Origin of the sequence: Agrobacterium sp. SORGH_AS 787 (assembly GCF_030819035.1) — a bacterium.
GTDB classification, from domain to species: domain Bacteria; phylum Pseudomonadota; class Alphaproteobacteria; order Rhizobiales; family Rhizobiaceae; genus Agrobacterium; species Agrobacterium larrymoorei_B.
In genome coordinates this window covers 2,267,681-2,324,768 of record NZ_JAUTBG010000002.1, presented here as the reverse complement: position 1 = coordinate 2,324,768, position 57,088 = coordinate 2,267,681, and the positions used below count along the sequence as shown (strand labels likewise).

Genomic DNA, 57,088 nt, shown 5'->3' with positions numbered 1-57,088 from the left:
ATCACCGACCGCGCTCCTCCCAAGGATATCGCCGAGATATTTGCCCGCAAGGGCATCGCGGTCCACATCGCCAACGCAAGAGCGAAACCGGAAGAACCCGATCGCGACGCACAGACAGCATAAACAGAAAAGCGAGGACTAATCCATGCAATGGCTCCAGAAGACCTTCAATGTCGAAAAGCCCATCATCGCGATGTGTCATTTCCAGGCGCTCCCGGGCGACCCAGGCTACGACGCCGTGGGCGGCATGACCAAGGTGATCGATAAGGCACTGGCCGATCTCGTCCATCTTCAGGAAGGCGGCGTGGACGCCATTATGTTCTCGAACGAATTCAGCCTTCCCTACCTCACCAAGGTCCGGCCTGAAACGACTGCAGCCATGGCGCGCATGATCGGCGAAATGATGCCTTCAATCAAAGTGCCCTTCGGTGTCAACGTTCTTTGGGACCCGATCGCATCGATCGATCTTGCCGCCGCCACCGGCGCGGTTTTCATCCGCGAGATCATGAGCGGTGTCTATGCCTCGGACTTCGGTCTCTGGAACACCAATGTCGGCGAAACAATACGCCACAAGATGCGCCTCGCTCCGGATCTGAAGATGCTCTTCAACATCGTTCCGGAAGCTGCGTCCTATCTCGGGAACCGCACGATTATCGACATTGCCCGGTCAACCGTCTTCAACAACCGCCCCGATGCACTTTGCGTCTCCGGCCTGACGGCAGGCGTGGAAACGGATACCCAGATACTCGCCAGCGTCAAAAAAGCCGTTCCAGACACCGTCGTCCTGTGCAACACAGGCTGCCGTATCGACAATGTCGAGCGGCAACTTTCGGTTTCGGATGGCGCTGTCGTCGGATCGACATTCAAGATCGATGGCGTCTTCGAGAACGCAGTCGATCCAGCGCGCGTCAAGGCATTCATGGATAAGGTCAAGTCGATCCGTAGCGTTTCACGGGCCGTGGCCTGATGACGGGAGGCAGAATGATGGCCATCGATGAAAAGAACCTTGCTCGCATCGAGGCATGGACACGCGATCTTTGCTTGATCCCAGGACTGTCGGGCTTTGAGGACCCGGTTGCGGACTATATTTCTGCAGCGCTCCCCGATACGCGTATCGAGCGCCACATCGACACCATGGGCAACCTGACGCTCACCGTCAGAGGCAGCGACGCGGAGGCACCGTCTGTGATGGTCTTCGCCCATACGGACCAGCTCGGTCTCATGGTGCGACGCATTGAAGCTGATGGCTTCGTGCGGGTCGAAAGGCTCGGCGGCGTGCCAGAACGGGTGCTGCCAGGACTGAAGATGGTCATCATGAACCGCCAGGGAAAGCAAATTCCTTGCGTCATAGCCGTCAAGGCTCATCACGCCACACCCCAGGACGAGAAGAGCCAGGTGCTCGGCTATGAGAAGCTGTTTCTCGATCTGGGCGTCTCCTCGGCGGAAGAGGTGCGCGCGCTTGGAGTCGATATCGGTGCGCCGGTCACCTATACCCCGTCTTTCGACCGGCTCGCCGGCACGCGGATTAGCGGCACGGCGATCGATGATCGTGCTGGCTGCGCCGTCCTGATGGATCTTGTCCAGCGCGTGGTCGACAAACCGGTACCGGCAACGCTGCATGCCGTCTTCTCCGTCCAGGAAGAGTTCAACCTGCGCGGCGCGATGCTGGCGGCGGAACGGTTGAAGCCTGATGCGGCTGTCTCCATCGATCTGATGGTAGCGGCTGATACGCCGGATCTTCCACATCGCGGCGAGCTGAAACTCGGCGGTGGTCCGGCGCTTGGTCTCTACAGCTTCCATGGCCGCGGAACGTTGAACGGAACGCTAGCCCATCCGGCTCTTCTCAATCATTTCGAGGCGACAGCGGAGGCTTTGTCCATGCCGCTCCAGCGCAGCGCACATACGGGCCTCTTGACGGACTCCTCCTATGTCCAGCTGGTTGGCGAAGGTATCCCATCAATGGATATCGGTTATCCGGCACGCTACACCCACACACCCATCGAAACCTGCGACCTGACCGATCTCGAACAGATCGCGGCCCTGCTCGAAGCGTCTCTGGCAGGAATGGCCAAAGGCTTCTCCTTCGCGCGCCGGAGATATGCATGCGCTATCTCCTAGGGGTCGATATCGGGAGCTTTTCCTCCAAGGGCATCCTGCTTGACGAGGAGGGCAAGATCATCGCCATGGCGCAACGCAAACATGAAATGCGCGTGCCGGCGCCAGGCAGGGCAGAGCATGATGCGATCGAAGACTGGTGGGATGGTTTCAAAATCCTGACACGCCAGTTGCTGGCGGAAAGCAATATCGACCCGGTCGATATTGCCGCCGTCGGATGCAGTGGCATCGGGCCTTGCGCCTTGCCGGTGACGGAGGATGGCGTGCCGTTGCGTCCAGCGATCCTGTACGGCGTCGATATCCGCGCCGAAAAAGAAATCGATGAACTCAACACAGAACTCGGTGCCGAGGCGGTCCTTGCGCGCACCGGGAATCCGCTGACGACACAGTCCGTCGGCCCGAAAATACGCTGGTTGCAGAAACACGAACCGGAGGTTTACGCCCGCACCGAGCGGATCGTCGGTTGCCCGACATTCCTCGTCCATCGGCTGACGGGCCGGTGGGTTGTGGATCACTACGGTGCCTCCTGTTACACGCCGTTCTACGATCTTGCCGCCAGAACATGGCACGTCGATACTGTAGAACGCGTCTGCCCTATCGACTGGCTGCCGGATATTGCATGGACAACGGATATCGTCGGCCATGTCAGCGCGGAGGCCGCGCGTGAAACCGGCCTTGCGCCGAATACGCCCGTCATTGCAGGCACCATCGACGCGGCAAGCGAAGCGGTCAGCGTGGGTGTACGACAGCCTGGCGATCTGATGATCATGTATGGGACGACCGCCTTTTTCATTCAGGTCAACGCGAAACTGGTGACGGATTCCCGCTTCTGGGCCGCTCCCTTCCTTTTCGAAAACACCTGGAGCGTGATGGGTGGACTGGCGACCGGGGGTGGCCTGACCCAATGGTTTCGCAAGGAGTTGACCGGGCTCGAAGACAGCGATCGGGCTTTCGAAATCCTGGCACAGGACGCTGCTGCCAGCCCGCCGGGCGCCAATGGTATATTGACCCTTCCCTATTTTAGCGGCGAAAGAACGCCGATCAACGATCCGCGTGCAAAAGGGCTCATCTTCGGGTTGACCCTTGCCCATAGCCGTGGCGACGTCTATCGCGGACTGATCGAAGGTATTGGCCACGCCATACGCCACAATCTCGATACCTTCGCCGAAGTCCAGCCAGCAGAGCACATCTATGCCGTGGGCGGAGGCGTCAAGAACGACGTGTGGACGCAAAGCGTCAGCGACATTGCGGGCGTGCGCCAACAGGTGCGACGTCATACTGTGGGTGCTGCACTCGGTTCAGCGTTTCTTGCGGGACTGGGTGCTGGCGTCTTCCAGCAAGACGATATCGAAAGGATCAACCCCGCCGAAGCGGAAATCGTGCCGGATATTGCCAACAGACAAGGCTACGACGCGGATCATATCGCCTTCCAGACGCTCTATCGAAACAATCGCGACCTTATGCAGCGATCTTGATGCTATTTGGTAAGGAGACCCTGAACAGAACATCTCCTGCATGACAAAGGCCCGCTGCTGCAGCGGACCTTTGAGCTTTGACAAGCATATTCAGACGTGACCAAGACGGTCTATCTGCTTACTTTCCGAAAATATCCAGACCGCTGCCCCAAGGACCATGCGGCTTGTCAACACCGTCGGTGCGCTCAAAGCCATGGGCACCGAAGAAGTCGCGCTGGGCCTGGATGAGGTTGGCCGTGCCGCGACCGCGACGATAGGCGTCGAAGTAGCCGAGCGCGGAAGCGAGAGCCGGAACCGGCAGGCCGGACAGGATGGCGTGCGAGACGACATGGCGCAGCGGTGCGTCGGTGTCCTGAACCATCTTGGCGAAGGCTGGTGTGACGATCAGGTTCGCGACATGCGGATCCTTGGTGAAGGCGGAGGTGATCTCATCCAGGAACTGCGAGCGGATGATGCACCCAGCGCGCCAAATGCGGGCGATGGTGGGCATTGGCAGATCCCAGTTGAACTCCTTCGAAGCAGCAGCCATGACGGCAAAGCCCTGTGCATAGGCGCCAATCTTGGCGGCAAGCAACGCGTTTTCCAGATCGTCGATAAAGGCCTGCTTGTCTGCGGGCACGGCCAGCGCCTTCGGAACGCCGAAGATCTTCTCGGCGGCTTCGCGCTCATCCTTCTGGGAGGAGAGAATGCGGGCTGCGACGGCGGCTTCAATCGCCGTTGCGGCCACACCCATGTTCTGAGCCTCGATGACGGACCACTTGCCGGTACCCTTCTGCCCTGCCTTGTCGAGGATCAAATCCACCATCGGCTTACCGGTGATCGGATCGGCAGCACGCAGCACCTTCTCGGTGATCTCGATCAGGTAGGAGTTCAGGCGGCCCTTGTTCCACTTGCCGAAGACATCGGCAATTTCGCCTGCGCTAAGCTTCAGGCCATCGCGCAGGATACCGTAGATTTCAGCGATCATCTGCATGTCGGCATATTCGATGCCGTTATGGATCGTCTTGACGAAGTGACCCGCGCCATCATTGCCGAGCCAAGCGACGCACGGATCGTTATCGTATTTCGCTGAGATCGAGGTCAGTACCTTCTCGACGCGCTTCCAGCTCTCTTCCGTACCACCGACCATGATGGACGGGCCGTGGCGGGCGCCCTCTTCACCGCCGGAAACGCCCATGCCGATAAAGGTCAGGCCGCTGTCTTTCAGATTGTCGAATCGGCGGATCGTATCGCGGAAGTTGGCATTGCCCGCATCGATCATGATGTCGCCATTTTCGAGATAAGGCTTCAGAATTTCCATCTGCTGATCCACAGGATCGCCGGCCTTGATCATGATAATGATCGGGCGCGGCGGGCGAATGGCGGCAACGAAGTCTTCAATGGTTTCACAAGGAATGATCTGTCCCTGCAATTCGCCAGCCTCGGCATAAAACTTCTTCGTTGCTTCCGGGGTTCGGTTGAAAACGGCAATCTTGTTGCCTTTTTCCGCGATGTTGAGCGCCAGGTTCGAGCCCATGACGCCAAGACCGATCAAACCGATTTCTGCCTGTTCCACGGATGTGTCTCCATTTTGCATTTGATGGCGCCTGTTTTGGCACTCTAACCTTCAAACGGCAAGGCGAGACCCTATTGAATCGGTTAAATTTTGATGACAGCGCTCAGCTTTGGTGCCGCTATCGATGATCCCTCAAGCGGCTGGTTTGTCGTCCCCGTCCTCCAGCGCCCGCCAGGCGGAGCCATCCATATCCTCATATTGCCCGCTCTTCAGCGACCAGAGGAAGGCAAAGAGACCGAGCCCACCGAGAAGCAGCGCGACGGGTATGAGGAATACCAGCATGTTCATGCGATCTGCGCTCCATTTCCCATCTGAAGAGCGGTATCGCCTTGCTTGCGCTTGCCTGTGGCTCGCTTCTCGAAGCCGTTGAGGCGAAGCGCATTGGTGACCACGATGATCGAAGAGGTCGACATGGCAATGGCCGCGATCATGGGCGTGGCGAGACCTGCAAGTGCTACAGGGACGGCGATGATGTTGTAGCCGATCGCCAGCGCAAAGTTCTGGCGGATGAGCCGCCCTGCCCGGCGCGAAATGTCGACAGAGAAAGAGACGGACCTCAAGTCTTCCCGCAGGAAAACAAAGTCTGCGGCCTGACGCCCAATATCGGCTGCTGATGCCGGAGCGATCGACACATGCGCTGCGGCGAGTGCCGGGGCATCATTGATCCCGTCGCCCACCATCAAGACCTTTCGACCGCTGGTCGCCAACTCTTCGCAGCGGCGCGCCTTATCCGCCGGGGTTAAGCTACCATTCCAGCGCAAGAGACCAAGCTTGCCTGCCAGCGCCTTCACCGCGGATGGCCTGTCTCCGGAAACGATTTCCGTCTCGAACCCGAAGCGTTGCAAAGTCTCGATCGCCTCGAAGGTGCCCGGCCTCACCCGGTCCTCGAAGCGGAAGCAGGAAACCTCCTCTCCGTTCAGTGACAAGATTACTTCTGACGCGGAGCCCCCATCGCTCTGCTGTCCTTCTGAGGGGCAGCAAAAGCGTCGATTGCCGAGCCGATAGACGCCGTTTCCGGTTTTCGCTTCGACCCCACATCCCGGGATTTCGCTGACGTTGTCGAAGACAGGAAGCGCACCACGGACGGAGCCGTAGAGCGCCTGGGACAGAGGATGACGAGAATTGGCGGGCAAGGCCAGCAGCGAGGTGCAAGGCATCGTCCGGCACATCCGCCCTATTGAGCAGTTGGGGCTGACCGAGCGTCAGCGTGCCGGTCTTGTCGAAGAGCACGGTGTCAGCCTCGGCGAGCCGCTCCATGGCGGAGCCATCCTTGACCATGACGCCGTTCTTAAAGAGCTCGCCCGCGGCGACGACCTGGACGACAGGAACAGCAAGGCCAAGGGCACAGGGGCAGGTGATGATAAGAACGGCAATGGCGATCAGCATCGCCTGTTTCCAGTCTCCGCCAAACACGCCCCAGGCAATGAAGGACACAAGCGCTAGAATGTGAACCACAGGGGAATAGTATTGCGCCGCGCGATCTGCCAGGCGGCGATAACGCGCCCTGCCCCCTTCAGCTGCTTCCATCAGGCCGATGATCTCCGCCAGAAAGGAATTGCGGGCGAGCGCCGTTGCTTTGAGAGTTAGCGGACCAGTGAGGTTCAAGGTCCCCGCCTGAACGCTGTCACCCGGCTGAACGATTCTGGCGGCGCTTTCACCGTTGACGATAGACATGTCCAGATCGCTGGAGCCGGTTATGATCACGCCATCCACCGGCACCCTCTCGCCTGCTGCAATAAGGACGACGTCACCTGGAGCCAGTTCGGCAATTGCGCGGTACTCGCGCTGTCCATCGGCAAGCAGGACCATGGCACCATGCGGTGACAATCTTGCTAGACCGGCAACAGCCGAGCGCGCGCGGTCGCGCATGACGTGATCAAGTGTGCGACCGATCAGCAGGAAGAAGAGCAGTGAGACGGTCGCATCGAACCATGCATGGCTTCCGCTATGCATGGTTTCCCAGAGCGAAACGGCGTAGGAAAGCGTGATCGCCAAAGCGATCGGCACATCCATATTGGTGCGGCCATGCTTCAGGGCGTTATAGGCAGACCGATAGAAGAACCGCCCTCCATAGACCAGCGCCGGAGCTGCGATCAGGGCAGATATCCAGTGGAACATGTCGCGTGTGGAGGCATCCGCCCCGGACCACACCGATATGGATAGCAGCATGATGTTTGCGGCTGCAAACCCCGTCAGACCGACTGCCCGGATCAACTGATTCCTGAGGTCGTCGGAAGCTTCTTCGGCGCTGGTAAAAAGATGGGTTTCGTAACCCGTCGAGGCGACTGCCCTGGCAAGGATGCCCGGATCGGTGCGAACGCCCGCCACCTGCTCGCGCCAGACGATGGAGACTCGTTTCGAGGAGAGGTTGACACGAGCGCGCGCCACCTCGGGTAATTTCTTCAAACAGGTTTCGATCGTGGTGATGCAGGTGCCGCAATAGACGCCGGGCACCGACAAATCGATCTGTCGCAGGCCCTGCCCAATATCACGACTGGCGAGCGCCATTTCGTCCGACGATGGCAAGGCCTTCCTTATTCCCACTTGGTCGAGAGCACCTTCGGTGCCAGGCGCGCAACAACTCATCTGACATCTCCGGCAATATCGATGCGGGTGCCTTCATGAACGATGATCTTGCCGTCCTTCACGGCAACAGCCTCGACGATCCAGTCTCCTGGCGCGAGCTGGTGATGGGCTGCAAAGCCATTCGCCGATTGTTTGTCCAGAACCAGAGAGAAATCCTGTTTCTCCCCAACCGGGCGGCGAAAATTGAGCGTCACGGCGTCGGTCTCGACAGGCCCCTGGATGGGGTGGGTCACCTCGTAAGCGATGGTATCGCCATCGAGTTTGAGCTTGCCGACGATGCCGCTTGCAGCCCGGGCCTTGGCGGCTTCCGCCTTGCCGTTGAACTGCTGGCTGGCAACATAGGTGTTTTGCACCACAAGCCCGCTCCAACTCGAAACCGCATTCCACGCCATGGTGACATTTATCGCAATCACGGTGCCGAAGAACAGCACCATGATGGTGAGCATGTGCCAGCCGGTGAAGACAAAGCCTGGCTTTTCCTGTCGCTCGATCGTCATTTCTTTGCTCCCGGCCCATTGAAGACGGCCTTGTAGTGTGCGGTCTCTGAGTTTTCAGCGTCCGACGCGAGGAAGGTGAAATCGCTTGCTGTTTTGGCGGCACCGGCGGGCGTGGTGACGAAGAGCTTGAGGCTTGTGACTTCGTCGGGCTTGACCTTGATGTCGAAGCTTCGCGCAGGCTGATCGACCAGACCATTGATCTTCATCACGGCGCCTGGCAACCCTTCCAGCGACAAGGTGATGGTGCGCGGCTGCGCGATCATGTTGAGAAGCCGGACGGTATATCCGTTGCGGATCGAGCCATCCGATTCCAGCACATATTGCGGATTGCGATCGTGAATGACGTTGACCGCAAGGCGCTCCCGGGTGGCCAGCGTCACCAGCATGACGACACCGACAAGGCACCAGACTGTCATGTAAAAGATCGTGCGTGGACGCAAAATGATCCGCCAGTTGAAATGGCGTATGGCATTGACGAAGCGGCCATCTGGATTGCGGACCGCACTCGGCTGAATGTCATGCGCGCCATTGCCGGTCGCTAGCGCCATGTTTGCATCGTATTCCTGAAGCGTGGCATAGGCGATCAGGCCGTGCGGCTTCCCGAGCTTGTCCATGACGCCATCGCAGGCATCGATGCAGAGTGCGCAGGTGATGCATTCCATCTGCTGCCCGTCGCGAATATCGATGCCCATGGGACAGACGGCAACACAGGCATTGCAATCCACGCAGTCACCCACCGGCGCGCCGGCGGCGACCGCTTTTTTGGCGTGACGCGCGCGGGGTTCGCCGCGCCAGTCGTTATAGGTCACAACAAGCGAATGCTCGTCCAGCATAGCGCCCTGGATGCGGGGCCACGGGCACATATAGGTGCAGACCTGCTCACGCATCAGCCCGCCAAGCACATAGGTCGTCGCCGTCAGGATCGCCACGGTGTAATAGGCAACCATCGGCGCCCCTCCCGTAACGAACTGCTTCAGCAGCGTCGGAGCGTCGGCGAAGTAGAATATCCAGGCACCGCCCGTCACCACACCGATCGCCAGCCAGACGAGATGCTTGGAGACGCGCTTCCGCAGCTTGTCGAAGCTCCACGGCGCGGCGTCGAGCTTCATGCGCGCGTTTCGGTCGCCTTCAATCGCGCGCTCGACCACAAGGAAGAGATCGACCCACACCGTTTGAGGACAGGTGTAGCCGCACCAGGCACGGCCGATGGCCGAGGTGATGAGGAAGAGGCCAAAACCTGCCATGACCAGAAGCCCGGCAACGTAGTAGAATTCCTGCGGCCATATCTCGATGAAGAAGAAGTAGAAACGCCTGCTGGCGATATCGATGAGCACCGCCTGATCGGGCGCATAGGGACCACGGTCCCAGCGGATCCACGGCGTCAGATAGTAGATGCCGAGCGTGATCAGCATCACGATCCATTTGAAACGACGAAAGCGACCCTCCGCCCGCTTGGGGAAAATCTTCTTGCGCGCCTCGTAAAGCGGCGTCCTGTTCTTAGCAGAATTGACCGGTTCGGCATTCAATCTTTCGACAGACTCAAGGCCACTGCCGGGGTCGCGGGCGGTATAAAGGTTCATGATCGCAAGGTCCGTTTCTGTCCTTGCGTTTTGACATTCCGGGGGTCCATCATCCTTGACTTAGGTCAAGCAGGGACAAAGTGGCGTAGGCGCTGCAAACTGGAGAAGAGTGATGGCGACGACGATTTCACGGATCGTTCATCTGGCAATCGACCGGCCATGGCGGGAGGTCTATGCCTTTGCGTCAGATCCGGAGACAATGCCGCGCTGGGCTCCGGGTCTGGCAAGCGGCCTCAAGCAGGATGGTGAAGACTGGATCGCTTCAGGGCCTCTCGGCGACGTGCGCGTGCACTTTGCCGCGCCGAATGATTTCGGGGTCATCGATTACGTGGTGCCGCTGCCGGATGGGATGCAAGTCTATAATGCGCTTCGGGTGACACCGAATGGTGACGGGGCGGAAATCACGTTCACCGTTTTGCGGCTGCCGGGGATGTCGGAAGACGATCACGACCGTGATGCCGCCGCGGTGCTGGCGGATTTGAAGACTTTAAAGGGACTTCTGGAGCACCAATAAAAAGGGCCGCACGACGCGGCCCCGATTGCCTTTAAGTCGCGCTATTCACCACCACCAAGCGAGTGGACGAAGAGCGCCAGTTGCTTGACCGTGGTATCTCCCAGACGCTCGCCCCAGGCGGGCATGACACCATGTTTTGGTGCTCGGATCTGCGCGACAATGCCCTCCTCGCCATGTGCCTTCAGCCAGATGGCGTCAGCGAGATTAGGAGCACCCATATCGCGGTTGCCCCTGGCATCCTCACCGTGGCAAGAGGCACAGTTATCGGCAAAGATTTGCTTGCCCGGCTCGATCATTGCCGGATCATGCGGGGTTCCGGTAAGGCTGACGACATAGGCTGCGACCTGACGGATTTCGTCGCTCTTCAGCACGTCAGCAAAGGCCGGCATTTCCGAAACCCGTGTTTCCGGGTCATCGTTGAAGCGGATACCGTGGGTGATGGTGGTGTAAATATCATCGGCCTTACCGCCCCACAGCCAATCGTCGTCATTCAGGTTGGGATAGCCGTTACCGCCTTCCGCACCAGAGCCGTGACACTGGACGCAGTTGACCTTGAAGGCGGCGGCTCCACCGGCAACAGCGAACTGCATGAGGTCGCTATCGGCCTGGATTTCCTCCAGCGAAGAAGATGCGATCTTGTCCAGATAGGTGGTCTGCGCCGCCCTCGCATCGGCCATCTCGGTCGCCACGGTGGCGCGGCTGCTCCAGCCGAGAACGCCCTGCGTTGCGCCGCTTATCAGGGGCCATGCCGGGAAAGCGATTGTGTAACCGATCGCCCAGACGATGGTGGCGTAGAAGGTCCAGACCCACCAGCGGGGCATGGGGTTGTTCAGCTCTCGAATGCCGTCCCATTCGTGGCCGGTGGTTTCGACGCCGCTGATCTGGTCTATGTGTTTGTCCGACATGATATCAATCCTCCTTGAGAGGAATCTTGGCGGCGTCGTTGGCAGCCTTTCCGCCGCCCGGACGCAAGGTGAAGAGGACGACGCAGAAGAAGAACAGCGTCATGACAAGCAGGCCCCAGCTATCGGCAAAGTGGCGCATGGCGGTGTAGGTTTCCATCTGCCCCTCCTCCTATCGGTAGCCGGCAGCGTCGTCGTAGGTCGAAAAATCGACCAACGTGCCAAGCATCTGCAAATAGGCGACGAGCGCGTCCATTTCGGTCAGCTTCGTCGGATCGCCGTCGAAATCCCCGATCTTTGCCTTGGGATAACGTGCCTCCAGGCCGGTCGTGTCGGCATTCGGATCGGCCTGCGCCTTCATGTCAGCCTCGGCGTTCTGCAACATGTCGTCGCTATAGGGCACGCCGACCGCGCGGTTTGCCTTCAAATCCATCGCCACGTTCGTCACCTGCAGCGGTGTCGTCTTCAGAAAGGCGTAGCTTGGCATGACCGATTCCGGCACGACGGAGCGCGGATTACTCAGATGCTGGACATGCCATTCGTTCGAATAGCGATCACCCACGCGCGCCAGATCCGGTCCCGTTCTCTTGGAGCCCCATTGGAACGGGTGGTCGTACATGCTTTCCGCAGCCAGACTGTAATGACCGTAGCGTTCCACCTCATCACGGAAGGGGCGGATCATCTGGCTGTGGCAGACGTAGCATCCTTCGCGGATGTAGATGTTGCGCCCGGCGAGCTCCAGCGGCGAATAAGGCCGCATGCCCTCTACCTTCTCGATCGTGTTTTCGAGATAGAAAAGCGGCGCGATTTCCACGATGCCGCCAATCGAGACGACGGCCAGCGATCCGACGAGAAGCAAGGTCGCGTTGCGCTCGATGATGCCGTGTTTATCAAGGATAGACATGATCGATCTCCTTACTCGGCCGGTTGCAGCTTGGGAGCCGCCGCCGTGCCGGTATTCTCTTCGCGCCTATGGCCGAGAATGGTTCTGGTGATGTTGTAGGCCATGACGATTGCGCCACTCAGGAACAGCAGGCCGCCCATTGCGCGCAGCAGATAGTATGGGAACATGGCAGCCACGGTTTCCGCGAAGGAATAGACGAGGAAGCCCTGCGCATCATATTCACGCCACATCAGGCCCTGCTGGATGCCGGCAACCCACATGGAAGCCGCGTAGACGACGATACCGAGCGTAGCGAGCCAGAAATGCCAGTTGACCAGGGCCAGGCTATAAAGCCGTTCGCGATGCCACAGTTTTGGAACCAGGAAGTAGACTGCGCCGAAAGTGATCATGCCATTCCATCCAAGTGCACCTGAATGCACGTGGCCGATGGTCCAGTCCGTGTAGTGGCTGAGCGAATTGACGGCCTTGATCGACATCATCGGCCCTTCGAAGGTCGCCATTCCGTAAAAGGCAACCGCCATGATCATCATGCGCAGGATCGGATCGGTGCGCAGCTTGTCCCACGCGCCGGAAAGCGTCATCAGACCGTTGATCATGCCGCCCCATGAAGGCATCCACAGCATGATCGAGAACACCATGCCGAGCGTCTGCGCCCAGTCGGGAAGTGCTGTGTAATGCAGGTGATGTGGCCCGGCCCAGATATACATGAAGATCAGCGCCCAGAAGTGGATGATCGACAGGCGGTAGGAATAGACCGGGCGGTTCACCTGCTTGGGAATGAAGTAGTACATCATCCCGAGGAAGCCCGCGGTCAGGAAGAAGCCGACGGCGTTGTGGCCATACCACCATTGCGTCAGCGCATCCTGGACGCCCGAGAATGCCGAATAGCTTTTCACGCCGAGGAACGACACCGGCACTGCCAGATTGTTGACGATGTGGAGCATTGCGATGGTGACGATGAAGGCCAGGTAGAACCAGTTCGCCACATAGATATGCGGCTCCTTGCGCACGAAGATGGTGCCGAGGAAGGTGATCAGATAGGCCACCCATACGATGGTTAGCCAGATATCGACATACCATTCAGGCTCGGCATATTCCCTGCCCTGCGTAATGCCGAGCAGATAGCCGGTCGCCGCCATGACGATGAAGAGATTGTAGCCCCAGAAAACGAACCAGCCGAGATCGCCACCAAACAGACGCGCGCGACAGGTGCGCTGCACCACATAGAAGGAGGTCGCGATCAGCGCATTTCCGCCAAAGGCAAAGATGACGGCGGAGGTGTGCAGCGGGCGAACGCGGCCGAAATTGAACCATGGCTGGATATTGAGGTTCGGATAGGCAAGCTGGAGCGCGACGATGACGCCCACCAGAAAGCCGACCACGCCCCAGAAGACCGTGGCGATCACGCCGTAGCGGATCACATCGTCGAAATATTCGGTTTTCTTGCGCGCCTGAATTGCCGGATCGACCGGCGCAAAGGAGACGCGACGCAGCATCACGACCGTGCCGACCAAAAGCACGAAGAACAGCACCCACATATGGGCTGCGAAGAGATTGTCGTGAGCGAAGGCCGCTCCGAGCAAAGCGAGGAAGGCCCCCACGGCCACCATCGCTATTCCTAAAGTAGAGTTCATTGTTGGCTTCCCCCAACGTCACATCAGATATGACGCGGAGCGAAGCAGCCTTGATCGAAGCGGCAAACATGCTTTCGCGTCGTTTGCAGCTTTGCCACCGGAGATGACAAGCGGCCTTGATCCAAATCAAGACCGCAGCGTCAAAGAACGGCGCGGGGTAGCCCGATCATTGAGCGATGGACGGCGGCGGGAAGCTCAAGAGCGCGGACTTGTAGTTCTCGATGACGAAGCTGATCGGGGTCCCATCCGGCTTTGTGAGGACGGCTTCATTGGCGATCAGGGTTTCGGGAACATCCAATGCGGTGCTGTGACCGGGTGTGATTGCCTGTCCCATTTCCCAATGCTCTGGGAGTGGCTGCCACACGAGATTAGAGGACACAGTGTGACGCTGGAAATGAAGCGGCAGAACGACCTTGCCGAAGGGCGTATCCGTCGTGTCCAACGTCTGGTTCATGTCAGTCGTCAACCGGTCCGGCACGTACCAATTGTCGGCCTCAGACAGCACCAGATCGCCGCATTTCAGCAAAACGTGCCTGTAACCGAGCGGGTCGGAACCGGAAACCTTCAGTTGGCGGCGTACCTCATCCGGCGCTGTCTTCGTGTCCTTGAGGCGGATGGCTGAAATTTTCGCGGGTTCGGCAAGCTTATGGTCGGCGCACCAATGCTCCAGCGTCAATGTCGCGCTGTCCTGGCTGAGCAGTTGGATGCTCAGATCCTGCACGGTGGCCAGCGCCGCGAGACGGCTGACAGGCGTATCCGGCCAACTCGCCTGCGCGGCAAGGGCTTGCCCGGACATGGATATGGCGAGGCTGCAGATAAGGGCTTTGAAGGCGAAGGATGACATTTGCTGCTGACTCCGGGTCGATTTGATCGGATGAAAATCGCATCAGGCATCGGCATCAGGACGATGCGGACGCAGCAAATCACGATGCCTGTGTGGCGGATTTGTGGGAGGCTGAGGGAGACACTAAAACTGCCGCACCGGACCGCGAAGCCAACCTGGGCAGGCGACGGGCAACCTACCCTTTCATCTTCAAAGGCAAACCGGCCGCGATGAAATAGACCTCCGACGCAACGGCAGCGATCCTCTGATGCAGCCGGCCAGCGTGATCGCGAAAATCTCGTGCCATGCGATTCTCGGGCACGATGCCAAGGCCTACCTCGTTGGAAACGAAGACGATCTTTGATTTGGCTTTCGTCACATGGTCGATCAGTGGCTGAAACGCCGCCTCAACGTCTAGCCCCTCCTCCATCATCAGGTTCGTGACCCAAAGGGTCAGGCAATCAACGAGGATGGTATTGGAGGCGTCATCAAGGCGTTTCAGGGTCTCTACCAGATTTAACGGTTCCTCATGCGTGATCCATTGATCTCCGCGCTGAAGACGATGGCTGGCGATGCGAGATTTCATCTCCTCGTCCCAGGCGCGGCCTGTCGCCACGTAGTGAGCGACACCCTCAGACGAGAGCGCCAACCGTTCAGCGAAAGCGGATTTGCCAGAGCGCGCGCCACCGAGCACCAGCACGGCACGAGATATCTCGCTCATTCGGAACCTGCAGGCAGAGAAAGAGTTGAGAGCGATCCGATCGCCAGTTCGGACTGTGCCGAAAGCCTTGAGGCGCCAGACATGAAAAGAGAACGATTCGTAGATATGGAGGCGTTCTCCCGGTCGATCATGCTGGATCGTCGCGGTAACCGTCATGAAAGTCTGATGTCCCTCCGCCCTGTGCGGTCAAGTCAACATCGGCTTTCATGGGGAAAGCGTCGGATCGCTGAAATGAAGGTAGGATGCGATGTGGCTGTTGTCAAATTTCGGAAGAAGAAAACGCCACGAGAGACACGCTTTCCGCCCTTGGGATGACCCGGTGCAGAAGAAGAGGCCCCGTACTCAATACCCGCTCCGGAGCCTCGCCGATCTGTCTAACGGTATAAGCTTACCGGATGGTTAGCGCACGCTGAAATGGTTCGGATTTTTCCGCCGACATGTCTCGATTGCCTTGAACTTATTTCTTGGTATGACAACCTTCGAAAACACTCCGGGTATTCACCTGGCGGAAAAGACGAGCAGCGGGTTAAGGGCGAGACCGACATGACGACAATGGATTACATCGCGTTCGTCATTTTCCTGGTTCTCTGGGTGTCCTATGCCTACATCACAACCGCACGATCGCCGTTTGGCAGAACCAGCCTCAATCAAGCCATGGCCGATCGCCGTAGGCGGTGGATCTATAATTCGCTGACGCGCGATCTGAAGATGATCGATACACAGATCATGGCAGGCCTCCAGAATGGCACGGCCTTCTTCGCGTCGACTTCCATCTTCGCGATCGGCGGATGCTTCGCGCTTCTCGGCGCTACCGACAGGGTCGAATCGGTGTTTCGCGACATGCCGTTCGTCTATTATGGCGGCCGGACCGCTTTCGAGTTGAAGGTCATCGGGCTGACCTGTCTTTTCGGCTACGCCTTCTTCAAGTTCGGCTGGTCGTATCGGCTGTTCAACTACTGCACCATTCTCTTCGGCGGAATGCCGATGGTGCATGAGGCAAATGCCGATAGAAAAGCAGCCGAGCGAGCGGCGGAGAACGTCATTCGCATGAATGTCATCGCGGCAAAGAATTTCAACGACGGGCTTCGCACCTTCTTCCTGTCGATCGGCTATCTCGGCTGGTTCATCAATGCCTATGTGTTCATCGTCATGACCGTCATCATCATCGTCGCGCTGCTGAGACGCCAATTCTCCTCAGAAGCACGTCTCGCGATCATGGACGATCATTAATCGCCTGTCATGAAATCACCCCACTTTGTGGGCGAAGCGCAGGCAAAGCCACCTCACCGTTGCGAAGGAAATCACAGAATGAATGAGGCAACCGCGACGGTTACCAAGTCTGGCCGCATCGGCTTTCTCGATACGTGGCGCGGCATCGCGCTGATAGCCATGGCAAGCTACCACTTCACCTGGGATCTTGCCATGTTCGGCTATATCCCGCCGGAAACGCCGACCGAAGGTTTGTGGCGTCTCTATGCGCGGGCGATTGCCAGTTCGTTTCTGTTTCTCGCAGGTTTCAGCCTGTTTCTGGCCCACCGCAAGGGGATAAATTGGCCAGCATTCGGCAAGCGATTTGCGATGGTCGCTGGCGCCGCGTTGCTGATTTCGGTCGCAACATATATCGCCGTCCCTGGTGGCTGGATATTCTTCGGCATCCTGCACAATATTGCGGTGGCGAGCCTGATCGGTCTCATCTTCCTGAGATTGCCTGCGCTTGTGACGTTGGTCGTGGCTGTTTTGGCCTTCCTTGCGCCGATCTATTTCTCGTCGGATGCCTTCAACTCAATCTGGCTATCCTGGATCGGATTTGCCACAGCACCTCCCCGCTCCAACGACTACGTGCCGGTGTTACCGTTTCTGGCGCCGTTTCTCGCCGGTCTTGGCGTCGCGCAAATCGCCGTGCCGCGCGGGTGGCTTGATCGGTATCGCAAGCCTAGCGGCAAGCGCAACCTGCTAGCCTTCTTCGGTCGGCACAGCCTGTCCTTTTACCTTATTCACCAGCCGGTGCTGATCGGGCTCGTCTATCTGGCATCGATCACTTTCCCGCCGCCGCCTGTCGATCAGGTGGAAGCTTACAAGAAGAGTTGCGAAGCAAGCTGCATGCAGACCCAAAACAACTTGGATCTCTGCCAGAGTTTTTGCGGTTGCACCTTGGAGAAGCTGCACAGCGAAAATGTCTTCGACGCGATGATGGCGAATACAGCCAGTGTCGAGCAGCAGAGCAAGATCAGAGACGTCGCGGCACAATGCTCGGCGGAGGTACAGTAGCCCGTAGTGAGCTCAGATTCGACGTCAGGCGGCGACAACATTCGGATGGTGACGTTGGCCATTGTGACGCTCAGCCACTCTGTGGATGAAAGTTTCAGCACTCAGCGGCTTCAATAACCGACAACGTCTTCCGCTCCCGCTCGCCAATCAGCATGTCGGGGTAAGACAATCATCTGGAAATTGTGCGGATTGTGAAGGATCGATCGGGCGGACGGCTGTTAGGCGTCCACATCGAGACTGGCACGATCGGAAAGATCTACACCGACTGATGCGGATGAGGCCGTTACGTACCAACGCCGATTTCGGCGAGACGCGTCAGACACGCTTCCTCGACATTATCGAGTTCCGCCAAGGTCTCTTCTATATCGCGGCGCTTCTGGCGGAGGTCGGCGCGCTTTTCATCGACCTTCTTCATCAGAAGTTCAAGCTGACCGGACTCACCGGGCGGCTCCTTGTAAACCTGAATGATTTCACGGATTTCGGCGATGGTGAAGCCGATGCGGCGACCTCGGAGAATTTCCTGAATAAGCCTGCGATCCGCGGCGCGGAACAGGCGCGTGCGTCCACGGCGTTCCGGATGGATCAACCCTTCGTCTTCATAGAAACGAAGAGTGCGGGTGGATACACCGAATTCGCGCGTGAGTTCCGTGATGCTATAATACTTATTCAAGGCTTTGTCCGATTCTGGCTAACGGACATTATGTTTGACCTTCACGTAAAAGTCAATTTTCGATCGTTACCTGGATATGCCGAACCACCAGGTTGCCAGGCCTAAAAACGAGAAGAAGCCCACGATATCCGTCACTGCGGTAACGAAGACGGCAGACGAAACTGCCGGATCAGCACCGAACTTATCAAGAAACAACGGAATAAGAATACCGGCCAGAGCAGCGGCAAGCATGTTGATCAGCATGGCGGTTGCGATGATGCCGCCAATGTTCGCATCGTGAAACCAGATGCCGGCGATGATGCCGATGGCGCAGCCGAAGAGCGCGCCGTTCAAAAGCCCGACGCCCGCCTCACGGCGAATAATGCGCGCCGCATTATGGATATCGAGGTTCTTGGTGGCGAGCGCTCGTACCGAAACGGTCATGGTCTGCGATCCAGCGTTCCCCCCCATGCCTGCCACGATCGGCATCAGGATGGCAAGCGCCACGACCTGCTGGATGGTGGCGTCGAAGAGTTCGATCACCGAGGCTGCCAGGAAGGCCGTCATCAGGTTGATCCCAAGCCATGGCACGCGGGATTTGGATGTGCTTGCGATGCTGTCGGACAATTCTTCATCGCCGACACCGCCGAGGCGAAGCAAGTCTTCCTCCGCCTCTTCCTGGATCACGTCCACCACGTCATCGATGGTCAGCACGCCGACGAGGCGACCGTTGTTGTCCACGACGGCTGCGGACAAAAGGTCGTATTGCTCGAAGAGCTGGGCTGCCTCTTCCTGATCCATCTCCGCCGGAATGGGATGGTTTGTCTCATGCATGATGGTTTCGATCTTCACCTGCCGCTTTGAGCGCAGCAGCCGATCGAGATCGAGCGCGCCGACAAGCTTGAAGGTGGGATCGATGACGAAAATCTGAGAGAAGGATTCAGGCAGTTCCTCCTCTTCACGCAGGTAGTCAATCGTCTGGCCGACTGTCCAGAAGGGCGGCACGGCGACGAACTCGGTCTGCATACGGCGACCGGCCGAGCTTTCCGGATAGTCCAGAGCTCGCATCAGCCTCACACGCTCGGTGAACGGCATCTGCGAAAGGATGTCTTCGCGATCCTCGCGGTCGAGGTCTTCCAGAATGTAGACCGCGTCGTCCGAATCGAGCTCGCCGATACCGGCAGCGATCTGCTCGTTCGGCATCTGCTCGACGATATCGAGACGGATTGCTTCATCCACCTCGGTCAGCGCGGTCATGTCGAAATCGGTGCCCAGCAGGCGCACCAAGGCGTGACGTTGCTCCGGCTGGATCGATTCCAGCAGGTCGCCCAGTTCGGATTCATGCAGGCGTGCTACGTTTTCACGCAGGAACAGCACATCGCGATCGGCGATTGCAGCACCGACCATGGCGAGAAAATCGGACCGGATCGAGCCGTCTTCAGCGTAGATGTCCGCCATGACTTCCGGACGCTTGGCCTCTTCCGTTGCGGGATGATCGTGGTCGGCTTGTGTCAACTTGCGCCCCCTTGTCCGGTCATTGGCCTGCTTTGTAACGGGCTGGAGATTGTCGTTTAAAACAACAATGTCAACAACCCGTTAGGCAAGAACTGGTTTCATCATCTTGCTTCCCATAATCACGGGTATGGGCAGAGGCCTCCATGTCGTCGATGCGCGGGCATGGTATCGCCATTGGGAAAGCGAAACGCGCATCCGCGCAACGGATAGAATTGATATATGCTAGGGAAGCGCCTATCTGAACAGTTATGCTGCAGCGCAAACTAAGGATCGGGTGAGTCTGTTTTGGCACCGATCGAGACAAGATCATCAAGGAGAGACGGTACCATGGGCAAGATGGATTTCATCGGCAAGCCTTCATCCGCGGCTGGCGGCTGGGGCGCGCTGAAGAGCGTGGGCAAGCGCCTGCTGGAATCCGGCGCACCTCTCTCCAATGTGAAGACGCTTCTCAAAACAAATCAACCCGATGGTTTCGATTGTCCTGGCTGTGCCTGGGGCGACCCGGAGCATGGCTCATCCTTCGAGTTTTGCGAAAACGGTGTGAAGGCCGTTTCCTGGGAAGCGACAGAAGCGCGCGTTCCTCCGGAATTTTTTGCCGAGCATACTGTCTCCACGCTTAGCCAGTGGTCGGATTACGAGCTGGAAAAGCAGGGCCGCCTGACGAACCCTCTGCGTTACGATCGCGCGACCGACCGATATATGCCTGTTTCGTGGGCCTTGGCCTTCCAAGAGATCGGCGCTATTTTGCGCGGGCTTGATAGCCCGGATCGCGCTGAGTTCTACACGTCCGGGCGGGCCTCCAACGAAGCTGCTTTCCTTTATCAGCTGATGGTCCGACTCTATGGGACCAACAATTTCCCCGACTGCTCCAATATGTGTCATGAGGCGAGCGGCGTGGGCTTGAAAGCCTCGATCGGTGTCGGCAAGGGGACCGTTCTTCTGGAAGATTTCGAGAAGACCGATGCGATTTTCGTCATCGGCCAGAACCCCGGCACCAACCATCCCCGCATGCTAGGCGATTTGAGGCGGGCGGCTTTGCGCGGCGCGCGTATTACCGTCTTCAATCCCATCAAGGAAAAAGGCCTGCAGCGTTTCAGCGACCCGCAGGACAAGCTGGAAATGATCACCGGCGGCAACACGAAGATTGCCACCAACTACTACCAGCCCCGCCAGGGCGGCGACATGGCTGCCATTCGCGGCATCAGCAAGGTGGTGTTCGCAGCCGATGAAGCGGCGCGTGCCGAGGGCAAGCCCGCCATCATCGATTACGACTTCATCGCCAACCATGTCTTGGAGTTCGAGGCGTACCGCGCTGCTGTGGATGCAACGAGTTGGGAGACCATTCTCGACCAGTCGGGGCTCACCCGCGAAGAGATCGAGGAAGCGGCCTCCATCTATATGAATGCCAACTCCGTCATTGCCACCTGGGCGATGGGGGTGACGCAACACAAGCACTCCGTCATCATCGTTCGCGAGATCACCAATCTCATGCTGCTGCGGGGCAATGTCGGGCGCCCAGGTGCCGGCCTCTGCCCGGTTCGCGGCCATTCCAACGTTCAGGGCGATCGCACCGTCGGCATCGACGAGAAGGCACCGCCTGCCCTCCTCGATGCGCTGGAAAAGGAAGTCGGCGTGGCGATGCCGCGCAACCGCGGACACAACACCGTGGAAGCGATCAGCGCCATGCTGGATGGCAAGGCGCAAGCCTTCATCGCGCTTGGCGGCAACTTCCTGCGCGCCACGCCCGACAGCCCGCTGATCATCGAGGCGTTCAAAAAGCAGAAGCTGACCGTCAATATCGCAACCAAGCTTAACCACTCGCATCTTGTGCCGGGAGAAACTTCTTTCATCCTGCCCTGCCTTGGCCGCACCGAGATTGATCGCAACTCTTCAGGCACGCCTCAGATCGTGACAGTGGAGGATTCGATGAGCATGGTCCATGGTTCGGGCGGTATCAATGAGCCGGCCTCGCCCGAACTGCGTTCCGAAGTTGCCATCATTGCCGGGATTGCGGAAGCCACGCTTGGCAGTGACCGCGTCAACTGGACCGCCCTTGCCGATGATTACGATTTGATCCGAGACATGATCGAACGGGTCATTCCAGGGTTCCAGCAATTCAATGAACGTGTTCGGGTGCCGCGCGGCTTCCATCTGCGCAACGCCGCAGCCGAGCGGGAATGGCACACGCCAGAGAAGAAAGCGGTCTTCTTCACCGGCCCACTGCCGGAGATGACCGAGCATCAAGAAGCCCTATCGAAAGACGGTCTTTTCGTGTTGCAGACCTTCCGCAGTCACGACCAGTACAACACCACGATCTACGGCCTGGATGACCGCTACCGTGGTGTGTACGGTGAACGTCAAGTCATCTTCATGAACCCGAATGACATGGAAAAGCTCGGCGCCCGTTCCAAGCAGCGCGTGGATGTGATCGGCGAATATGGCGATGGTGTCGAACGCGTCGCGAGGAACTTCCGTCTGGTGCCCTATAACATTCCGCAGGGCAGCGTCGGTGGTTATTATCCTGAGCTCAATGTTCTTGTGCCACTGCATAGTTATGGCGAAGGCAGCTTCACCCCCACGTCCAAATCCGTGCTCGTGTCGGTCCGACTACGTGGCGAAAACGAGACGGCATAATGGATGAGGACGACGCTTCCACACGCTTCATGACGGTAGTGGAAGAGTTGCTCAGAATCGCGCCTGCCGGACTTCAGCCGACAGGTGCGGCCATCATTGTCGCCGTCCATATGGGTATCGGCAGCGACAGCCGCAGTCTTTCCAACAAGCTTGGTATGGCTCATGCTCTGGTGTTACGGGAGGTCAACGCGCTGTCTGACACGATGCTCCGCATCGTCCGGCGCGAGACCAGAACACAGCGGACCTTCGTGGCATTGACCGAAGAGGCGCAAGCGCTGGCGGCAACCGCATCCCAAGCTTTGATGAAATCGTCACTTTCAAATTCAGAGACGCCATGACCGTTCGCACCATCATCCGATACCCATCATCTGCCCTGGCAACTCTGTGCGAGCCAGTGACGACGTTTGGTCCAGACCTTGCCGCCTTACAGCAGGACCTTGTCGATACCATGCGCGCCGCGCCTGGCGTCGGCATCACAGCGGCACATATCGGTGTCCTTCAGAGGATTTTCGTGCTGGAACTGCAACCCGGCAAGATCCTGACCTACATCAACCCTGAGATCGTCCGAACGTCCACCGAGACAATACGCCATGTCGAAGGCAGCGTTTCCATGCCGGGTTTGACAGAAGAAGTGGAACGTCCCCGCCAGGTGACGGTGCGGTTTCGCAATTTGGCAGGTGGTGAACAAGAAGAGACAGCGGATGATTTCCATGCGATCTGCATCCAGCATGAGATCGATCAGCTCGATGGTCTCTTCTGGATCAAACGGCTATCAAAACTCAAGCGCGACCGGCTCATCCGCAAGTGGGAAAAGGCCCAGCGCTGAGTGATATCCTGCGCCATCATCAAAGATCAAATAATATCCAGATGAAATTCCGCCTCACCGCGCAAGGTGTTGCTCACGGTGCAGATTCTTTCCGCCTCATGAGCGATTGCGTGCTTCGTCGCCTCATCGAAATCACCGGTGATCGTCAGCCCCATGTCGAAACGGAGAATGCGGGCGGGTTCACCGTTAGATTTCTCGCCTGTCACCTTCGCCTCAACGGCCTCGAACCTGTCGAGCACCCCCATGCGGCTTGCGGCGATACGCGCGCTCAAGACCAGGCAGGCGGCAAGCGAGGAATATAGCAGGTCGAGCGGATTGAAGCCTGGATCGGACGCCGCTGTCACCACAGACATATGTCCGCCTGTCGGTGTCTCAATCTGCGGATGGCCGTTGCGTCCCAAAAGGGCTGTCGCGCCCACGTCCCGCTTCTTCACCCGTAGCTCACTCACGCCTGCTCCCAATCTCCATTTCCCGCAAATTCATTTTGCACAATGGAACCAAATTATAAATTGCGGCTTTTACTCACGCAACGGTGATCGGACCGTTCAATGAAACGGAAATAGGAGCTGGGACATATGGTTACCTCGACGCTAGTCAGCATTCTGATCACCTTTCTGGTCATCGTACTCGTGCTGTGGCTCATCGCTCGTCTGCCAGTGGGCGGCGGCGCAAAGCAGATCGCTCAGGTCATCGTGATCATCATCGGTATTATCTCGCTGCTGAAGTATCTCGCAGTCTTCTGATAACGACCCTGTCCGACCCGCAGCAACAACATGCGCGGTAAAGGCATGGAAAAGCCCGTCGCTCCATCGACGGGCTTTTGCTTTTCCAGCATTTGCTTCAAGGCTGAACGAACTTCAACAAAAAAGGCGCGCAACGAATTGCACGCCCTTCCGAATTTAAAATTTCAGACTTATTGCGGCAGCTTGTCGTCGACGCCTTCGACATAGAAGTTCAAACCGAGCAGAACGCCGTCTTCAGCCTTTTCGCCAGCCTTCAGCCACTCGGTGCCATCCTGCTTTTTAACAGGACCTGTAAAGGGGTGAAGCTCGCCGGACTTGATCTTGGCTTCGGTGTCCTCAGCCATCTTCTTCACGTCGTCAGGCATGTTTGTGTAAGGCGCCATCGTCAGGATGCCGTCTTTCAAACCGTCCCAAACCGACTCGGATTTCCATGTGCCATCAAGAAGCGCCTGTGTGCGCTTGATGTAATAGGCGCCCCAGGTGTCGACGATCGCCGTCAGCTGCGTGTTAGGTCCCGCCTTGATCATGTCGGAGGCCTGGCCGAAAGCCTTGATGCCGCGTTCTGCAGCAACCTGCATCGGCGCTGTGGTGTCAGTGTGCTGCGTCAGGATATCGACGCCCTGGTCGATCAGAGCCTTGGCCGCATCGGCTTCCTTGCCGGGGTCGAACCAGGTGTTCGCCCAAACGACCTTGACCTTGAAGTCAGGGTTGACGGAGCGCGCGCCAAGCAGGAAGGAATCGATGCCCATCACGACTTCCGGGATCGGGAAGGACGCGATGTAACCGGCGACGCCCTTCTGCGACATCTTCGCAGCGATCTGGCCCTGAATGTAACGGCCTTCATAGAAACGGGAGTTGTAGGTCGCAAGATTCGCCGCCGTCTTGAAACCGGTTGCGTGTTCGAACTTCACCTTCGGGAACTTCTGCGCAACCTTGACTGTCGCATCCATGAAGCCGAAGGACGTGGTGAAAATCAAGTCGCAGCCGGAACGGGCCATACGCTCGATTGCGCGCTCGGCATCCGGGCCTTCTGGAACACTTTCAAGGAACGGCGTCTCGATCTTGTCGCCGAAATGCTTCTGCAATTCCTGACGGCCGATATCATGCGCCTGCGTCCAGCCACCATCCGTGCGCGTGCCGACATAGACGAAGCAGACTTTCTTGGCGTCGGCGGCCTGTGCGGCCGGAACAACGCCGATAATCGCCGCGGCGGACGCGGCCAATGCGATGATGAGTCTTTTCATTTTTACCCCTGCTTGGTTAGGCATGACTTTCGGATTTTTAGCGATCCGGCACGAACGGTTTGCCGAGCGATGCCGGTGTATTGATCAGCGTGGTGCGCCGATTATGGGAGATGATAATCAACACCACAATAGTTGCTACATAAGGAAGCGCTGAAAGGAGCTGGGACGGCACGCCGATACCAAAAGCCTGCGCATGCAGCTGGCCGATCGTGACCGCACCGAAGAGATAGCCCCCGGCAAGAACACGCCACGGACGCCAGGACGCGAAGACGACGAGTGCCAGCGCAATCCAGCCACGACCGGCAGACATATTCTCCACCCATTGCGGCGTGTAGACGAGCGAGAGCTGCGCGCCAGCCAGACCCGCACAGGCGCCGCCGAACATGACCGCGAGGTAGCGCGTGCGGATAACGTTGATGCCGAGCGCATGGGCTGACGAATGGCTGTCACCAATCGCGCGAATTTTGAGTCCGGTGCGGCTTTTGAACAGAAACCAGCTGATACCGAAGACCAGCGCAATCGAGATGTAGAAAATAAGATCCTGCCGGAAGAGGATCGGGCCGATGAAGGGAATATCCGAGAGCACTGGAAACACGATGTTCGGCAGCTTGACGCCGGGCACACCCACGAAGCTTTCCCCCAACATGCCGGAGACGCCAAGCCCGAGAATGGTAAGGGCAAGGCCGGTCGCCACTTGGTTGGTCACAAGGGTGAGCGTCAGGAAGCCGAAGAGCAGCGAGAAGACCGCGCCCGCGGCAATGCCAGCCAGAATGCCGATATAGGGAGACCCGCTCATATGGGCAGCGGCGAAGGCGCAGACCGCACCGATGACGATCATGCCTTCGACACCGAGATTGAGGACACCGGCGCGCTCGGTGACCAGCTCACCAAGGGCGGCAATGACCAGCGGCGTAGCGGCGGTAATGACTGTCAGAAGGATCGCCTGAAACATATCCATCATGCGGCTCCTTCACGGTTGGCGCTTCGCGACCAACGGATGCGGATTTTGTAAAGGATCAGCGTATCGCAGGACAGGACGAAGAAGAGCAAAAGACCCTGGAACACACGCACGACCTTGTCGGATATCTGCAGCGACATCTGCACCGCCTCGCCACCGAGATAGGTCAGCGATAGAACCAGCCCCGAAGCGATAATGCCGAGTGGATTCAACCTACCGAGAAATGCGACGATGATGGCGGTAAAGCCATAGCCCGGCGAAATCGACGGCTGGAGATGCCCGATGGAGCCGGACACTTCCGAGATGCCGGCAAGGCCCGCGAGCGCACCGGAAAGGAGCAGCGAAAACCAGACCATGCCGCGAGATGAAAAGCCGGCAAAGCGCCCTGCCCGCGCCGATTGGCCGAGTACGGTAACTTCGAAGCCCTTCAGCATGTAGCGCATCATGAACCAGAGCGCGACCGCGGCGACCAGCGCAAAGACGACGCCCCAATGGGCACGGCCTGACTCGAGCAGTTCAGGCAGGACCGCGCTTTCGTTGAAAGGCTTCGTCTGCGGAAAATTGTAACCCTGCGGATCGCGCCAGATGCCGCGCACCAGCCAATCCAGGAACAGTTGGGCGACATAGACCAGCATGAGGCTGGTCAGGATCTCATTGGTGTTGAACCGTGTCTTCAACAGCGCCGGAATACCCGCATAGAGCGCACCGCCTGCTGCCCCCATGATGAGCATCAGCGGCAGGATCATCGGCGACTGCCAATCGGGGTTCAGGACAGGCAGGATGGAGCCGGTGATCGCGCCGATGGTGAACTGACCTTCCGCGCCGATATTCCAGTTGTTCGACCGATAGCAGATGGCAAGCCCGACCGCGATCAGGATCAGCGGCGCTGCCTTGACGGCAAGTTCATGCAACGACCAGACTTCCAGCAACGGCTCGATGAAGAAGCTGTAGAGCGCACCGATGGGCTCTTTGCCGAGCGCTGCAAAGATGATTGCACCGACGATAAGCGTCAGCGCCAGAGCCAGGAGCGGCGAGAGAATGGCAAAGAGCTTGGAGACCCCTGCGCGTTTTTCCAGTTCAATGCGCATGAACGACCTGCTCCGTATGCCCTGCCTGTCCTGTGTTACCTGTGTGTACGCCACCCATCAACAGGCCGATCTTCTCACGCGTCATCTCCTTTGCCGGGTAGGCGCTGGACAAGTGACCGTCGGAAATAACGGCAATACTCGATGCAACCTCGAAGATTTCGTCCAGATCCTGGCTGATGACGATGACCGCCGAACCTGCCTTCGCCATATCGACCAGTGCCTGGCGAATACGGCTGGCCGCCCCCGCATCCACACCCCATGTCGGCTGATTGACGACCAGCACAGATGGCTGCCGATCGAGTTCACGACCCACGATGAATTTCTGCAGATTGCCGCCGGAGAGCGAACCGGCAAGTGGATCGTCCCCGCTTTTACGCACGTCCATTTTCTCGGAGATACGCTTGGCAGCGTTCTTGATGACAGAATGACGCACCACATTCAGAAAGCCGCCGCTCAGAAATGCCTTTCTATCGGAGCGACAGCGCGCCAACAAAAGATTGTCGGACAGGCTCATATTGGGTACGGCGGCATGGCCGTGGCGCTCTTCCGGCACGAAGCCTGCGCCCAGCAACCGGCGTCCATTGATGCCCGTGCGACCGACGGGCTTGCCGCGCAGGAAAATCGTGTCATCCTTCGAGACGGGATATTCACCGGACACCGCGTCGAACAACTCGCCCTGCCCGTTACCCGCAATGCCCGCGATGGCCAGAACCTCGCCTGCGCGCACCTTCATGGCGATATTCTTGAGGGATACGGCAAAGGGCGTGCGGGCCGGAACAGAGAGACCGATGATCTCGACCGCGACATCGCCAATGGTACATTCGTCGTCACGCTGGATGCCTGCGACATCGGAGCCGACCATCATGCGCGCCAGAGAAGCAGGCGTTTCCTGGCGTGGATCGCAGGCTCCCGTGACCTTGCCGTGACGTAGCACAGTGGCGCGGTCGCAGATGCGCTGCACCTCTTCCAGACGGTGGCTGATATAAAGCACCGACCGGCCCTCTGCCTTCAGCTTTTCCAGCGTCTCGAAAAGGCGGTCCGCTTCCTGCGGTGTCAGCACAGAGGTCGGTTCATCCAGAATGATAAGCTTTGGGTTCTGCAACAGAGCGCGAACGATCTCGATGCGCTGGCGCTCGCCCACGGAAAGATCGGCAACATGGGCGTAAGGATCGAGCGGCAGGCCATAGGCCTTGGAGAGCGTCTCGGCCTCCCTTGCAATCTCCTTCAGGGAAATCTTGGGATCAAGCGAAAGCGCAATGTTTTCCGCGACCGTCAAAGCTTCGAAAAGGGAAAAATGCTGGAATACCATGCCGACGCCCAGCTTGCGTGCCTCTCCCGGCGACCCGATCCTGACGGAATTGCCGTTCCAGACAATATCGCCACTTGTCGGCTCAAGAACGCCAAAGAGCATCTTGACCAGAGTGGATTTACCCGCGCCGTTCTCGCCCAAAAGAGCATGTATTTCACCCGGCGCAATATCCAGATCGATCGCATTGCATGCGGCGAATGTTCCAAACAGCTTGGTCAGCTGGCGCACGGACAAGAGGGGCAAAGCCCCAGACGCAACCGTTTCCGTCACCTGTTCCCCTTTTCACCGATCGCTGCACTTCTATGAGGCTTAACGATAGGATCGACACCCTTGCACTAAATTTGAGCACTGCTCTTTATGCGTACTAAATCCTTTTTTATGACACTGTACAACTGAAAAAGAACGATCCGCGTATGCTTTTAAACGACTGTTTTTCTCAGCGCGTTTTTGCGCCAAGAGAGGGTGCGAACTGCATAAGACCGCCGATGCAATAGAGATAGATACCGGTGACCACGACCCCGGCAATAAGCCAGTCAGGCGATTGGAAATGCAGCAAAAGCGAGTAGCCGCTGAGCACGCACCAGAGCAAGAAAACCGCCATATTCAGCCACCGCAGCCGCTTCACTCTGACGGGATGCAAGAAGTTGATTGGCAGGAAAGTGAGGATAACCGACACCGTGACGATGATCATCGCCGTGGTGGCGCTGGCATCGATGACGAAGAGCGTGAACACAACCATGTTCCAGACGACCGGGAAGCCCGAGAAGAAGTATTCGTCCGTTTTCATGCCCATGTCGGCATAATAGATCGCGCTCGATACCACGATCATACCGGCGGCGACGAAGGACCAAGGCTCACCGATCATGCCGCTCTGATAGAGAGCGAAGGCGGGCAGCAACACGTAGGTGACGTAATCGATAATGTTATCCAGCGTGTCACCGGACCAGTTGGGCAAAACTTCCTTGACCTGCACCTTACGTGCGATCGGGCCGTCGATGCCATCCACAAGAAGCGCCAAACCGAGCCACCAGAACATGTCGACGAAACGATGTTCAGCGGCAGCAACGACACCAAGGAAGGCAAGAAAAGAACCGGAGGCTGTTAGGATGTGAACGGAGAAAGCCCGGATTTCGGCATAGGGTACGCGTCTGTAGTTGAAAATCTTCATGACAGCGTAACGGCCCCGCTCTTACTCATTCTCTCTATCCGATATGCGACCATTCACCGCTCTTTGCAACCATGCGGGAATGCTTATCCTCGAACTTAATGAGCATGTTGCCGCAGGGACATTGCGATCTGTCGCCATTCGGCTTCTGGATTTGCCGGCGCAAAGCCACTATGTGTTGAGCCTCGACTGCAGGAGTGGAACAAGACGATGAAGAACTTCGAAGTTGCCGTTGTCGGCGCTGGACTTGCAGGACAAATCGCTGCTCTCGCCATTGCGCGCGCGGGTCGAAACGTTGCACTCGTTGCCCCCCAAACCGATAGGAGCGATCGCCGGACGACCGCTCTGATGGATCAGTCCATCCGTTTTCTCGACCGGCTCGGTGTTTGGTCCAAAATCGAACCATCGGCTGCGCGGCTTTCCACTATGCAGATCATCGATGGCACCGACCGCCTGCTACGCGCGCCAACCGTCGCCTTCCGTTCCTCCGAAATCGGACTGACCGCCTTTGGTTGGAACATGCCGAATGCCGCACTGCTCAGCGTCCTTACAGAGGCTGTCGCCCAGGAAAACAACATCACGCTCATCGATGCGACGGTAGACACGGTCGAGGTCGGGCCTCACGATGTCTCACTAACCCTGTCTACTGGCGAGGCTGTATCGAGCAGCTTTGTGATCGGCGCCGATGGAAGAAATTCCAAAGTTCGCGAGGCGGCAGGAATCGGCGTTCGAAGCTGGTCCTATCCGCAGACCGCTGTCGTCCTCAACTTCTCGCATAGTCGGCCGCACGGCAATATCTCGACCGAGTTCCACACCTCCACCGGACCATTCACTCAAGTTCCCCTGCCCGGCGATCGCTCCAGCCTCGTTTGGGTGGTCAAGCCAGAGCAGGCTGTCGAGCTTGCTGCCCTGCCATTAGACGCTCTGAGCGCTCGTGTTGAAGAGCGTATGCAGTCCATGCTCGGCACAGTCTCGGTTGATGAGGGTGTGCAGACATGGCCGCTTTCCAGCATGACGGCCCGTTCCTTTGGCAGAGGGCGCGTCGCGCTTGTCGGCGAAGCCGGTCATGGCTTCCCGCCGATCGGCGCACAAGGTCTCAATCTCAGCCTTCGCGACATCATCGTTTTGACCGACATGCTCGGCACACTGACCGGAGGCGTAATCCCGGCAGATGCAGGTGCGACATTCGACCGGCGCCGCCGCGCCGACGTTTTCAGCCGCACACTCAGTGTGGATCTTCTCAACCGGTCGCTTCTCTCCGGCATGCTGCCGATGCAGCTGGCGCGCGCTGCAGGACTGCATGTGCTCGGAAATGTGGGGCCGCTGCGCGGTCTCGTGATGCGCGAAGGCATCGAGCCCGGCCGGGGTATCAAGGCCCTGCCCTCACTGATCGTCGGCAGTCTCAGGCGCTCATTGCGCGAATGAGGTAAAGCACGAGCGAGACCGTGAAGACGGAGAGCACGGTGGAGATCAGAATGGTCGCCGACGCACGCTCCTGCCACACCTGATAATGCTGCCCGATGACGAAGACATTCGTCGCCGTCGGCAGTGCGGCGAGAAGAACCGCTGTCGACACCCAGACGGGGTCGAAATGGCCGAAGGACGACATCACGAGGTATGCCAGCAGCGGATGCAGGATCAGCTTGGCTGGCACGATGTAACTGATCTCTATCGGTACCCGCTTGAGCGGCCGAAGTGCCAGCGTCACGCCCATGGAAAACAGCGCGCATGGTGCCGCTGACTGCGCCAGATAATCCACCAGTTGCTGCGCTGGCTGAGGCGGCTGCCAGGCAAAGATGGCCGCAATGAAGCCAAGAATAACAGACAGGATGAAGGGATGCGTCAGCACTTTACGTGCAACATCGGCCGCGAGCTTCAGGCGGGATCTTTTGTCACCCCCAGCGATAGCCATAAGCGCCGGTGCGGCAACGAAATGCGCGGCATTCTCCAGACAGACAATCAGCGCGACCGGGACGGCGGCGCGCTCTCCGAGCGCCAGTAGCGCCAGTCCTGGCCCCATATAGCCGATGTTGCCATAGGCGCCGGCAAAACTCTGGATGGTGCAGTCGGCAAAACTGTTGCGACGTCCGTAATAGCCGATGAGGAAGAGGCAGAGAAAGATCGTGTAGGTCGAGACTAAACTCAGCGCGACAAAATCCATTCGCGCCAGTTGATCGACCGGTGTGCGGGCGACAAGCTTGAAGAAGAGTGCGGGAAGTGCGGCGTAGATGATAAAGGTGTTCAGCCAACCCAGCGCTTCGGCGGGCTGCTTCGTGATCCGCGCCGCCACATAGCCGATCAGGATCAACCCGAAAAACGGAAACAGCAGTCCGGCGATTTCAGCCATGGCCCCCTCGCCGTGCACTTCGTCTTCAAGAGGGTCTAGCCGATTTTCATCAGGATTGGAAAGCTCTCCTGAAACCAGATCGCCACATTGGTGATGAAGCCGGACATGAAAGCAATACCCGTCAGGATCAACAGGACGCCCATGACTTTTTCAACAAGACCGAGATGACGACGGAAGCGAGCAAGAAAGCGCATGAAACTGCCGGAAAAGGCTGCGGCAATCCAGAACGGAATGGCAAGACCCGCGGAATAGACAGCCAGCAACATCGCGCCTTCGCCTACCGTATTGCGCGAGGCCGCAACGCCCAGGATCGCGCCAAGCACGGGACCGATGCAGGGTGTCCAGCCAAAGGCAAAGGCTAATCCCATGACATAGGCGCCGGAAAGCGTGGCAGGCTTGCCGCCGCTTTGGAAACGCGCCTCGCGCGAGAAGACGCCAATCCGGAACACGCCGAGGAAGTTTAGTCCCATCAGGATGATGATCAGACCGCCGATCTTGGCCAGAATCTCTAGATTTTGGCGCAGCACCATTCCAATGGTGGACGCACCGGCACCGAGCGCCACGAAGACCGTGGCGAAACCCAGCGTAAAAAACAGCGCCGCCAGAAGCACCGCCTTGCGGACATGCGGCTTTGCCTCGAAGCGTTCATCCCGGAACTGCTCCACCGAGATGCCAGCCATATAGCAGAGATAGGGCGGCACGAGCGGCAGCACACAAGGAGACAGAAACGACAAAGCACCGGCGAAAAGCGCTGTAAGGAGGGAAATATCGGCGATGGACAAGGCGGCACTCCGGACGGTTCACGACGCCTTGTAGCCCCACCAAACCCTTGCCACCAATCACCTTTTTGCGGTTGCGGCAAAAAAACGCGGAAAGATGATATAATCCTGTTTTTATGGGTTGACCGCAAACGTGCCTCTACATATGTTCCGCCCACTTCCGCGGGGCGCTTCGCCCCATGCTTGGGAGAGCGTAGCTCAGCCGGTAGAGCAACTGACTTTTAATCAGTAGGTCCAGGGTTCGAATCCCTGCGCTCTCACCAACGGAATCAAGCACTTACCGTTGAAAATTACCGGAAAATCGCTAGCGTAACCCTCACATGTCTCACACAGTTTGAGAGTGTGAAATGACCTCACATACCGTTTTAGGTGACGAGGTTAACGTCTACCGCCGCGCCAACAGTTCTCTATGGCAGTGCTCCACCTACCTTGAAGGCAAGGAGAGTGGCGGGTAAGCACCAAAACCGATAGCCTGTAAGATCGCTTGATAGGGCCCGAAAGCCTTTCGAATTTCTACAAGCGTCTGGTGCAGACTTACCCGTCTCACGTTGAAAGCCTCGGCATCCAGCGTGTTCTTAAGATGCACGGCATAGTGCTTCTCGATCATCTCCAGGCTCGTCCAGGAGTTGCCACGAAGCTGCAGCTACAAGTCGTCGGTGAACTCTTTAGCAAGGTACAGGCTGACCGCGAGAAGGTCGCGTTCGAGCCGTCGCGGGATTGGAGTGATAAGCATGACGGCCTTCGCCGATATCGATGTTCCCGACCCCGAATTCGAAGACTGGATTCGCGATATGCGATCATCGCTTACCGAAAAGGCTCGCGTCAGTGCGTTTGATCCTCCACGTCCGTCTGTACCGCCAAAGCCCGCGATCTTTTTTCAGTTCCATTCCGACCAACAATTGCCGAGCGAGCTCATCAACTCACGAATTTTGGCGCTGACAACGGCTTCGCTTCATGACCTGGACGACTTTCAGATCTTTTCGCATATCCCGCATACGCATCATGAGCATGTAACCCTTTGCGACGGTGATCGGTCTTGGCGGTAGGTATTCGCCAAGACTTTCTTGTTGGTGTGTTCCAATAAGAACGACATCAGCAGCATCCTAGGAGTAGATGGTTGAAATTCAGCGTGTGGATGTTTGTTTGATTACTGAAAACGTGGGAGCATCCGGCTGCTTTACGCGCATCGAAGTGAGTCCAAAACCGAGGTGGCCGAGCGTCCTCACAAAGTAGCGATGCGCTAATTTTCAATCGCGCAGACAGGCTCATCCTCTGAAACAGATAAGCCCGGACGCGGCAGCATCCGGGCTATATTTTGACCAAGAAATGTGTCCGACTGAGCGCGCCTAAGCGAAACTCTAGCCGCTGAGCGCGTCGCGATCTTTCAGATTCGCTCATGCGCTTTAGGTCCTTGTTATCGCATGTCGTCATCGCAAAACCGCTGCACAGTTTTGCTTGGACCATGCTTATAGCATCACGTGCGCTCAATGCGGATGACCTGCGGTTCGCTGACCAGATACTTCTCGCTCTTGATCGCTTTTACGGCCTTGCGGATGGCATCTTCCATCGTCGCATGCGTAACGAGGATGATCGTCTGAGCTCCCTCCTCCATCGGCACCTGAGAACGTTGAACGATCGATTCCAGCGAGATGTTGTTTTCCGCCATTCGGGTGGCGATGGAGGCGAACACGCCGGCCTTGTCCTTCACGGTCAGACGGATGAAGTAGCCACCTTCATGGCTTTTCATCTTGGCCCGACGATAATCGGTCAGTGACTTGGCAGGACGGCCAAGAACCGGAACCTGCTGTGCGCCTGGACGGCTCTTGGCAATATCGGCGACATCGCCAAGCACTGCGGAGGCTGTGGCGTTACCGCCGGCGCCTGGACCAACCATCAGCAACTCACCGAGGATATCCGATTCCACTGCGACTGCGTTTGTCACGCCATCCACCTGCGCAATCACGGAATCAAGCGGTACCATGGTCGGGTGTACCCGCTGCTCGATGCCGGATTCGGTCAGTTGGGCGACACCAAGAAGCTTGATGCGATAGCCGAGATCGGCGGCTGCCTGAATGTCCTCGATGGAGATATTGGTGATGCCTTCGAGATAGATATCGTCGGCGGCAATCTTGGAACCGAAAGCAAGCGTCGTCAGGATCGCAAGCTTGTGTGCGGTATCATTACCCTCGATGTCGAAAGCCGGATCGGCCTCCGCATATCCGAGGCGCTGCGCTTCCTTGAGGCAGACTTCGAAGGAGAGGCCTTCCTTCTCCATCTTGGTCAGGATGTAGTTGCAGGTGCCGTTCATGATGCCGTAGATGCGCGACACATGGTTACCGGTCAGCGATTCACGTAACGCCTTGATGATCGGAATACCGCCAGCGACCGCCGCTTCGAAGTTGAGCAGAGCGCCCTTCTCTTCTGCGATTTCGGCCAACTCCACACCGTGCTTTGCAAGCAATGCCTTGTTGGCAGTCACCACATGGAGACCACGCGACAAAGCGGTGCGAACGGCTCTTTCCGCCGGACCAGACGCGCCGCCTACAAGTTCGACGAAAACATCGATATCGGCCTTTTCGGCCATGTCTTCCGGCGTATCGAACCAGGTCATACCCGAGAGATCAATGCCGCGATCACGCGAACGGTCGCGCGCGGAAACAGCAATAATCTCAATTGCGCGTCCGCAGGTAATTGCAAGTTCGTTGCTTCTCTGCTGGAGGATGCGCACGAGCGAAGAGCCGACAGTGCCGAGTCCCGCTATGCCGATTCTCAATGAATCTGCCATGGGTATATTCCTGATTTGCTTTAATGAAAGAGGTGGCCGGAACCGGCCACCTTGGCGGGTTGCCCTTATCTGTGGGCGTTGAGCGAGACGACGTTGTGCAACGTATCGTCTGCAGTCGACAGGAAGCGCTTGAGATTGCGCGCGGCCTGACGAATTCTGTGCTCGTTCTCGACGAGCGCGAGGCGAACGTAATCGTCACCCATTTCACCGAAGCCAACACCCGGAGCAACCGCAATGTCGGCCTTCTCGATCAACAGCTTGGAAAATTCAAGCGAACCGAGATGCCGGAATTTCTCCGGGATTTTCGCCCAGGCGAACATGGTGGCAGCGGGAGGCGGAACCTCGAAACCCGCCTTGCCGAACGTATCGACCATCACGTCGCGGCGGCGGCGGTAGACATTGCGCACTTCCGCGATATCCGAGCCATCGCCATTCAGCGCATGTGTAGCCGCAACCTGGATCGGCGTGAAGGCGCCGTAATCGAGGTACGATTTCACACGCGTTAGCGCAGCGATCAGGCGTTCATTGCCGACCGCAAAGCCCATGCGCCAGCCGGGCATGGAGAAGGTCTTCGACATGGAGGTGAATTCCACCGATACATCCATGGCACCAGGCACTTCCAGGACCGATGGCGGCGGATTCTTCTCGTCGAAATAGATTTCCGAATAGGCAAGGTCGGACAGCACGATCAGGTCGTGCTTCTTCGCAAAAGCGATCACGTCCTTGTAGAAATCCAGAGACGCCACGTGGGCGGTCGGGTTGGACGGGTAGTTGATGATCAGTGCCAGCGGCTTGGGGATCGAATGGCGCACAGCGCGCTCAAGCGGGCCGAAGAAGGTTTCATCCGGCTCGACATTCATCGAACGGATGACGCCACCCGCCATCAGGAAGCCAAAGGCATGGATCGGATAGGTCGGGTTCGGACATAGGATCACATCACCAGGCGCGGTGATCGCCTGCGCCATATTGGCGAAGCCTTCCTTGGAACCGAGCGTGGCGACGACCTGGGTATCAGGGTTCAGCTTCACTCCAAAACGGCGTGCATAATAGGCGGCCTGGGCGCGGCGAAGCCCGGGAATGCCTTTGGAGGACGAGTAACGATGCGTGCGCGGATCCTGAACGACTTCGCAAAGCTTGTCGACGATCGCCTTTGGCGTCGGCAGATCCGGATTGCCCATGCCAAGGTCAATGATATCCGCGCCACCCGCTCGCGCGCTCGCTTTCAAACGGTTGACCTGTTCGAAGACGTATTGCGGCAGACGCTTGACCTTGTGAAACTCTTCCATTTCTTTCCTCATGGAAATGGACCGGATTGTCCGGTCCACAGTAGCGTTCGTTTTTTGGTTTGAAACATAAGCCGACACGAACAAATCGGACCTGTGCTGTTCATTGTAGCGCAAGCGTTGGAAAACACGAATTGGTTTTCCCGCAACGCCATGCGGTGACCGGTGCGTTGCCGGGACATTTGTCGCGAAGTCCAGGGCGCAGCACACGGCTTGCGCCACTGGTGCCTGCATAACGCCAGATTCTTGTAAAATGCAAGGCAAAGCCGCCATTCGACCGACGGCTCAACTCAATCAGCCACGTTCACCACGCACAATTGCAGAGCGAATGACCGAAAGCACACGATCCGGTTCGATCCTGGTGCAAATTTTCTGGCTTGGATGACCGTCCCAATCGCCTGGTGGGAAGGTAATGCCGTCCGGCTTTTGGATCGTCTGACCGTCTGCAAGACCGCCGCACACGACGCGGATCGCGCCGCTTCGTGTTTCGAAAAGTTCAGGGTTCGTCAGATAAACGCAGGCGCAAGAATCATGGACGACCATGCCGTCACCCGTGCGCATATTGTAGAAACTGATGTAGAACTGCGAGAGGTCGGACAGCAGTTGCACGGCCGCACCATTTTCCTTCACCATTTCCGCCAGGAAGCCTGAGGTCATGACCGTTTTCGTCGTGACGTCCAGACCGATCACGGTCACGGGCCAGGGTGCGGTGAAGACAAGATCTGCTGCCTCCGGATCGCCGTGAATATTCGCTTCTGCAGCGGGGCTGACATTGCCGTTGATATCGAAGGCACCACCCATGATGATCACCTCTTTCACCAGGGCAGCGAAATCGGGATCGGTCTTAAGGGCCAGCGCCAAATTGGTCATACGACCCACGGCAATCAGCGTTACCTCACCGGGATTGGCCTTGACGGTATCGATGATGAAATGATGGGCCGTGCGCGGATCGAGCGGCACGTCAACCGTTTCAGGCACACCGATATTGCCAAGCCCATCATCGCCGTGAATGAAGGTAGGGAAATGGCCGTCCGGACGCGAGGGATCGAATGTCTTGCCAGCACCCTTCGCTACAGGGGCGTCAATCATCCATTGCTGCTTGAGGAACTGCGCATTGCGGGTCGTAATCTCGATCGGCGCGTTGCCAAAGACAGTGGTGACCCCGATGAGATCGATATCGGGGTGACGGTGCAGAAAAAGCAACGCCATTGCATCGTCAATGCCCGGATCCGTGTCGAAAATTACTTTATGCATGCCTGTCCTCATTCAAATATAGCTGCCAGCTTCAATGCAGCGTTCGGCGCACAATAACCTGCCAGGCGTGCTGCGCAATCTTTTCCATTCCTCCATTGGCCCTGTCTGCAAAAGCGGTTGCGGGATGCGGCATTCGGTGCCACAAGCGGCCAGCAAAACCCTCCGGATGCCTCCCCAGTGCAAGACGTCGCTCTCCAGCTTTTCATCATACTGTTCTTTGTCGCCGTCTTCGCCGGCTTCGTCGATTCGATTGCTGGAGGCGGAGGGTTGATCGTGCTGCCGGCCATGTTGATCATGGGCATACCGCCGCTGGAGGCGCTGGGGACCAACAAGTTGCAGGCTCAGTTCGGCTCCGCTTCGGCGACCATCGCCTATGCGCGCAAAGGCCACGTCAATCTCAGAGAACAATTTCCGATGGCGTTGATGGCCCTCATCGGGGGAATGGCTGGCGCGTTCACCGCATCCTTCGTTCCGGCCGACATTCTCAGGGCAATCATGCCTTTCTTGCTCATCGCCATCGCGATCTATTTCGCTTTCAAGCCGAACCTCAGCGACATTGACAGCCAACGCCGGATAACGCCGTTCGTCTTCGGTCTGACAGTGGTTACAGTGATTGGTTTTTACGATGGCATTTTCGGTCCAGGAGCCGGTTCCTTCTATATGCTGTCATTCGTCGCTCTTGCCGGCTTCGGCATGCTGAAGGCGACCGCCCATACGAAACTCTTGAACCTCGGCTCGAATTTCGGCGGCTTCTTGGTATTCACGCTGAATGGTGCAATTCTCTGGAAACTTGGACTTGTGATGGGTTTTGGGCAGTTTCTTGGCGCGCAGATCGGCTCCAGATTGGCGATGAAGAATGGCGCGAAGATTATTCGCCCGCTACTGGTGATGTCCTGCCTTGCCATGGCGGCAAGGCTCATTCTCGATACCAATGCGCCCTACTCGCTTGGCTGGATCATCGGCAAGCTCAGCGGCGTGTGACTAAGACATAAAGCGAGACCTTAGACCCCCGCTCTCAACCACATTCCAGTGTCGCCATCTCCTCAATATCGCTCAACACCACCACCGCGCCCATGACGTGATTGGTGGAGGCGCGCAGGGGCGTCATCCGGCAGCGAGTGGCAAATCGCTGCCCGTCGCGGTGAGTATGATGAATGTAACCGACCTTCTCACCTGCAAAGCACCGATCGAGTGCGGGTTTTGCCTGCAAGTAGAATCCATCTTCACCAATGAACTCGGTGACGTGGCAGCCGATCAGCGATAAGCGCGCCCGGTTCTTCGATTTCGCATAGGCATGATTGGTATAGAGGTAGCGGTAATCGTGTGTGACGACGATGATGTTATCGTCAAGACTATCAAGGATTGCTTCGTTGAAAAGCGGCTGCTCATAATAGGCTGGTGCTATGGCCTTGGCTGGCCGCGCGATCGCAGGAGAGAAATCCACATCATACGGATCTGAATGATCGCGGAAATATCGGTCGATCAGCCCGGACATCGTCACGATCCTGCGCACAACCGCAAGCCTGTCGTCGGCTTCTTGTCGAACCAGCATGCAGAGAAACTCGAATTGCCGATGGAGTTCGTCCCGGCTAGACGCCTTGTAAGCCAGGATGTCGTCGACGATCGCTTGAAGCTCTCTGTCAAACGACTGGACAAGCCCATCCTCGCTTTGATTGATGGCCTGCCGCAGCTGAAGGCTTTTGATCGCAAAAGCTTGAAAAAAATCCTGGAGCACAGTGTCTACCCACGCTTAGTGCGAAAAATCCGGAAACATTTTCCCGGCCACACGATGAATGAGCCGCAGAATTACGGTACAGCAGTACTCACCGTAACGCTCTCGTCAATATACGATTTATAGTAGTGGGGTGATGAAACGCGCAGTTAGACTGCGAAGCGCCAGATAAAAACTTAATTCGCCTACTTACGCTACCACGCGTGTGCGGCGATCTTCCAACTCTTTGACCACCACGATGGCGCCAACGAGTTTGTAAGAAGGTGAATAGCATGGAGACATTTCGAAGGACTTGACCACGGTATGACCGAGTGCGTCTTCGGCATAGGTGTATTTCTCAGCCTCGCCCTTGAAGCACGCGTCGAGCTTCTCGCGAAATGCCAGTTGGAAGTGGTGGATCCCAACGAGTTCGGCAATATGCTTGCCAATGATCTCACTACGATCCGAGTGGAGCGAAGCAGCATTGGCGGAGTTCGTGTAGTTGATGCGGTAGCCGGTGGAAACGACGACGACACGATCGTCCAGGTCTTCCAGCCGGTCTTCATCCAATATGATATAGGGGCTCCAAGGCGCATCATCGCCATCCGGAGCACTTCCATCGCGCGGCAGTCCAGCGCCGATATAGCGATCGACAAGCCTGCGCAAAACGTCGGCATTACGCTGAACGCAACCGATATCCTCTGCCTCCTCATTCAGAAGGTCGATGGCAAAGCGGAACTGTTCAAGAATTTCCGCAGAGGAGGCGTTCTTTCTGCCGATAATACTGTCGAGCAGAGTGTCGAGCTCTTTATCGAGGGCGGCAACCTTGGGCGCTTCATTGCGAATAACTGCGCTTTTCAGCTCCGCATAACGCTGCCAGAACAATTCGATTTTTCTTTTCAACCCAAACACTCCCCAGACGCAGGCATTACAGTTGCCTAATCCTCTCCCGGCTCACTGGCGACAATCTGCACGATGTGCCCGTAAAGCATGAGTTAAGGAGTTGCAATATAACCACACCAGCACATTCACTCATATCACAATCGGCTTCGTTATTACAAATCCGAGAAATAGTAAGGAAGAATAAACACGGTCTTGTCTCGCAACAGGCTGACTAAATCATTGCGTTACGTCAACCTCCTTAATCGAGTGTGGTTTAACAATACCCCATCTATAAACCAACGTTGTGGAAAAGGAGCTTCTCGACTTCAATTGTCCGTCTTGACCTGGTCCTTGATGTGCCAACGGTCGTGGTACCACAACCACTGACCGGGATACTCGCGAACCCAGCTCTCAACTTTGTCGTTCAAAAGCTGCGCGGTCTTCTGGATATCGACACTGCCCTTCTCGTTCAGCGGTATCTCGACCTTCGGTTCGATTTCCAGGCGGTAGCGATTGTCCGGGAGGCGAATACATCTCGCCGGATAGACGTCGCAGCCGAACTGCCGGACCAGCTTCGCGAGCAACGGATTGGTTTGAACATTGTGTCCAAAGAACTTGGTCAGAAGACCTTTGCGGAACTTCTGATCCACCAGGACGCCGACACCTGCCCCCCGCTCCAGCTGCCGGGCTAACGCGAAGGACGAGCCTGCATGCGAGGGAACGAGCTTGCCCATGCGCTCCTTGCGGAAATTGAAGATTTTCTCCGCCACGTAAGGATTGTTCGGCGGACGGAAGAGAACCGTCACATCAAGGCCGAAGGCGGATCCTGCCACAGGCAGAAGCTCAAAATTTCCGGTATGTGCCGTAAAAACGATGAATGGACGTGGATTGTCGCGTAGCTCGAGAAAGTTGTCGATGCCGACAACCTCGATTCGCCCGGGCTTTGTCTGCTTGGGATCGTAATCGAACAGGCGGTCGAGGAAAACATATTCGGCGGCGAGACGCCCCATGTTTCCCCAGCTATCCAGCGCGATGTCCAGACGCTCTTCCTCGGTCTTTTCCGGATAGGCGCGAGCGAGGTTGAAAAGCATCAGCTTATGACGCGGCGTCTTGGGCCCAAGTTTACGCGCGATGCGATCGGCAAAGTGAATGGCTGGATCAGCCGGCAACAATTTCAGCATGTTCAGAAAGCCAAACGCGATGGTCGCGTTCAGCCACTGGCGAAAGTTCTCAAGCGCCAGAACAATGCGCGTTACAAAAAGCTTCACTGATCAATCCATCCGCAGAACGATCTTACCGAAGACCTGACGGGTCTCCATGCGTTCCAGAGCCTTGTCGATATCGTCGAAGGTTACTTCGGTATCGATGACAGGATGTACAAGCCCGCGTGCCATTTTCTGCATGGCATCGGCCATGTTCTGCATGCGGCAGCCAAAGGAGCCAAGCAGCTTCAGTTGCTGCTGAAAGAGCATCATTAGGTTGATTTCGGTCGAGACGCCCGACGTCGAGCCGCAGGTGACGAGACGGCCGCCACGCTTCAGCGAGAACATGGAACCTGCCCAGGTATCCTTACCGACATGCTCGAAGACGACATCGACACCCTTCTTCTTGGTCAGCTTGCGCACGACGCCTTCGAATCGATCCACCCGATAATTAATCACGTGATCGGCGCCCAGCGCCTTGGCGCGCTCGATCTTATCGTCCGAACCCACCGTGGTGATGACCGTGCAGCCCATCTTCTTTGCCAGCTGAATGGCCGCCGTGCCGATACCGGAACCACCGGCATGAACGAGGATGGTTTCACCAGGCTGAAGCTTCGCATTGTCGAACAGCATGTGCTCGACAGTGCCGAACGTTACAGGTGCGAGCGCGGCTGCCACGGCATCGACGCCCGGCGGGGCGAGGACAAGCTGGCGAGCCGGAATGTTGATCTTTTCCTGGGCGAAGCCATCGAGGTGGAAACCATGAACGCCGCCGACATTTTCGCAAAGGTTATCACGACCGGCAACGCAGTGGTGACAACGACCGCAGATACGCGCGCCATAGATGGAGACCAAGTCGCCCGGAAGAACGTTGGAGACGCCCGGGCCAATCGCTTCCACCACGCCCGAGGCTTCGGCACCGATCGTGAGCGGCATCTTGCGCTTGGCAAAGGCCATGCCGCGCCAGCCCCAAACGTCGATGTGGTTCAGTGCGACCGCCTTGACGCGCAGCGTAACCTCACCCGGTGCCGGCGCTTCCGGCTCAGGCAGATCCACTTTCTCGAGCTTACGGTCGTCGACGAGTTGAAGAGCGCGCATAATAGAAGTCCTTCGCCCGAAGGCGTTAAAGCGTTTTCGTTCGAGAGCGTCGCTCGTCCGAATGGACCCGCAAAGACGGCTCTCCTTCATTTACAATTGCATCAACCGCCTTCGAGGTAGATGCACTGGGGAACGGATTAAGCCGGTTCCCGTGTCATAACAAGGCTTGCATTCTGCCCACCGAAGCCGAAGGAGTTGGATAGCACGGCGCTGACCTGAGCATCACGCTTCACATTCGGCACCACATCCAGCGCAATCGTCGGATCCGGATTGTTGTAGTTGATGGTCGGTGGCAGCGTGCCGGTCAGCATGGTTTGCAGCGAGAAGACGGCTTCAACTGCACCTGCTGCCGTCAGCGTATGGCCGATCATCGATTTGTTGGAAGAGACAGGGATCGACTTCAGGCCTTCGCCAAACACCGCAAGCATGGAACTGTACTCCATCTTGTCGTTTTCCGGTGTCGACGTACCATGCGCATTGACATAGCCGATATCGCTTTCGGAGAAGCCGGCATCGGCAAGTGCTGCACGGATCGTAGCAATCGCCGGTCCGCCGTCGGGCGACGAGCGCGTGCGGTGGAAGCTGTCAGCTTTCTCGCCGGCACCCTTGATGATGCCGAGAACCTTCGCACCACGAGCGACCGCCGCTTCCAGCGATTCCAGAACAAGCGTCGCTGCACCTTCGGCAATCACGAAACCATCGCGGTCCTTGCTGAACGGCTTGGACGCCTTTTCCGGCGGATCGTTCTGTGTCGACAAGGCAGACAAAAGCGAGAAGCGGATGAGCGCTTCGGCGCTCACCGAACCGTCTGTGGCAACCGTCAGCGCACGATCGGTGCGACCTTGGCGAATGGCTTCGACACCAAGCTGAATGGCTGTTGCACCGGAGGCGCAAGCGGTCGAGAGCGTGACCGGGAGACCGCGCGTGCCGAACTGATCGGACAGACGCTCGGAGATCGCGCCGAAAAGAGCGGCTTCCTGAAAGGCGGGGGCGGGGCGCTGACGGAGAGCCGCCATGAAGCGATCATAGGCGTCACCCGGCTTTGCCGCAGGCGGAGACCGGTCGGCAAGCTCGAAACGGGCGCTCCATTCCGGCTCGATAGGCGGAGCCGCCAGAAACAGCGGGCCGTTGAAATCGCCGGAAAGTCCTGCCTGCGCCAGCGCTTCGATGGTGGTCTCGCGAGCAAAGGCAAAGGACCGCTCGACGGAATTCGGTGCCGGGATATCGATGAAGTCGACCGTTCCGCAAATCTTGGTGGAGAGATTGTCGGTCGGAAAACGTGTGATCTTGTGGATGCCGGATTTACCGGAGGTCAAAGCCGCCCAGTTATCCGTCAATCCCTGCCCCAAGGAGGTGATGATGCCCATGCCGGTGACGGCAACGATGGGGCGGCCAAGGTGATCCCTGAAATTGCTGGATGCCATGGTCTTAACTCCTCAAGCGTCTCTGGAAAGAACGGCGACACCTTCGCCGCGCACATGGCCAACCGTGGTAACGACCGCTTCCGTCGCGGCAGATGCCATCGGCTTTTCTGCCGCGCTATCAAAAGGCGGGACTTTTGCGCCGCTTTCAAGCGCAAGTGCGGCCAGTGCGAGCCCCAGCGGAAACTGTGCCTCAAGTCCGTGACCGGTGACACCACCGAAGCCACGAATGGCAGCATGTGGCAGGGTCTTTTCGAGAACATCCTTTTCGCGAGATGTCAGGCCGTCGTAGCCGCTGGCGCCAGAAAAGCACGATGGTTTCAGCCGCATCCTTGGCAGGTGCAAGCAGTCGCTCCAGACGCTTTTCAAGCTTGCCGTCGTCGCGGTTGCCACGATCGCCTTCGATCGCGTCGATCCGGGCGTAGATCTTGGCGCCACGCGCCTGTGCACGCTTGCGCGATTCAAGCACAAGGAAAGCGCCGACGGATCCGGTGATCATGCCACCGCCCTCGCCTCCCGTTCGCGACCAAAGCGGCTGCCAGCCACCTTGAGCATGCGCACCAATGGCTTCAAACAGCAAAGTCATATCGGGACGTTCGGCCGCGAATGCACCGCCGACGAGCGCGTGGCTCGATTCGCCGGAGCGGATGCGATAGAAAGCGGTCTCAACGGCAGAGATCCCTGCGCCCTCTTCACCCATGAAGGTACGTGAGGAGCCGGTGACCTTATGCACGATCGAAATATTGCCAGCCATCAAGTTCGAAAGCTGCGCGAGAAACAGCGTCGGGCGAAGCTCTGTCGTCAGTTTCTCGTTGAGCATGACTTCGCGGTCGTTGCGCTTGAGGCCTTCATCCACAATCAGCGTATCGACATTGATGTCGCGTTCGCCGCCACCGGCTGCGACGATCATGTCCATTGTGCCGGAGGCTTCTGCGTCTTCCTTCAGGCCAGCATCGTCCAGCGCAAGACCGGCGGCAAACACACCGAGGCGCTGCCAGTTTTCCATCTGGCGCTGATCCTTGCGCCCGATTTGCGCGGACCAGTCGATCTCCGGCAGCGGATGGATGGGATAAGGCGCAAATTTTTCCGTCTCGACGATCGCCTCAGGCGTCGTGGTGCTGGAAAGCAGCGCAATATGGGCATCTTTACCGACACCATGACAGGTCACGATACCGACCCCGGTAATCACCACATCATTGTCAGACTTCATCATCCGTGATCCTTCGTCGCTTTTCCGAGACGCAATCTCGGGCCAGCCTCATAAGCGGCAGGGACGCCGCACTTGCCATGCGGAATAATGCGCGCGATGCGGCTTTGCAATGGCGAAGGCAAAATGACCTCGGCCTTGCATGACTTTTCAGCATTTAAACGCGAAGCAAAGCGCTTTTCGATCAGGCGGAGGTATCGGCAGCAATGGCCGCCATCAGACCCACTTCCTCGGCGCGCTTCTTCACGATCGGCGCAAGCGGAATCTCGGAAAAAGGCATGGTGCGAAGCTTCAGCTGTGCGTCGCAGACCTTTTTTCCGCCCGATGTGATCTTTGCCTTGGTGACGGCAAAGCCGGATCCGTCATGCTCGAGATAGGCTTCGATATCCAGTTCGGCATTGGGCTCCACGAAGGTGCGCATCTTGGCACTATCGACCGACATCAGGAAAGGCATCGCGGCAAAATCACTCATGGCAAGAACCAGCATGCCGGAGGTCTGCGCCATGGTTTCGATCAACAACACCCCTGGAACCAGCGGCATGCCCGGAAAATGGCCCTCGAAGACGGGACTCTTATCCGGCACGACCGAACGTGCCTTCAAGATGCGGGCTGATCTGTCGATAGACTCGATTCGGTCCACCATCTGGAAATATTCGAGAAGCATGTCTTGTCCATGGAATGAGCCAGCTAGCTTCGCCCCGAGACAGTGTCTCATGGGCAAAAGATCCTCGGGCATATCTCCCGAGGATCGAATATAGTCTCAAAGCCCAAGGCAGGGTCCGTGAAACGGAAATAGCCTAAGCAAAAGAAGACGTTCAGCCCTTGGCGGCCTTCAACTCGTCGATTTTGGCGCAAAGATTCTTCAGAACGAAGTATTCTTCGGTCGAAACCTTGCCTTCGTTGACTTCCTGCGTCCACTGCTCGAGCGGGATCTTGATGCCGAATTCCTTGTCGATGGCGAAAACGATATCGAGGAAGTCGAGGCTGTCGATGCCGAGGTCGTCGATCGTATGGCTTTCCGGCGTAATGGTTTCGCGATCAATTTCGCTGGTGTCAGCGATGATGTCGGCAACCTTATCGAATGTAGCTGTCACGCCCGTAATCCTTTGTGTTCTTAATTATAAAGGTCTCTTCAGACGCACCACATAGGGAAGTTGCATCAAAAAGCCAATGCTTTCGTGATCGATCCGTCATTTTGCGCGATGTGTGTTGCGCACGACCTACAGTCAAACGGCCAGAGAATGACGTCCCCGGCCATTGGAGAGATAGGTGTCAAAGTTTGCGGCAATGCTGCGAGCAAACGGCTTGCCTGTCTCCGTCAAAGTAAAATGGCCGGCCTCAAGACGGACAAGTCCATCTCGGTCACTCTCCGCAAATTGCCGGGCTTCTTCGACGGCCGGAAGCGAGGCAGGACCATAAAGCGCACTGAGCGCCGAAAGATCGAGCGCGAAATCGCACATGATCCTTTCAATCACGAAGGCCCTCACCCGGTCCTGCGCAGAAAGCGCGATACCACGGGCCGTGCAGAGACCATCGGCTTCAGTCATCCGCTCATATTCGCCGGTTGCAACCGTGTTCTGCACATAGCCTTGCGGAAACTTGCCTATGGAGGATGCGCCAAGCCCAATCAGGGCGTCGGCGCCGTCATCGGTATAGCCTTGAAAATTACGGCGAAGCTCTCCCTCTTTCACAGCCCTTGCCAGGCTATCTCCAGGCTTTGCAAAATGATCGATACCGACCGGCTGGTAGCCCGCTTCCACTAACATCTCTGCTGCGGTCTTCATCTGCCTGTAGCGCGCGACCGCATCCGGCAGCGCCTCTTGCGGTATCATCGTCTGGTGTTTCTTCATCCATGGCACATGCGCGTAACCAAAGAGAGCGACGCGATCCGGGTTTAGAGAGATGATCTTGTCGACGGTATCGCGCATCGTCTCTAGCGTTTGATACGGGAGGCCGTAGAGCACATCGCAATTGACGGAGAGGACGCCTCTCGCCCTCACCGCATCGACCACGGATTTCGTCTGCTCAAAGCTCTGTATGCGGTTGATTGTCTTCTGCACGTTAGGATCAAAGTCCTGTACGCCGAGGCTTGCCCGCGTCATCCCGATTGCAGCCAGGGCATCGTAACGTCCCTCATCAAGATCATTCGGGTCCATCTCCACGCTTATTTCCACGTCATCGGAAAAAGAGAATGCCGAACGCAGGGAGCCCATCAGAGCAGTCAGGTCTTCCGGCCTGACGATCGTTGGCGATCCGCCTCCGAAATGCACGGCCTTCACCTTGGTCTCGCGCGCAACAAGCCCGCCAACTGCTTCGATCTCCTTGTGGAGCGCTCTTAGATAGATGGCTATCGGCTCATAACGGAGCGTGTGTTTGGTGTGACAGGCACAGAACCAACAGAGCCGATCACAATAGGGAATATGGATGTAGAGCGACAGGCGATTATGCGAATCAAGAGCCCGCAGCCAGGACGAATATTCGCCAGCTCCTATGCCCTCATGGAAGTGCGGCGCTGTCGGATAGCTGGTGTAGCGGGGAACGGCCGCGGAATATTTCTTCAACAAATGCTCCGTCATAGCGATCACGTCCTGACATGTATCAATTCTGCGACTTAGGGATACAGACTGCGACAGTTTGCAACTTTGACTTCGATCAAATTAGCTAATAAACAAATTGATCAGAGGCGGTGTGGGGACATTTGCTTCGGGGCTTGAGGTAACGGGAACTTTTGAGATCGCACATGCGGTCGGACCCGTTCGACTTGGACGTGATGCGATGGACACGCTGCGGAGAACTATCCACAATTCAGAGATGCCCGTGGTGTGCCGCTCCTGCGAGGCGCGCCATGGCGGCCTTTGCGGTGTGCTCACTCCAGCGCAGCTCCTGGAGATCAACCGCCAGTCCAGCCGCAAGACGTTCGAGACCGGTCATGAATTGCTCGGGCAAGGCGAACTCGTGCCCTACTACGCCAACATCCTCAGTGGCGTCATCAAGTTGTCGAAGATGATGTCTGACGGTCGCCAGCAGATCGTCGGCCTGCAATTCGCTCCCGATTTTCTAGGGCGTCCTTTCAATGCTGAAAGCAATATGACAGCCGAGGCAGCGACGGATGTGGAGATCTGCCTGTTTCCGCGTCGCATCGTGGACCGGATGATCAGCGAAGTGCCGAACATGGAGCGCAAGCTTCACGGGCAGTCATTGAAGGAACTGGACGAAGCGCGGGACTGGATGCTGACGCTTGGTCGTAAATCCGCACAGGAAAAGGTTGCAAGCTTTCTGTATCTGATCGCGACGCATATCGACCCTGAAAAGGGCGATGCGTCTTGCTTCGACCTGCCATTATCACGCGCGGACATTGCCGATTTTCTGGGTCTGACCATCGAGACCGTCAGCCGTCAGATGACCAAGCTGAAGAAAGAGGGCATCATTCGGATCGAGAACAACCGGCATATCACCGTACCCGATCTCGACGCTCTAAACGACGCCGCTGGCAACGACTGAGCTAACCTACTTGTCCCAGTGCAAGTGCGTCAGCGATGCGCCGAACATATAGGGCGCCTTTGCCTCTGCGGGTGTAAAAACCGCTCCGGTCAGGATCAAAACTACAAAAAAGCACTTCATCATCACGCTCCCCAGCGTCTGCCATCAAGTGGCCTCCCTGGAGACAAGTTATAGATGATAAGATACTCTTTTCGTTTAAGAAAATCGGTTATCGCCAGGTTGGAAAGATGCGTCAAAAGCGCCGTATCCCGGTGAGGATCCGTTAAGACAGATCAATGGCGCTTCGATGCTCAGCAAAACAGTGCCGGTTGCGACATAGCGACTTCTCGACTATAGAACACTCATCCACATGGACCCGGTGAAAATCCGGGTGGCTCTTCTGGCCGCCGATCCGCCAGACAACACAGCAACGCAACCTGTTTCGTCTTTTGAGGACCGAGTTCTGCTCGGCCCGTTGCATCAACTGTGGTAACTCATCTATGCAAACTTTCTCACACTACCGTCAGGAGTGGTTCTCCAATATTCGCGGAGACGTGCTCTCCGGCATCGTCGTCGCGCTTGCGCTGATTCCGGAAGCGATCGGTTTTTCCGTTATTGCCGGTGTCGATCCCAAAGTCGGGCTCTACGCTTCTTTTGCGATTGCCTGTGTCGCAGCCTTTGTCGGCGGGCGTCCCGGCATGATTTCCGCTGCTACGGCTGCGACAGCCGTGGTGATGGTCTCGCTCGTCAAAGAGCACGGACTTCAATATCTTTTCGCAGCAACGATCCTGATGGGTCTCATCCAGATCGTGGCAGGCTGGCTGAAGGTCGGACGCGTTATGCGCTTCGTCTCACGCTCGGTCATTACCGGCTTCGTCAATGCGCTCGCCATCCTCATCTTCATGGCGCAGTTGCCTGAACTGATTGGCGTTCCTGCATTGACCTATGTGATGATCGCGGCGGGCCTCGCCATCATCTATCTCTTTCCCTACGTCACGAAGGCGATCCCCTCGCCGCTCGTTGCCATTGCCGTGCTGACTGCGATTGCATGGTGGACGGGGATGGAGCTTCGCACTGTGGGCGACCTCGGCGAGCTGCCATCGAGCTTTCCAGTGCTAATGATTCCGCAAGTCCCGCTGACATGGGAGACGCTGCAGATCATCTTCCCTTATTCCATCACGCTCGCAGCCGTCGGTCTTCTTGAGTCCCTCCTTACGGCTCAAATCGTCGACGACATGACGGATACGCCAAGCAACAAGAGCCAGGAATGCGTTGGCCAGGGCGCGGGCAACATCGCCTCCGCCTTGATCGGCGGCATGGGTGGATGCGCGATGATCGGCCAGTCGGTGATCAATGTGACTTCCGGGGGACGCGGGCGGCTCTCGACCTTTGTCGCTGGCGCGTTTTTGCTTTTCCTCATCGTTGTGCTGGGCGACCTTGTTCGCATCATTCCGATGGCAGCACTCGTCGCGGTAATGATCATGGTGTCGGTCGGGACCTTTTCCTGGCGCTCGATCCTCGAGCTGAGACGCAACCCGCTATCATCCTCCGTCGTCATGCTGGCAACGGTCGTGACCGTGGTGGCAACGCACGATCTCGCCAAAGGCGTTATCGTCGGCGTCCTGCTGTCTGGCATTTTCTTTGCCGGCAAGGTCTCCAAGCTCTTCCGCGTCACGCGGAGCGACGATGCGAGTACGAGGACGGTCAGCTATGTCGTCGAAGGCCAGATCTTCTTTGCCTCGGCAGAAAACTTCATCCATGCCTTCGATTTTGCCGAGCAGGCGGACAAGATTGTCATCAATGTTTCCGCCGCCCATCTCTGGGACATCACTGCAGTCGGTGCCTTGGATAAGGTCGTCTTGAAGTACCGCAATGCTGGCGTCGAGGTTGTGGTCACGGGCTTCAACAAGGCCAGCGCCGATATGGTCGACAGGTTCGCGCTTCACGACAGACAAGAACGGCTGGCGGCGAGTGCTTCCCTGCATTGACAAAAAATAGGGGCCGCGGCAATGCAGCGGCCCTTTTCACCTCTGTGCAGATGTGACGATGAATGTCGGTTTCGTTCGCTTACTGTGAGGCAGCGGGCGTTGACGTCGGCTGCTGTTGCTCTGCGAGCGCGCGAAGCTCCGCAACGCGACGCTTATACTCCGCCTCAGTGATCTGGCCGCGGCGGCGGGCAGCGCCGAGTGCGGTCAGGTTCTGCTCCATGGTCGAGGCTTCGTTCTCTTCCATCTGCGGCATGGCAGCCGTCATAGGCTTGGCGAAGGTCGGGAAATTACCGGTGTCGCGCTTCTGCAACGGGCCACTGCTGACTGGCTGCGGACCGACGATCTGCGCCTTGGGCCGCTCCATATGAGCCGGATTGACGATAGGCTTCGGCGTGGTGCAGGCAGCCAGAGGAAGGACCAAGCCGCAAACCAACAGCACAGATGCTGTTTTTACGCTTCCCGAATGCTTGCCCATTATCCTGCCCCACCTGTAAGCTATCTGTCGCTTGTCGAACGCAATTTGCCAGCGTCCATGTTGCTGGAACTTGTATTCGTTTTCGTACAGAATGTGCAAATACAAAAATCGCCGCGGAGGAGAACGTATGGCCGGCATTGGAGGCGGACCCAACGATCCTGAGGACAAAGGGTTCAGTTTCGATCCCAAATCTGCCGATGCCTATATTCTTCGCGATCCGCAGGCCTTCGCCATGAACATCGCCAGAGCTGTGGAAAATCTCGGCAAGGCTGCTTCAGAGTGGCTGGCACCCAGAGAGCGCGGCGAGATTCCGCCGACCAGCACGAGCCCGATGAGCGATGTCTTCCAGACGCTGTCCGATGTGGCGGAATATTGGATGGCCGAGCCGCAGCGCTCCGTCGAGGCGCAGACCCACCTTTTGTCGAACTACTTCGAGATCTGGCAAGAATCGCTCCTGCGACTATCCGAACAGCAGGGGAAAGCTGGAGAGAAAAAACCACAGGCCGGAGCCAAAAGCGGCCATAAACGCTTCGCCGACAACGACTGGCAGGCAAACCCGTTTTTCGACTTTCTGCAGAAGGTCTATTTCGCTACCGCCGACTGGGCGGAGAAAATGGTGACAGAGGCTGACGGGCTGGACGAGCGGACCCGGGAAAAGGCACGCTTCTATATGCGGCAGGTGACGGAAGCGATGTCTCCAGCCAACTTTGCCTTCACCAATCCCCAGGTGTTTCGCGAAACGGTTGCCACGAGTGGAGCCAACCTCGTCAAAGGAATGGCCCAGTTGGCGGAAGATATGGCGGCTGGCAAGGGGCATTTAAGGCTTCGCCAGACCGACTATAACCAGTTCGTGATCGGCCAGAACATCGCCGTTTCTCCAGGCAAGGTGATTGCGCGAAGCGATCTTTGCGAGATCATCCAGTATGCCCCTTCGACGGAAAAGGTGTTCAAGCGCCCTCTTCTCATCATCCCGCCATGGATCAATAAATTCTACATTCTCGATCTCAACGCCCGGAAATCTTTCGTCAAATGGTGCGTCGATCAGGGCCACAGCGTCTTCATGATCTCCTGGGTCAATCCGGATGTACGTCACGCTGAAAAAGGGTGGGACGACTACATTCGGGAGGGCATCGATTTTGCGCTTGGCACAATCGAAGAGGCGACGGGGGAACAGGAGGTCAATGCGGTGGGCTACTGCATTGGCGGCACGCTTCTGGCTGCCACCCTCGCCCTGCATGCGCAGAAGAACGATCATCGCATCCGCACTGCCACGCTGCTTGCGGCGCAGACCGACTTTACCCATGCGGGCGATCTGAAGATCTTTATCGACGAGCCGCAGCTGGCTGCGCTCGATGCCCATATGAAGGCGGTCGGATACCTCGATGGCGCGATCATGGCGAGCGTCTTCAATATGCTTCGCGCATCCGATCTGATCTGGCCCTATATGGTCGACAACTATCTGCGCGGCACCCAGCCGCCTCCCTTTGACCTCCTCTATTGGAACTCCGATTCCACCCGCGTCGCAGCCGCCGTGCATTCCTTCTATCTGCGCAATTGCTATTTGGAAAACAATCTGGCCGAAGGACGGATGGTGGCGGATGGCAAGGTACTGAACCTAAAGGATGTCACCATCCCGATCTATGATCTTGCCACGCGCGACGACCATATCGCTCCGGCGAAATCAGTCTTCGAGGGCGCAAAGCCGTTCGGTGGATCGGTCGAGTTCGTGCTGGGTGGTTCGGGCCATATAGCAGGCGTGGTCAACCCGCCCGATGCTGGCAAATATCAATACTGGACCGGAACGTCACCCGTCGGTGATTTTAAACAATGGCAGCAGAAAAGCAGTGTTCATACCGGATCCTGGTGGCCGCATTGGCAGAACTGGCTTGAGGCACAGAGCGGAGAAAAGGTCGGGGCGCGCATTCCGGGAGATGGCACGCTCACTCCGCTTTGCGACGCGCCAGGCACCTATGTTCTTGAATGACCAGGGCGATGCGAAGACACTCGCGCCATGCGCTTCGATTCTCCCCTCGTGCCCGCCACGCTCGTCTCTCGTTATAAACGCTTCCTTTTCGATGCCGTTCTGGACAACGGAACAGGGATCACCGGATCCTGCCCCAATACGGGTTCTATGCGTGGGCTGACGACGCCGGGTTCGCGCATCTGGCTTTCCGAGCATGACAGCCCGACGCGTAAATATCGCCACATGCTGGAAATGGTCGAGGCGGATGGAACGATCGTTGGCATCAACACAGGAATGCCGAACCGGCTGGCAGAGGAGGCTATTCTTTCGGATAGGATCCCCTCGCTACGTGGCTACAATGTCTTGAAGCGCGAGCAGCGATATGGCGTCAATTCCCGCATCGATTTCCTGCTTTCGGCGTCTGGAAGACCGGATGCCTATATCGAGGTCAAGAACGTGCATTTCATGCGCGAGGCCGGACTTGCAGAGTTTCCGGACACGGCGACGAAGCGGGGCGCCAAACATCTCGAAGAACTGGGCGACGCGTCAGAAGCCGGTTATCGCGCTGTGATGCTCTATCTGATCCAGCGCGCCGATTGCCATCGGATGCGCATCTGCTCCGATCTCGATCCGGTCTACGCCGTTGCGTTTCAGCGTGCGATAAAGCGTGGCGTAGAAGCCTATGCCATCCGTTGCGAGGTTTCGGCGACGGAAATCGTCGCGAACCGGATGGTTGCAATAGACGACTGGCACCCTGCTGATTTATGAACGCAGGTGAAAGTAAGACAGAAAGCGATAGTATGGTCACCTATATCGACGCGGCATCGGCCCCCATGAAGAATACGGGCGTTATCCGCCTCTATAACTCCGAAGATTTTGAGGGCATGCGCAAGGCAAGTCAGCTAACGGCGCGCTGCCTCGATGCGCTCGCCGATATGGTCAAGCCAGGGATCACGACCAACGCAATCGATCGCTTCGTCTTCGAATTCGGAGCCGATCATGGCGCCCTGCCCGCGACGCTGAATTATCGCGGCTATACCAAATCCGTCTGCACCTCGATCAACCATGTCGTTTGCCACGGCATTCCTGACGACAAGCCGCTTCGTGAAGGCGATATCGTCAATATCGACGTGACCTATCTCCTCGACGGCTGGTATGGCGATTCGAGCCGCATGTATCCGGTTGGACAGATCAAGCGGTCTGCCGAGCGCCTGCTCGAAGTCACCTACGAATGCCTGATGCGCGGCATCGCTGCGGTGAAACCCGGCGTGCGAACCGGCGCCATCGGTGCTGCGATCCAGGCTTACGCGGAATCGGAGCGCTGCTCCGTCGTGACGGATTTCTGCGGCCACGGCGTCGGGCGTCTCTTCCATGATACGCCGAACATTCTGCATTACGGCAAGGAAAGCGATGGTCCGGAAATTCGTGAGGGCATGATCTTCACCATCGAGCCGATGATCAACCTCGGCAAGCCGCATGTGAAGGTTCTCTCGGATGGATGGACGGCGGTGACTCGCGACAGATCGCTCTCCGCGCAATATGAACACGCCGTCGGCGTCACCGCGACGGGCTGCGAGGTCTTCACCCTGTCGCCGGGCGGCCTCCACCGGCCCGGCCTGCCGCCGCTCTAAGAGGAGAATTATCGCCAGATGGCCAAAGGTCCCTCGCCCGATACCGGAAAAACATCAGCATTTGGCGAAACATCCCGGGCGAGCGACCTGTTTGGCAGTCCGATAGACCTCGTCGTTCCCGGCGAAACAACACCTCCACCTCACCCGACCAAGGCGAAGACAAAAGACAGCGCAGAGGTCCCCCACTACCATGGTCACCGGGAAAGATTGCGGGCAAAATATCGTGATATTGGCGACGTGGCGCTCGCGGACTACGAACTCCTTGAGCTTTTGCTCTTCAGGCTCATTCCGCGCCGCGATACCAAGCCTATCGCCAAGGCGCTGATCGCCCGCTTTGGAACACTTGGCGGCGTGCTCGGCGCGCCGCTATCGCTTCTGCAGGAAGTGAGTGGCGTCGGAGAAGCTGTGGCACTGGATCTGAAACTCGTCGCTTCCGTCTCGCAACGGATGCTGAAAAGCGAAATCCGCAACAAGCAGGTGCTCGGTTCGTGGTCTTCGGTCATCGATTACTGCCATGCTGCCATGGCCTACGAAACGCGAGAGCAGTTCAGGATCCTGTTTCTCGATAAGCGCAACGTGTTGATTGCCGACGAGGTCCAGGGGCATGGCACCGTGGACCACACCCCGGTCTATCCGCGTGAACTGGTGCGGCGCGCCCTCGAACTCTCGTCGACAGCCATTATCCTGGTCCACAATCATCCCAGTGGAGACCCGACACCGTCCAAGGCCGATATCGATATGACGAGGACCATCGTTGATACGGCAAAGCCGCTTGGGATTGTCGTGCATGATCATATCATCATCGGCAAGGACGGGCATGTGAGCTTAAAAGGCCTGCGGCTGATCTGAAGACTGTAGAAAATGTTCGATTGTTATTGCGGATAAGTATTACTTATCCGCTCGCTATTTGTGAAGGTATGTTGGTACCATCCCAAAGTGGTACACAACCCAAAGCTTTGCCATTAAGAAAAAAACAACTCCTCCATACTAGCATCTCCAAAGATATAAAGCATCAAGCGTATCGGAGGATGCCATGGCACTTATGGCAAGAATGCTTCGTAATCGTGCGGGCTCATCTGCCGTCGAATTTGCGATTATTGCCCCCATATTTCTGCTGGTCCTACTGACCATGATCGCTTACGGCATCTACCTGATGACCGCCTATTCCGTGCAGCAGGTGGCGGCGGATGCCGCCAGAACCGCAGTTGCCGGACTGAACAACAACGAACGTGAGGCGCTGGCCAAGGACTTCGTGTCCAGAAGCGCCCTTAGCTACGCCTTCATGGACAAGCGCTATTTCCATGTAACGGTCGGAAGCGATCTCAGCAATAGCAATCAGTTCACCGTTACGGTCGAGTACGATGCCACAGAGCTGCCGATCTGGAGCCTCTACTCCTACGCCCTTCCGGAAAAGACCATCAAGCGTTTCTCGACAATCCGGATCGGAGGAGTTTGACATGAGAAAAGCAGGATTTCCGCAGTCGCGATTTTGGAAAAACACATCCGGCAACATCGCCATCATGGCCGGGCTTACCGCGCCACTCTTTGCCGGCATTCTGGCCCTCGGTGTGGATTATGGGGCGCTGACATTGCAAAAGCGGGAGCTTCAACAGACCGCCGACCTTGCCGCCATTTCTGCTGCAGGTGCTCCCAATCCGGAACAGGCGGTGTTGCAGCACTTCAAGCTCAACGGCAAAAAGCTCGGCGTCAAGATCCCCGAGGGCGTGTTGACCGATACAGGGATAGTCCCCCTCGACATCAACGGCGAAGTCCCTGGCATGGACGGCTACGCCGAAATCACCAAGGGCCGCTATGTACCCGATCCAAATACCGATGTCGGTCAGCGGTTCGTTGCCAACGCCACACCGCTCAATGCG

At 57.5% G+C, this 57,088-nt stretch carries 53 protein-coding genes, 1 tRNA gene, 3 pseudogenes and 1 other annotated feature (2 of these 58 cut by a window edge); of the genes and pseudogenes, 23 read left to right on the top strand and 34 right to left on the bottom strand.

Going from position 1 to position 57,088, the window contains the following annotated elements; genetic code table 11:
• The 4 genes in view from QE435_RS20545 to QE435_RS20530 are tightly spaced (at most 22 nt apart) and all read left to right on the top strand, a layout consistent with a single transcriptional unit that may run on beyond the window.
• On the top strand, positions 1-123 hold the 3' end of the coding sequence (locus QE435_RS20545) for a DeoR/GlpR family DNA-binding transcription regulator (protein WP_309771002.1). The gene continues 690 nt to the left of window position 1, outside the view; only the last 123 of its 813 coding nucleotides appear in the window; the start codon falls outside the window, past its left edge; its stop codon occupies positions 121-123.
• Positions 124-145: 22 nt separating this feature from the next.
• A complete protein-coding gene (locus QE435_RS20540; protein WP_309771001.1) occupies positions 146-967 on the top strand; it encodes a BtpA/SgcQ family protein in 822 nt (273 codons plus the stop codon).
• A gap of 14 nt (positions 968-981) precedes the next feature.
• Positions 982-2,118, top strand: coding sequence for a M20/M25/M40 family metallo-hydrolase (locus QE435_RS20535; RefSeq protein ID WP_349042494.1), 1,137 nt, complete (start codon positions 982-984; stop codon positions 2,116-2,118).
• On the top strand, positions 2,103-3,590 hold the full coding sequence (locus tag QE435_RS20530) for an FGGY-family carbohydrate kinase (protein ID WP_349042493.1): 1,488 nt from the start codon (positions 2,103-2,105) through the stop codon (positions 3,588-3,590). Before QE435_RS20535 ends, QE435_RS20530 begins: the two co-directional genes overlap by 16 nt.
• Positions 3,591-3,708: 118 nt before the next feature.
• Here QE435_RS20530 and gndA read toward each other — a convergent pair whose 3' ends face one another.
• The 5 genes and pseudogenes from gndA to ccoG all read right to left on the bottom strand — a co-directional run bounded on the left by gndA (position 3,709) and on the right by ccoG (position 9,808).
• A complete protein-coding gene (gene gndA / locus QE435_RS20525; RefSeq protein ID WP_306932716.1) occupies positions 3,709-5,145 on the bottom strand; it encodes an NADP-dependent phosphogluconate dehydrogenase in 1,437 nt (478 codons plus the stop codon).
• A 132-nt stretch (positions 5,146-5,277) separates the two neighbouring features.
• Positions 5,278-5,433, bottom strand: a complete 156-nt coding sequence (gene ccoS / locus QE435_RS20520; protein ID WP_306932714.1) for a cbb3-type cytochrome oxidase assembly protein CcoS — start codon at positions 5,431-5,433, stop codon at positions 5,278-5,280.
• Positions 5,430-7,731: pseudogene (locus QE435_RS20515) on the bottom strand (cation-translocating P-type ATPase). Before QE435_RS20515 ends, ccoS begins: the two are co-directional and overlap by 4 nt.
• Positions 7,728-8,228 carry a FixH family protein gene (locus tag QE435_RS20510; protein WP_349042492.1) on the bottom strand — a complete coding sequence of 167 codons (501 nt, stop codon included), beginning with the start codon at positions 8,226-8,228 and terminating at the stop codon, positions 7,728-7,730. Before QE435_RS20510 ends, QE435_RS20515 begins: the two are co-directional and overlap by 4 nt.
• Positions 8,225-9,808 (bottom strand): cytochrome c oxidase accessory protein CcoG, encoded by a 1,584-nt coding sequence (gene ccoG, locus QE435_RS20505; RefSeq protein ID WP_349042491.1) that lies wholly within the window; start codon positions 9,806-9,808, stop codon positions 8,225-8,227. Before ccoG ends, QE435_RS20510 begins: the two co-directional genes overlap by 4 nt.
• 112 nt (positions 9,809-9,920) lie before the next feature.
• Here ccoG and QE435_RS20500 point away from each other — a divergent pair, with 112 nt between their 5' ends.
• Positions 9,921-10,322: an SRPBCC family protein gene (locus tag QE435_RS20500; RefSeq protein WP_349042490.1), complete on the top strand. Its 402-nt coding sequence runs from the start codon at positions 9,921-9,923 to the stop codon at positions 10,320-10,322.
• Positions 10,323-10,363: 41 nt separating this feature from the next.
• Here the strand turns inward: QE435_RS20500 and ccoP are convergent, their stop codons facing one another.
• The 6 genes from ccoP to cobU all read right to left on the bottom strand — a co-directional run bounded on the left by ccoP (position 10,364) and on the right by cobU (position 15,306).
• Complete coding sequence (ccoP, locus tag QE435_RS20495; protein ID WP_349042489.1) at positions 10,364-11,227, bottom strand: cytochrome-c oxidase, cbb3-type subunit III; 864 nt, start codon at positions 11,225-11,227, stop codon at positions 10,364-10,366.
• Between the two features lie 4 nt (positions 11,228-11,231).
• A complete protein-coding gene (locus tag QE435_RS20490; protein ID WP_306932705.1) occupies positions 11,232-11,384 on the bottom strand; it encodes a cbb3-type cytochrome c oxidase subunit 3 in 153 nt (50 codons plus the stop codon).
• Positions 11,385-11,396: 12 nt separating this feature from the next.
• Positions 11,397-12,128, bottom strand: a complete 732-nt coding sequence (ccoO, locus tag QE435_RS20485) for a cytochrome-c oxidase, cbb3-type subunit II (RefSeq protein ID WP_349042488.1) — start codon at positions 12,126-12,128, stop codon at positions 11,397-11,399.
• A gap of 11 nt (positions 12,129-12,139) precedes the next feature.
• Positions 12,140-13,762 (bottom strand): cytochrome-c oxidase, cbb3-type subunit I, encoded by a 1,623-nt coding sequence (gene ccoN, locus QE435_RS20480; RefSeq protein ID WP_349042487.1) that lies wholly within the window; start codon positions 13,760-13,762, stop codon positions 12,140-12,142.
• A gap of 166 nt (positions 13,763-13,928) precedes the next feature.
• Positions 13,929-14,606, bottom strand: a complete 678-nt coding sequence (locus tag QE435_RS20475) for a hypothetical protein (protein WP_349042486.1) — start codon at positions 14,604-14,606, stop codon at positions 13,929-13,931.
• Positions 14,607-14,781: 175 nt separating this feature from the next.
• The gene (gene cobU, locus QE435_RS20470; RefSeq protein ID WP_349042485.1) at positions 14,782-15,306 is read right to left on the bottom strand and encodes a bifunctional adenosylcobinamide kinase/adenosylcobinamide-phosphate guanylyltransferase; all 525 of its coding nucleotides are present in this window, start codon (positions 15,304-15,306) and stop codon (positions 14,782-14,784) included.
• A gap of 543 nt (positions 15,307-15,849) precedes the next feature.
• On the opposite strand from cobU, the gene QE435_RS20465 reads away from it, so the two are divergent.
• Entirely contained in the window at positions 15,850-16,536 is a 687-nt protein-coding gene (locus QE435_RS20465; RefSeq protein WP_306932695.1) for a DUF599 domain-containing protein, read from the top strand.
• Positions 16,537-16,614: 78 nt separating this feature from the next.
• On the top strand, positions 16,615-17,574 hold the full coding sequence (locus tag QE435_RS20460) for a DUF1624 domain-containing protein (RefSeq protein WP_349042484.1): 960 nt from the start codon (positions 16,615-16,617) through the stop codon (positions 17,572-17,574).
• Between the two features lie 283 nt (positions 17,575-17,857).
• Here QE435_RS20460 and QE435_RS20455 read toward each other — a convergent pair whose 3' ends face one another.
• Both QE435_RS20455 and mgtE read right to left on the bottom strand, forming a co-directional pair.
• On the bottom strand, positions 17,858-18,244 hold the full coding sequence (locus QE435_RS20455; protein WP_062426111.1) for a MerR family DNA-binding transcriptional regulator: 387 nt from the start codon (positions 18,242-18,244) through the stop codon (positions 17,858-17,860).
• 66 nt (positions 18,245-18,310) lie between these two features.
• Positions 18,311-19,681 (bottom strand): magnesium transporter, encoded by a 1,371-nt coding sequence (gene mgtE / locus QE435_RS20450; RefSeq protein WP_306934817.1) that lies wholly within the window; start codon positions 19,679-19,681, stop codon positions 18,311-18,313.
• Between the two features lie 384 nt (positions 19,682-20,065).
• Here mgtE and QE435_RS20445 point away from each other — a divergent pair, with 384 nt between their 5' ends.
• Genes QE435_RS20445 through QE435_RS20435 form a run of 3 tightly spaced genes read left to right on the top strand, consistent with a single transcriptional unit; the run spans position 20,066 to position 23,198 of the window.
• Complete coding sequence (locus tag QE435_RS20445; protein ID WP_349042483.1) at positions 20,066-22,372, top strand: FdhF/YdeP family oxidoreductase; 2,307 nt, start codon at positions 20,066-20,068, stop codon at positions 22,370-22,372.
• Positions 22,372-22,710, top strand: a complete 339-nt coding sequence (locus QE435_RS20440; RefSeq protein ID WP_349042482.1) for a hypothetical protein — start codon at positions 22,372-22,374, stop codon at positions 22,708-22,710. The genes QE435_RS20445 and QE435_RS20440 overlap by 1 nt, the downstream gene beginning before the upstream one ends.
• Positions 22,707-23,198 (top strand): peptide deformylase, encoded by a 492-nt coding sequence (locus QE435_RS20435; RefSeq protein ID WP_349042481.1) that lies wholly within the window; start codon positions 22,707-22,709, stop codon positions 23,196-23,198. The genes QE435_RS20440 and QE435_RS20435 overlap by 4 nt, the downstream gene beginning before the upstream one ends.
• A 26-nt stretch (positions 23,199-23,224) precedes the next feature.
• Here the strand turns inward: QE435_RS20435 and QE435_RS20430 are convergent, their stop codons facing one another.
• Positions 23,225-23,647 carry an OsmC family protein gene (locus QE435_RS20430; protein ID WP_349042480.1) on the bottom strand — a complete coding sequence of 141 codons (423 nt, stop codon included), beginning with the start codon at positions 23,645-23,647 and terminating at the stop codon, positions 23,225-23,227.
• 126 nt (positions 23,648-23,773) lie between these two features.
• Between QE435_RS20430 and QE435_RS20425 the strand changes: the two genes are divergently transcribed.
• Entirely contained in the window at positions 23,774-23,941 is a 168-nt protein-coding gene (locus QE435_RS20425; protein WP_003502827.1) for a Thivi_2564 family membrane protein, read from the top strand.
• A 170-nt stretch (positions 23,942-24,111) separates the two neighbouring features.
• On the opposite strand, the gene QE435_RS20420 is transcribed toward QE435_RS20425, so the two are convergent.
• The 5 genes from QE435_RS20420 to pcsA all read right to left on the bottom strand — a co-directional run bounded on the left by QE435_RS20420 (position 24,112) and on the right by pcsA (position 29,708).
• Complete coding sequence (locus QE435_RS20420; protein ID WP_306932629.1) at positions 24,112-25,185, bottom strand: BMP family ABC transporter substrate-binding protein; 1,074 nt, start codon at positions 25,183-25,185, stop codon at positions 24,112-24,114.
• Positions 25,186-25,222: 37 nt separating this feature from the next.
• Entirely contained in the window at positions 25,223-26,143 is a 921-nt protein-coding gene (locus QE435_RS20415; protein WP_306934816.1) for an ABC transporter permease, read from the bottom strand.
• A complete protein-coding gene (locus QE435_RS20410; RefSeq protein WP_349042479.1) occupies positions 26,143-27,231 on the bottom strand; it encodes an ABC transporter permease in 1,089 nt (362 codons plus the stop codon). Before QE435_RS20410 ends, QE435_RS20415 begins: the two co-directional genes overlap by 1 nt.
• Positions 27,221-28,810, bottom strand: a complete 1,590-nt coding sequence (locus QE435_RS20405; RefSeq protein ID WP_349042478.1) for an ABC transporter ATP-binding protein — start codon at positions 28,808-28,810, stop codon at positions 27,221-27,223. Before QE435_RS20405 ends, QE435_RS20410 begins: the two co-directional genes overlap by 11 nt.
• 166 nt (positions 28,811-28,976) lie before the next feature.
• On the bottom strand, positions 28,977-29,708 hold the full coding sequence (gene pcsA, locus QE435_RS20400; protein ID WP_306932623.1) for a phosphatidylcholine synthase: 732 nt from the start codon (positions 29,706-29,708) through the stop codon (positions 28,977-28,979).
• 207 nt (positions 29,709-29,915) lie between these two features.
• Here pcsA and QE435_RS20395 point away from each other — a divergent pair, with 207 nt between their 5' ends.
• Positions 29,916-31,130 carry a UbiH/UbiF family hydroxylase gene (locus tag QE435_RS20395; protein WP_349042477.1) on the top strand — a complete coding sequence of 405 codons (1,215 nt, stop codon included), beginning with the start codon at positions 29,916-29,918 and terminating at the stop codon, positions 31,128-31,130.
• Here the strand turns inward: QE435_RS20395 and QE435_RS20390 are convergent.
• On the bottom strand, positions 31,108-32,052 hold the full coding sequence (locus tag QE435_RS20390) for an AEC family transporter (RefSeq protein ID WP_349042476.1): 945 nt from the start codon (positions 32,050-32,052) through the stop codon (positions 31,108-31,110). The genes QE435_RS20395 and QE435_RS20390 overlap by 23 nt on opposite strands.
• Before the next feature lie 35 nt (positions 32,053-32,087).
• Positions 32,088-32,834, bottom strand: coding sequence for a cytochrome c biogenesis CcdA family protein (locus tag QE435_RS20385; protein WP_306932618.1), 747 nt, complete (start codon positions 32,832-32,834; stop codon positions 32,088-32,090).
• Positions 32,835-33,018: 184 nt separating this feature from the next.
• Between QE435_RS20385 and QE435_RS20380 the strand changes: the two genes are divergently transcribed.
• A tRNA-Lys gene (locus QE435_RS20380) sits at positions 33,019-33,094 on the top strand.
• A gap of 1,211 nt (positions 33,095-34,305) precedes the next feature.
• Here the strand turns inward: QE435_RS20380 and QE435_RS20375 are convergent.
• The 3 genes from QE435_RS20375 to QE435_RS20365 form a co-directional block, all read right to left on the bottom strand.
• On the bottom strand, positions 34,306-35,616 hold the full coding sequence (locus tag QE435_RS20375) for a homoserine dehydrogenase (RefSeq protein ID WP_349042475.1): 1,311 nt from the start codon (positions 35,614-35,616) through the stop codon (positions 34,306-34,308).
• A 65-nt stretch (positions 35,617-35,681) separates the two neighbouring features.
• Entirely contained in the window at positions 35,682-36,902 is a 1,221-nt protein-coding gene (locus QE435_RS20370; RefSeq protein WP_062425410.1) for an LL-diaminopimelate aminotransferase, read from the bottom strand.
• A gap of 291 nt (positions 36,903-37,193) precedes the next feature.
• Positions 37,194-38,153 carry a nucleoside hydrolase gene (locus QE435_RS20365; RefSeq protein WP_349042474.1) on the bottom strand — a complete coding sequence of 320 codons (960 nt, stop codon included), beginning with the start codon at positions 38,151-38,153 and terminating at the stop codon, positions 37,194-37,196.
• A gap of 177 nt (positions 38,154-38,330) precedes the next feature.
• On the opposite strand from QE435_RS20365, the gene QE435_RS20360 reads away from it, so the two are divergent.
• Positions 38,331-39,134 (top strand): TSUP family transporter, encoded by an 804-nt coding sequence (locus QE435_RS20360; protein WP_349042473.1) that lies wholly within the window; start codon positions 38,331-38,333, stop codon positions 39,132-39,134.
• A 34-nt stretch (positions 39,135-39,168) separates the two neighbouring features.
• Here QE435_RS20360 and QE435_RS20355 read toward each other — a convergent pair whose 3' ends face one another.
• Complete coding sequence (locus tag QE435_RS20355) at positions 39,169-39,648, bottom strand: PAS domain-containing protein (protein ID WP_306932520.1); 480 nt, start codon at positions 39,646-39,648, stop codon at positions 39,169-39,171.
• Between QE435_RS20355 and QE435_RS20350 the strand changes: the two genes are divergently transcribed.
• Positions 39,613-40,011: a hypothetical protein gene (locus QE435_RS20350; protein WP_349042472.1), complete on the top strand. Its 399-nt coding sequence runs from the start codon at positions 39,613-39,615 to the stop codon at positions 40,009-40,011. The genes QE435_RS20355 and QE435_RS20350 overlap by 36 nt on opposite strands.
• A gap of 63 nt (positions 40,012-40,074) precedes the next feature.
• Here the strand turns inward: QE435_RS20350 and QE435_RS20345 are convergent, their stop codons facing one another.
• The 8 genes and pseudogenes from QE435_RS20345 to hemN form a co-directional block, all read right to left on the bottom strand.
• Positions 40,075-40,776 carry a hypothetical protein gene (locus tag QE435_RS20345; protein ID WP_309770972.1) on the bottom strand — a complete coding sequence of 234 codons (702 nt, stop codon included), beginning with the start codon at positions 40,774-40,776 and terminating at the stop codon, positions 40,075-40,077.
• A gap of 296 nt (positions 40,777-41,072) precedes the next feature.
• Positions 41,073-42,014: a lipid A biosynthesis lauroyl acyltransferase gene (locus QE435_RS20340; RefSeq protein WP_349042471.1), complete on the bottom strand. Its 942-nt coding sequence runs from the start codon at positions 42,012-42,014 to the stop codon at positions 41,073-41,075.
• A 3-nt stretch (positions 42,015-42,017) separates the two neighbouring features.
• A complete protein-coding gene (locus tag QE435_RS20335) occupies positions 42,018-43,046 on the bottom strand; it encodes a zinc-binding dehydrogenase (protein ID WP_309770971.1) in 1,029 nt (342 codons plus the stop codon).
• A 137-nt stretch (positions 43,047-43,183) separates the two neighbouring features.
• Positions 43,184-44,470 carry a beta-ketoacyl-ACP synthase gene (locus tag QE435_RS20330; RefSeq protein ID WP_349042470.1) on the bottom strand — a complete coding sequence of 429 codons (1,287 nt, stop codon included), beginning with the start codon at positions 44,468-44,470 and terminating at the stop codon, positions 43,184-43,186.
• Between the two features lie 12 nt (positions 44,471-44,482).
• Positions 44,483-45,680, bottom strand: a pseudogene (locus tag QE435_RS20325) (beta-ketoacyl-ACP synthase).
• A 178-nt stretch (positions 45,681-45,858) separates the two neighbouring features.
• Positions 45,859-46,338 (bottom strand): 3-hydroxyacyl-ACP dehydratase FabZ family protein, encoded by a 480-nt coding sequence (locus QE435_RS20320; RefSeq protein WP_306932502.1) that lies wholly within the window; start codon positions 46,336-46,338, stop codon positions 45,859-45,861.
• Positions 46,339-46,489: 151 nt separating this feature from the next.
• On the bottom strand, positions 46,490-46,768 hold the full coding sequence (locus QE435_RS20315) for an acyl carrier protein (protein WP_027675812.1): 279 nt from the start codon (positions 46,766-46,768) through the stop codon (positions 46,490-46,492).
• 132 nt (positions 46,769-46,900) lie between these two features.
• A complete protein-coding gene (hemN, locus tag QE435_RS20310; protein WP_349042469.1) occupies positions 46,901-48,250 on the bottom strand; it encodes an oxygen-independent coproporphyrinogen III oxidase in 1,350 nt (449 codons plus the stop codon).
• A gap of 199 nt (positions 48,251-48,449) precedes the next feature.
• Between hemN and fnrN the strand changes: the two genes are divergently transcribed.
• Both fnrN and QE435_RS20300 read left to right on the top strand, forming a co-directional pair.
• Positions 48,450-49,175, top strand: a complete 726-nt coding sequence (gene fnrN / locus QE435_RS20305; protein ID WP_306932488.1) for a transcriptional regulator FnrN — start codon at positions 48,450-48,452, stop codon at positions 49,173-49,175.
• A 348-nt stretch (positions 49,176-49,523) separates the two neighbouring features.
• Positions 49,524-49,579: a sequence feature (sul1 is cis-regulatory element that is thought to sense ions involved in sulfur or methionine metabolism; They are found in Alphaproteobacteria), on the top strand.
• 75 nt (positions 49,580-49,654) lie between these two features.
• Positions 49,655-51,142 (top strand): SulP family inorganic anion transporter, encoded by a 1,488-nt coding sequence (locus QE435_RS20300; protein ID WP_349042468.1) that lies wholly within the window; start codon positions 49,655-49,657, stop codon positions 51,140-51,142.
• A gap of 79 nt (positions 51,143-51,221) precedes the next feature.
• Here QE435_RS20300 and QE435_RS20295 read toward each other — a convergent pair whose 3' ends face one another.
• Positions 51,222-51,563 (bottom strand): hypothetical protein, encoded by a 342-nt coding sequence (locus tag QE435_RS20295; protein WP_245495350.1) that lies wholly within the window; start codon positions 51,561-51,563, stop codon positions 51,222-51,224.
• Between the two features lie 181 nt (positions 51,564-51,744).
• On the opposite strand from QE435_RS20295, the gene phaC reads away from it, so the two are divergent.
• From phaC to QE435_RS20265, 6 genes and pseudogenes are all read left to right on the top strand, one after another.
• Entirely contained in the window at positions 51,745-53,601 is a 1,857-nt protein-coding gene (phaC, locus tag QE435_RS20290) for a class I poly(R)-hydroxyalkanoic acid synthase (protein WP_349042467.1), read from the top strand.
• A gap of 27 nt (positions 53,602-53,628) precedes the next feature.
• Complete coding sequence (gene sfsA / locus QE435_RS20285; protein ID WP_349042466.1) at positions 53,629-54,348, top strand: DNA/RNA nuclease SfsA; 720 nt, start codon at positions 53,629-53,631, stop codon at positions 54,346-54,348.
• A 32-nt stretch (positions 54,349-54,380) separates the two neighbouring features.
• The gene (gene map / locus QE435_RS20280; protein WP_349042465.1) at positions 54,381-55,211 is read left to right on the top strand and encodes a type I methionyl aminopeptidase; all 831 of its coding nucleotides are present in this window, start codon (positions 54,381-54,383) and stop codon (positions 55,209-55,211) included.
• A 183-nt stretch (positions 55,212-55,394) separates the two neighbouring features.
• Positions 55,395-56,060 (top strand): annotated as a pseudogene (gene radC / locus QE435_RS20275) (DNA repair protein RadC); the annotation flags it as partial.
• Between the two features lie 184 nt (positions 56,061-56,244).
• The gene (locus QE435_RS20270) at positions 56,245-56,667 is read left to right on the top strand and encodes a TadE/TadG family type IV pilus assembly protein (RefSeq protein ID WP_349042464.1); all 423 of its coding nucleotides are present in this window, start codon (positions 56,245-56,247) and stop codon (positions 56,665-56,667) included.
• 1 nt (position 56,668) lies between these two features.
• Positions 56,669-57,088, top strand: partial view of a TadG family pilus assembly protein gene (locus tag QE435_RS20265; RefSeq protein WP_349042463.1) — the beginning only. 1,311 nt of this gene lie beyond the right edge of the window; the window shows 420 of its 1,731 coding nt (coding positions 1-420); its start codon is at positions 56,669-56,671; its stop codon lies beyond the right edge, outside the window.

What these genes read in the sequence shown, in the direction of transcription:
- QE435_RS20410 (WP_349042479.1), bottom strand. Translation starts at nt 27,231, where the DNA reads ATGCGCATTGAACTGGAAAAACGCGCAGGGGTCTCCAAGCTCTTTGCC.
- QE435_RS20510 (WP_349042492.1), bottom strand. Translation starts at nt 8,228, where the DNA reads ATGACGATCGAGCGACAGGAAAAGCCAGGCTTTGTCTTCACCGGCTGG.
- QE435_RS20415 (WP_306934816.1), bottom strand. Translation starts at nt 26,143, where the DNA reads ATGGATATGTTTCAGGCGATCCTTCTGACAGTCATTACCGCCGCTACG.
- phaC (WP_349042467.1), top strand. Translation starts at nt 51,745, where the DNA reads ATGGCCGGCATTGGAGGCGGACCCAACGATCCTGAGGACAAAGGGTTC.
- QE435_RS20440 (WP_349042482.1), top strand. Translation starts at nt 22,372, where the DNA reads ATGGATGAGGACGACGCTTCCACACGCTTCATGACGGTAGTGGAAGAG.
- pcsA (WP_306932623.1), bottom strand. Translation starts at nt 29,708, where the DNA reads ATGAAGATTTTCAACTACAGACGCGTACCCTATGCCGAAATCCGGGCT.
- QE435_RS20490 (WP_306932705.1), bottom strand. Translation starts at nt 11,384, where the DNA reads ATGGAAACCTACACCGCCATGCGCCACTTTGCCGATAGCTGGGGCCTG.
- QE435_RS20355 (WP_306932520.1), bottom strand. Translation starts at nt 39,648, where the DNA reads ATGTCCGGGCTGATCGACCGATATTTCCGCGATCATTCAGATCCGTAT.
- QE435_RS20370 (WP_062425410.1), bottom strand. Translation starts at nt 36,902, where the DNA reads ATGGAAGAGTTTCACAAGGTCAAGCGTCTGCCGCAATACGTCTTCGAA.
- QE435_RS20445 (WP_349042483.1), top strand. Translation starts at nt 20,066, where the DNA reads ATGGGCAAGATGGATTTCATCGGCAAGCCTTCATCCGCGGCTGGCGGC.
- QE435_RS20270 (WP_349042464.1), top strand. Translation starts at nt 56,245, where the DNA reads ATGGCACTTATGGCAAGAATGCTTCGTAATCGTGCGGGCTCATCTGCC.
- QE435_RS20540 (WP_309771001.1), top strand. Translation starts at nt 146, where the DNA reads ATGCAATGGCTCCAGAAGACCTTCAATGTCGAAAAGCCCATCATCGCG.
- QE435_RS20425 (WP_003502827.1), top strand. Translation starts at nt 23,774, where the DNA reads ATGGTTACCTCGACGCTAGTCAGCATTCTGATCACCTTTCTGGTCATC.
- QE435_RS20365 (WP_349042474.1), bottom strand. Translation starts at nt 38,153, where the DNA reads ATGCATAAAGTAATTTTCGACACGGATCCGGGCATTGACGATGCAATG.
- QE435_RS20475 (WP_349042486.1), bottom strand. Translation starts at nt 14,606, where the DNA reads ATGTCATCCTTCGCCTTCAAAGCCCTTATCTGCAGCCTCGCCATATCC.
- QE435_RS20395 (WP_349042477.1), top strand. Translation starts at nt 29,916, where the DNA reads ATGAAGAACTTCGAAGTTGCCGTTGTCGGCGCTGGACTTGCAGGACAA.
- ccoN (WP_349042487.1), bottom strand. Translation starts at nt 13,762, where the DNA reads ATGAACTCTACTTTAGGAATAGCGATGGTGGCCGTGGGGGCCTTCCTC.
- cobU (WP_349042485.1), bottom strand. Translation starts at nt 15,306, where the DNA reads ATGAGCGAGATATCTCGTGCCGTGCTGGTGCTCGGTGGCGCGCGCTCT.
- QE435_RS20460 (WP_349042484.1), top strand. Translation starts at nt 16,615, where the DNA reads ATGAATGAGGCAACCGCGACGGTTACCAAGTCTGGCCGCATCGGCTTT.
- QE435_RS20535 (WP_349042494.1), top strand. Translation starts at nt 982, where the DNA reads ATGATGGCCATCGATGAAAAGAACCTTGCTCGCATCGAGGCATGGACA.
- map (WP_349042465.1), top strand. Translation starts at nt 54,381, where the DNA reads ATGGTCACCTATATCGACGCGGCATCGGCCCCCATGAAGAATACGGGC.
- QE435_RS20530 (WP_349042493.1), top strand. Translation starts at nt 2,103, where the DNA reads ATGCGCTATCTCCTAGGGGTCGATATCGGGAGCTTTTCCTCCAAGGGC.
- ccoG (WP_349042491.1), bottom strand. Translation starts at nt 9,808, where the DNA reads ATGAACCTTTATACCGCCCGCGACCCCGGCAGTGGCCTTGAGTCTGTC.
- sfsA (WP_349042466.1), top strand. Translation starts at nt 53,629, where the DNA reads ATGCGCTTCGATTCTCCCCTCGTGCCCGCCACGCTCGTCTCTCGTTAT.
- QE435_RS20500 (WP_349042490.1), top strand. Translation starts at nt 9,921, where the DNA reads ATGGCGACGACGATTTCACGGATCGTTCATCTGGCAATCGACCGGCCA.
- ccoO (WP_349042488.1), bottom strand. Translation starts at nt 12,128, where the DNA reads ATGTCTATCCTTGATAAACACGGCATCATCGAGCGCAACGCGACCTTG.
- QE435_RS20390 (WP_349042476.1), bottom strand. Translation starts at nt 32,052, where the DNA reads ATGGCTGAAATCGCCGGACTGCTGTTTCCGTTTTTCGGGTTGATCCTG.
- QE435_RS20375 (WP_349042475.1), bottom strand. Translation starts at nt 35,616, where the DNA reads ATGGCAGATTCATTGAGAATCGGCATAGCGGGACTCGGCACTGTCGGC.
- QE435_RS20350 (WP_349042472.1), top strand. Translation starts at nt 39,613, where the DNA reads ATGATCGCGGAAATATCGGTCGATCAGCCCGGACATCGTCACGATCCT.
- QE435_RS20330 (WP_349042470.1), bottom strand. Translation starts at nt 44,470, where the DNA reads ATGGCATCCAGCAATTTCAGGGATCACCTTGGCCGCCCCATCGTTGCC.
- QE435_RS20300 (WP_349042468.1), top strand. Translation starts at nt 49,655, where the DNA reads ATGCAAACTTTCTCACACTACCGTCAGGAGTGGTTCTCCAATATTCGC.
- fnrN (WP_306932488.1), top strand. Translation starts at nt 48,450, where the DNA reads ATGGACACGCTGCGGAGAACTATCCACAATTCAGAGATGCCCGTGGTG.
- hemN (WP_349042469.1), bottom strand. Translation starts at nt 48,250, where the DNA reads ATGACGGAGCATTTGTTGAAGAAATATTCCGCGGCCGTTCCCCGCTAC.
- QE435_RS20320 (WP_306932502.1), bottom strand. Translation starts at nt 46,338, where the DNA reads ATGCTTCTCGAATATTTCCAGATGGTGGACCGAATCGAGTCTATCGAC.
- mgtE (WP_306934817.1), bottom strand. Translation starts at nt 19,681, where the DNA reads ATGGCGGACATCTACGCTGAAGACGGCTCGATCCGGTCCGATTTTCTC.
- QE435_RS20435 (WP_349042481.1), top strand. Translation starts at nt 22,707, where the DNA reads ATGACCGTTCGCACCATCATCCGATACCCATCATCTGCCCTGGCAACT.
- ccoP (WP_349042489.1), bottom strand. Translation starts at nt 11,227, where the DNA reads ATGTCGGACAAACACATAGACCAGATCAGCGGCGTCGAAACCACCGGC.
- QE435_RS20420 (WP_306932629.1), bottom strand. Translation starts at nt 25,185, where the DNA reads ATGAAAAGACTCATCATCGCATTGGCCGCGTCCGCCGCGGCGATTATC.
- QE435_RS20465 (WP_306932695.1), top strand. Translation starts at nt 15,850, where the DNA reads ATGACGACAATGGATTACATCGCGTTCGTCATTTTCCTGGTTCTCTGG.
- ccoS (WP_306932714.1), bottom strand. Translation starts at nt 5,433, where the DNA reads ATGAACATGCTGGTATTCCTCATACCCGTCGCGCTGCTTCTCGGTGGG.
- QE435_RS20335 (WP_309770971.1), bottom strand. Translation starts at nt 43,046, where the DNA reads ATGCGCGCTCTTCAACTCGTCGACGACCGTAAGCTCGAGAAAGTGGAT.